General features: G+C 50.5%; 50 protein-coding genes and 1 riboswitch (1 of these 51 only partly in view). Of the genes, 10 read left to right on the top strand and 40 right to left on the bottom strand.

What is annotated here, in order from left to right; translation table 11 throughout:
* The 3 genes from EV209_RS10060 to trxB all read right to left on the bottom strand — a co-directional run.
* Positions 1 to 1980, bottom strand: the 5' portion of a protein-coding gene (locus EV209_RS10060; protein ID WP_165388892.1) for an ABC transporter permease. Its footprint begins 993 nt before the window's first position; 1980 of the gene's 2973 nt are visible here — the first part of the coding sequence; it begins with the start codon at positions 1978 to 1980; the stop codon falls past the left edge of the window.
* 384 nt (positions 1981 to 2364) lie between these two features.
* Positions 2365 to 3801: a C40 family peptidase gene (locus EV209_RS10055; protein ID WP_165388891.1), complete on the bottom strand. Its 1437-nt coding sequence runs from the start codon at positions 3799 to 3801 to the stop codon at positions 2365 to 2367.
* Positions 3802 to 3937: 136 nt separating this feature from the next.
* Complete coding sequence (trxB, locus tag EV209_RS10050; protein WP_130435317.1) at positions 3938 to 4849, bottom strand: thioredoxin-disulfide reductase; 912 nt, start codon at positions 4847 to 4849, stop codon at positions 3938 to 3940.
* A gap of 202 nt (positions 4850 to 5051) precedes the next feature.
* Here trxB and ymfI point away from each other — a divergent pair, with 202 nt between their 5' ends.
* Both ymfI and EV209_RS10040 read left to right on the top strand, forming a co-directional pair.
* Positions 5052 to 5783, top strand: coding sequence for an elongation factor P 5-aminopentanone reductase (gene ymfI, locus EV209_RS10045; protein ID WP_130435316.1), 732 nt, complete (start codon positions 5052 to 5054; stop codon positions 5781 to 5783).
* A 14-nt stretch (positions 5784 to 5797) separates the two neighbouring features.
* Positions 5798 to 6979: a serine hydrolase domain-containing protein gene (locus EV209_RS10040; protein WP_130435315.1), complete on the top strand. Its 1182-nt coding sequence runs from the start codon at positions 5798 to 5800 to the stop codon at positions 6977 to 6979.
* Between the two features lie 203 nt (positions 6980 to 7182).
* Here EV209_RS10040 and EV209_RS10035 read toward each other — a convergent pair whose 3' ends face one another.
* The 7 genes from EV209_RS10035 to EV209_RS10005 all read right to left on the bottom strand — a co-directional run bounded on the left by EV209_RS10035 (position 7183) and on the right by EV209_RS10005 (position 15379).
* Positions 7183 to 11805, bottom strand: a complete 4623-nt coding sequence (locus EV209_RS10035; RefSeq protein WP_130435314.1) for a polysaccharide lyase family 8 super-sandwich domain-containing protein — start codon at positions 11803 to 11805, stop codon at positions 7183 to 7185.
* Positions 11806 to 12086: 281 nt separating this feature from the next.
* Positions 12087 to 12587: a transcription elongation factor GreA gene (greA, locus tag EV209_RS10030; RefSeq protein ID WP_130435313.1), complete on the bottom strand. Its 501-nt coding sequence runs from the start codon at positions 12585 to 12587 to the stop codon at positions 12087 to 12089.
* A gap of 73 nt (positions 12588 to 12660) precedes the next feature.
* Positions 12661 to 13326: an ABC-2 transporter permease gene (locus EV209_RS10025; protein WP_130435312.1), complete on the bottom strand. Its 666-nt coding sequence runs from the start codon at positions 13324 to 13326 to the stop codon at positions 12661 to 12663.
* Positions 13323 to 14171, bottom strand: coding sequence for an ABC transporter ATP-binding protein (locus EV209_RS10020; RefSeq protein ID WP_130435357.1), 849 nt, complete (start codon positions 14169 to 14171; stop codon positions 13323 to 13325). The genes EV209_RS10025 and EV209_RS10020 overlap by 4 nt, the downstream gene beginning before the upstream one ends.
* 5 nt (positions 14172 to 14176) lie before the next feature.
* Entirely contained in the window at positions 14177 to 14548 is a 372-nt protein-coding gene (locus EV209_RS10015) for a GntR family transcriptional regulator (RefSeq protein ID WP_130435311.1), read from the bottom strand.
* Between the two features lie 108 nt (positions 14549 to 14656).
* Entirely contained in the window at positions 14657 to 14884 is a 228-nt protein-coding gene (locus EV209_RS10010) for a helix-turn-helix domain-containing protein (protein WP_130435310.1), read from the bottom strand.
* 9 nt (positions 14885 to 14893) lie between these two features.
* Positions 14894 to 15379: a DUF2975 domain-containing protein gene (locus EV209_RS10005; protein WP_130435309.1), complete on the bottom strand. Its 486-nt coding sequence runs from the start codon at positions 15377 to 15379 to the stop codon at positions 14894 to 14896.
* A gap of 215 nt (positions 15380 to 15594) precedes the next feature.
* On the opposite strand from EV209_RS10005, the gene EV209_RS10000 reads away from it, so the two are divergent.
* Positions 15595 to 16977, top strand: a complete 1383-nt coding sequence (locus EV209_RS10000; RefSeq protein ID WP_130435308.1) for an MATE family efflux transporter — start codon at positions 15595 to 15597, stop codon at positions 16975 to 16977.
* Here EV209_RS10000 and EV209_RS09995 read toward each other — a convergent pair.
* The 6 genes from EV209_RS09995 to EV209_RS09970 all read right to left on the bottom strand — a co-directional run bounded on the left by EV209_RS09995 (position 16964) and on the right by EV209_RS09970 (position 23266).
* A complete protein-coding gene (locus EV209_RS09995) occupies positions 16964 to 17911 on the bottom strand; it encodes a DHHW family protein (RefSeq protein ID WP_130435307.1) in 948 nt (315 codons plus the stop codon). The genes EV209_RS10000 and EV209_RS09995 overlap by 14 nt on opposite strands.
* A gap of 22 nt (positions 17912 to 17933) precedes the next feature.
* Positions 17934 to 18485, bottom strand: a complete 552-nt coding sequence (locus tag EV209_RS09990) for a hypothetical protein (protein ID WP_130435306.1) — start codon at positions 18483 to 18485, stop codon at positions 17934 to 17936.
* Positions 18486 to 18499: 14 nt separating this feature from the next.
* On the bottom strand, positions 18500 to 19078 hold the full coding sequence (locus EV209_RS09985) for a hypothetical protein (RefSeq protein WP_130435305.1): 579 nt from the start codon (positions 19076 to 19078) through the stop codon (positions 18500 to 18502).
* Positions 19071 to 19589 (bottom strand): RNA polymerase sigma factor, encoded by a 519-nt coding sequence (locus EV209_RS09980; RefSeq protein ID WP_130435304.1) that lies wholly within the window; start codon positions 19587 to 19589, stop codon positions 19071 to 19073. The genes EV209_RS09985 and EV209_RS09980 overlap by 8 nt, the downstream gene beginning before the upstream one ends.
* Before the next feature lie 143 nt (positions 19590 to 19732).
* The gene (locus tag EV209_RS09975) at positions 19733 to 21343 is read right to left on the bottom strand and encodes a xylulokinase (protein ID WP_130435303.1); all 1611 of its coding nucleotides are present in this window, start codon (positions 21341 to 21343) and stop codon (positions 19733 to 19735) included.
* Between the two features lie 231 nt (positions 21344 to 21574).
* Positions 21575 to 23266: a Na/Pi cotransporter family protein gene (locus EV209_RS09970; protein WP_130435302.1), complete on the bottom strand. Its 1692-nt coding sequence runs from the start codon at positions 23264 to 23266 to the stop codon at positions 21575 to 21577.
* 287 nt (positions 23267 to 23553) lie between these two features.
* On the opposite strand from EV209_RS09970, the gene EV209_RS09965 reads away from it, so the two are divergent.
* Genes EV209_RS09965 through EV209_RS09955 form a run of 3 tightly spaced genes read left to right on the top strand, consistent with a single transcriptional unit; the run spans position 23554 to position 25967 of the window.
* Positions 23554 to 24405 carry a transporter substrate-binding domain-containing protein gene (locus EV209_RS09965; protein ID WP_130435301.1) on the top strand — a complete coding sequence of 284 codons (852 nt, stop codon included), beginning with the start codon at positions 23554 to 23556 and terminating at the stop codon, positions 24403 to 24405.
* A gap of 28 nt (positions 24406 to 24433) precedes the next feature.
* On the top strand, positions 24434 to 25144 hold the full coding sequence (locus EV209_RS09960) for an amino acid ABC transporter permease (RefSeq protein WP_130435300.1): 711 nt from the start codon (positions 24434 to 24436) through the stop codon (positions 25142 to 25144).
* Positions 25128 to 25967, top strand: a complete 840-nt coding sequence (locus EV209_RS09955) for an amino acid ABC transporter ATP-binding protein (protein WP_130435299.1) — start codon at positions 25128 to 25130, stop codon at positions 25965 to 25967. Before EV209_RS09960 ends, EV209_RS09955 begins: the two co-directional genes overlap by 17 nt.
* Positions 25968 to 26026: 59 nt before the next feature.
* Here the strand turns inward: EV209_RS09955 and EV209_RS09950 are convergent, their stop codons facing one another.
* From EV209_RS09950 to EV209_RS09920, 7 genes are all read right to left on the bottom strand, one after another.
* Positions 26027 to 27373: an MATE family efflux transporter gene (locus EV209_RS09950; protein ID WP_130435298.1), complete on the bottom strand. Its 1347-nt coding sequence runs from the start codon at positions 27371 to 27373 to the stop codon at positions 26027 to 26029.
* Positions 27374 to 27735: 362 nt separating this feature from the next.
* Entirely contained in the window at positions 27736 to 28128 is a 393-nt protein-coding gene (gene rpsI / locus EV209_RS09945; RefSeq protein WP_130435297.1) for a 30S ribosomal protein S9, read from the bottom strand.
* Between the two features lie 26 nt (positions 28129 to 28154).
* Positions 28155 to 28583, bottom strand: coding sequence for a 50S ribosomal protein L13 (rplM, locus tag EV209_RS09940; RefSeq protein ID WP_130435296.1), 429 nt, complete (start codon positions 28581 to 28583; stop codon positions 28155 to 28157).
* Between the two features lie 140 nt (positions 28584 to 28723).
* Positions 28724 to 30223 (bottom strand): tRNA pseudouridine(38-40) synthase TruA, encoded by a 1500-nt coding sequence (truA, locus tag EV209_RS09935; RefSeq protein WP_130435295.1) that lies wholly within the window; start codon positions 30221 to 30223, stop codon positions 28724 to 28726.
* Positions 30224 to 30252: 29 nt separating this feature from the next.
* Complete coding sequence (locus tag EV209_RS09930; protein ID WP_130435294.1) at positions 30253 to 31053, bottom strand: energy-coupling factor transporter transmembrane component T family protein; 801 nt, start codon at positions 31051 to 31053, stop codon at positions 30253 to 30255.
* Positions 31054 to 31056: 3 nt separating this feature from the next.
* Positions 31057 to 31908, bottom strand: a complete 852-nt coding sequence (locus EV209_RS09925; RefSeq protein ID WP_130435293.1) for an energy-coupling factor transporter ATPase — start codon at positions 31906 to 31908, stop codon at positions 31057 to 31059.
* A complete protein-coding gene (locus tag EV209_RS09920) occupies positions 31893 to 32744 on the bottom strand; it encodes an energy-coupling factor transporter ATPase (RefSeq protein ID WP_130435356.1) in 852 nt (283 codons plus the stop codon). Before EV209_RS09920 ends, EV209_RS09925 begins: the two co-directional genes overlap by 16 nt.
* Positions 32745 to 32921: 177 nt before the next feature.
* Between EV209_RS09920 and EV209_RS09915 the strand changes: the two genes are divergently transcribed.
* Positions 32922 to 33470: a Uma2 family endonuclease gene (locus tag EV209_RS09915; RefSeq protein WP_130435292.1), complete on the top strand. Its 549-nt coding sequence runs from the start codon at positions 32922 to 32924 to the stop codon at positions 33468 to 33470.
* 89 nt (positions 33471 to 33559) lie between these two features.
* Positions 33560 to 33631: riboswitch (Fluoride riboswitch) on the top strand.
* Positions 33632 to 33765: 134 nt separating this feature from the next.
* On the top strand, positions 33766 to 34980 hold the full coding sequence (locus tag EV209_RS09910; protein ID WP_130435291.1) for a cation:proton antiporter: 1215 nt from the start codon (positions 33766 to 33768) through the stop codon (positions 34978 to 34980).
* Between the two features lie 289 nt (positions 34981 to 35269).
* On the opposite strand, the gene sigG is transcribed toward EV209_RS09910, so the two are convergent.
* A complete protein-coding gene (gene sigG / locus EV209_RS09905; RefSeq protein ID WP_130435290.1) occupies positions 35270 to 36049 on the bottom strand; it encodes an RNA polymerase sporulation sigma factor SigG in 780 nt (259 codons plus the stop codon).
* A 418-nt stretch (positions 36050 to 36467) separates the two neighbouring features.
* Here sigG and EV209_RS09900 point away from each other — a divergent pair, with 418 nt between their 5' ends.
* Positions 36468 to 37688: a delta-lactam-biosynthetic de-N-acetylase gene (locus EV209_RS09900; RefSeq protein WP_130435289.1), complete on the top strand. Its 1221-nt coding sequence runs from the start codon at positions 36468 to 36470 to the stop codon at positions 37686 to 37688.
* Positions 37689 to 37779: 91 nt separating this feature from the next.
* On the opposite strand, the gene EV209_RS09895 is transcribed toward EV209_RS09900, so the two are convergent.
* The 16 genes from EV209_RS09895 to EV209_RS09820 form a co-directional block, all read right to left on the bottom strand.
* A complete protein-coding gene (locus EV209_RS09895; RefSeq protein WP_130435288.1) occupies positions 37780 to 38577 on the bottom strand; it encodes a hypothetical protein in 798 nt (265 codons plus the stop codon).
* Between the two features lie 140 nt (positions 38578 to 38717).
* Complete coding sequence (locus EV209_RS09890; RefSeq protein WP_130435287.1) at positions 38718 to 40529, bottom strand: ABC-F family ATP-binding cassette domain-containing protein; 1812 nt, start codon at positions 40527 to 40529, stop codon at positions 38718 to 38720.
* Positions 40530 to 40589: 60 nt separating this feature from the next.
* The gene (gene sigE, locus EV209_RS09885; protein WP_130435286.1) at positions 40590 to 41324 is read right to left on the bottom strand and encodes an RNA polymerase sporulation sigma factor SigE; all 735 of its coding nucleotides are present in this window, start codon (positions 41322 to 41324) and stop codon (positions 40590 to 40592) included.
* A gap of 16 nt (positions 41325 to 41340) precedes the next feature.
* Complete coding sequence (locus EV209_RS09880; protein WP_130435285.1) at positions 41341 to 42240, bottom strand: sigma-E processing peptidase SpoIIGA; 900 nt, start codon at positions 42238 to 42240, stop codon at positions 41341 to 41343.
* Between the two features lie 475 nt (positions 42241 to 42715).
* Complete coding sequence (ftsZ, locus tag EV209_RS09875) at positions 42716 to 43891, bottom strand: cell division protein FtsZ (protein WP_130435284.1); 1176 nt, start codon at positions 43889 to 43891, stop codon at positions 42716 to 42718.
* A gap of 205 nt (positions 43892 to 44096) precedes the next feature.
* Entirely contained in the window at positions 44097 to 44849 is a 753-nt protein-coding gene (locus tag EV209_RS09870) for a cell division protein FtsQ/DivIB (RefSeq protein ID WP_130435283.1), read from the bottom strand.
* A 2-nt stretch (positions 44850 to 44851) separates the two neighbouring features.
* Positions 44852 to 46114 carry a UDP-N-acetylglucosamine 1-carboxyvinyltransferase gene (gene murA, locus EV209_RS09865; protein WP_408609014.1) on the bottom strand — a complete coding sequence of 421 codons (1263 nt, stop codon included), beginning with the start codon at positions 46112 to 46114 and terminating at the stop codon, positions 44852 to 44854.
* Between the two features lie 72 nt (positions 46115 to 46186).
* Positions 46187 to 47404 carry an FtsW/RodA/SpoVE family cell cycle protein gene (locus tag EV209_RS09860; RefSeq protein WP_243647565.1) on the bottom strand — a complete coding sequence of 406 codons (1218 nt, stop codon included), beginning with the start codon at positions 47402 to 47404 and terminating at the stop codon, positions 46187 to 46189.
* A 29-nt stretch (positions 47405 to 47433) separates the two neighbouring features.
* The gene (murD, locus tag EV209_RS09855) at positions 47434 to 48792 is read right to left on the bottom strand and encodes a UDP-N-acetylmuramoyl-L-alanine--D-glutamate ligase (RefSeq protein WP_130435282.1); all 1359 of its coding nucleotides are present in this window, start codon (positions 48790 to 48792) and stop codon (positions 47434 to 47436) included.
* An 18-nt stretch (positions 48793 to 48810) separates the two neighbouring features.
* Entirely contained in the window at positions 48811 to 49770 is a 960-nt protein-coding gene (mraY, locus tag EV209_RS09850; RefSeq protein ID WP_130435281.1) for a phospho-N-acetylmuramoyl-pentapeptide-transferase, read from the bottom strand.
* Between the two features lie 68 nt (positions 49771 to 49838).
* Positions 49839 to 51560, bottom strand: a complete 1722-nt coding sequence (locus tag EV209_RS09845) for a peptidoglycan D,D-transpeptidase FtsI family protein (protein WP_130435280.1) — start codon at positions 51558 to 51560, stop codon at positions 49839 to 49841.
* 51 nt (positions 51561 to 51611) lie between these two features.
* Positions 51612 to 53732 (bottom strand): peptidoglycan D,D-transpeptidase FtsI family protein, encoded by a 2121-nt coding sequence (locus EV209_RS09840; protein ID WP_165388890.1) that lies wholly within the window; start codon positions 53730 to 53732, stop codon positions 51612 to 51614.
* Between the two features lie 43 nt (positions 53733 to 53775).
* Positions 53776 to 54270: a cell division protein FtsL gene (locus EV209_RS09835; protein WP_243647564.1), complete on the bottom strand. Its 495-nt coding sequence runs from the start codon at positions 54268 to 54270 to the stop codon at positions 53776 to 53778.
* Between the two features lie 14 nt (positions 54271 to 54284).
* On the bottom strand, positions 54285 to 55229 hold the full coding sequence (gene rsmH / locus EV209_RS09830) for a 16S rRNA (cytosine(1402)-N(4))-methyltransferase RsmH (RefSeq protein WP_130435278.1): 945 nt from the start codon (positions 55227 to 55229) through the stop codon (positions 54285 to 54287).
* Positions 55230 to 55243: 14 nt separating this feature from the next.
* Positions 55244 to 55672, bottom strand: coding sequence for a division/cell wall cluster transcriptional repressor MraZ (gene mraZ, locus EV209_RS09825; protein WP_130435277.1), 429 nt, complete (start codon positions 55670 to 55672; stop codon positions 55244 to 55246).
* A gap of 196 nt (positions 55673 to 55868) precedes the next feature.
* A complete protein-coding gene (locus EV209_RS09820; protein ID WP_165388889.1) occupies positions 55869 to 56027 on the bottom strand; it encodes a Spo0E family sporulation regulatory protein-aspartic acid phosphatase in 159 nt (52 codons plus the stop codon).
* 400 nt (positions 56028 to 56427) lie between these two features.
* Between EV209_RS09820 and ychF the strand changes: the two genes are divergently transcribed.
* Complete coding sequence (gene ychF / locus EV209_RS09815; protein WP_130435275.1) at positions 56428 to 57525, top strand: redox-regulated ATPase YchF; 1098 nt, start codon at positions 56428 to 56430, stop codon at positions 57523 to 57525.
* The last annotated feature ends 146 nt before the right edge of the window (positions 57526 to 57671 follow it).

Below are 57671 nucleotides of genomic sequence, written 5' to 3'. Positions count from 1 at the left end.
AAACAGGCCTGACTCCTCCATTTTATGCAGGATTTCTTCGGGAACAGCAAGGCTGTCAATCCTTCTGCCATTAATCGATACAAAATTCCCTTTGATTTCAGTCTGCTCCGACAGGGCCTCCATCTGCTGCTGATTCTTTTCCCAGGAACTTGCCAGTACGCTGATAAACAACGCCAATACCAGCGTCACCGCAGGCACCACCAAAGTCCTGATACCTCCTCTCTTTACAGAGAGCCAGGCAAATCCGGCCGCCCGGCCGCTTCCTCCAAAGGAGCGGGCCTGCTTTGCCGGTGTCTCACCTTTTCTGCGGCCCTGCTTTTTCTTCTTCTGCGGGTTTTTGTAGACTCTGACCGCAAAGATGCTGCAGCTGGCCACTGCCAGAAGGCACATCCCCAGCCCGGCCAGGAGGAACCACAATCCGGATATTTCCGGCGTCCCGCCGAAGGCCTTTTCAATTCCCAGAGCGGTCAGGCTGTATCTTGTATCCAGCTGCATTTTCCCTGAGCTGCGAAGCAGCTTTTCCAGGTTCATGAGCAGCGTCTGACCGGAGAAATATCCCGCGGCTGCTCCTGCCGCGGCAGCTGATGCAGCTATTGTACCGCACCCGGCAGCCAGATAGAGGTTAATCTTTTTCTTCGGCGTGCCCAGCTGGTTCATGATCTTAATTGCAGCCGACTGCTTGTAAACAAATAAATAGCCGAACATTGCCAGGATCACCAGAGATGCGATGGCGCAGACCACTGTGATCCCAGCAGCTGCCTGGCGCATCAGATCCAGAGATCTCGCAGCTTTCTGATAGCCCTGGTCAAAAATGCTGACCCTGACCCGGTCCTCCGCCTGCGCGGACAGCCACTGTTCAAACTCTTCTGCCCGGGCGTTCTCCAGCTGTACCAGACCTACGGTATAGCCATAGTTGCTGGTAAAATCCTTTTGATCCGGAATAAAGATATCATCTGTAAATTCATCGGACTCATTGGTAATTCCTACAATTTTATAAGGCTCCCGGCTGTATTCCCTGTCTGTGCGGAAGCTGGCATAGACATTTTCCTGATCCACCGGTATCAGGGCCAGCGGCAGTTCATCCCCGACGGACAGTCCCAGAATTCCCGCCATACGTCCGGAAATCACACAGCTTTTGGCTCCCTCTCTGTATTCTTCTTCTGTAAAGGCCCTCCCTTCCGTAACAGAAAGCTGACCCTGATGAAATGCCGGCAGAAATTCCAGCGCTGTAGTCTCCTGTACTGTCAGAGCCTCATTGGCGGTACGGTAGAATTGCGCAATTCTGTGGTACGCATTTTTATCGTCCCCGCAGACCTGGTCCACTTTCCCGGTCACATCCTCCCACACAGGAGCGGACCGCAGTTCTTCCTCCGCATTCCCGGTAAATGCTCCGAGTTCAACCTGGGAGCTGACAGAATACCATTCTCCCTGAAGCAGATAGGAGTGTCCGTCTTCCGGCTGAAAGGATTCGTCCTCTAAATGGAAATAAAGATAAGTATCCTCCTCTCCTGATCTGCTGTACAACACTTTTTCCACTGTAGCAAAATACCATTTTTCCCCTTCTCTTGCATATTCCTCCAGTTTTCCCGGATATACATCTTTAATAATCACTACACTATTGTTGGGGTAGGGAATCCCTTTTTCAATCCTCTTCGCTCCCTGTGCCAGGGCAAGCCCTGCGTCTCCGCCGACCCATTGAATCACGCCGGGACAGTTCCCTTCCGCCAGCTCCTGCAGTTTTTCCCTCTGAGCCGCAGCCTGCGGTTCCGCCACATCCGTGTCAGGGTAATCCGGCCCCATATATTCCACCAGACCGACGCTGACATAGGAGCTGTCACATTCCCTGAGAAGCTGTTCCGTATTCATCCAGACGCTCGCGCCCAGGCCCATAAATACGGTCAGCAGAGCAATGGCAGCGAAAAACAGCAGTGTTTTCCCCTTTGTTCTCCAAAGGCTGAGCAAAGAATTCCTGATAATCATTTTTATATATTCCTTTCCTGCCTGTCTGATTTTTACTGTATCAGGAATTTCCTCTGAAAATTCCCTTATGAAAAAGAATCCCGCCCGCGGGATTCTCCGCCTGCGGCGTGTCGCTTTAGCGACATAATTCCTTACGCCGCAGTGCGATCCCCCGGAGGGTTTTGTTGCATAGGGAACGCAGTTTCCTATGCAATAATAAAGAGTCCGGCTCGCCGGACTCTCGCGCCGCAGCGCGGTCGCTTCAGCGGCCATATTTCCTTAGCGCGCAGTGCGCATCCCCCGGAGGGTTTTGTTGCATAGGGAACGCAGTTTCCTATGCAATAAGGTAGGGCTGCCGCACTTCCCGCGGCAGCCTTACCTCTATTTATTTAGTTTCTGCAAAATTCAATCTAAAAGCGTAATGGCTTTTACCGGTGTCCGGTAATACATGGACGACATGCACACGCCCAGCTGAACATTGGCAGCATGGATAATCATACCGTCTCCCACATACATCGCCACATGATTGATCTGGCCTGTCCCGCCGTCATAAAACAACAGATCGCCCGGCTGCACCTGGCTGTAGGGAATCGTTCTTCCCACAGTAGACTGCATGGCGGAGGTACGGGGAATACTGATCCCTACCATGCTGTACAATGCCATAGTAAAATAAGAACAATCTGTTCCGTTTGTCAGGCTGTTTCCTCCATATACATAAGGGCATCCCAGGTATTTACGGGCATTGGCAACCAAAGCTCTTCTAACTGCGGCAAACTGTCCGCCGATCTCTCCATCGGAGCCGCTAGTGGTGGGCGCCGTAGTAGGCGCTGCCGTTGTTGGAGCCGTTGTAGGCGGAGCTGTTACCGGAGCAGTGGTGGTGGGAGGCGCGGTAGGCGCAGCCGTGGGCGCAGTGGTAGTCGGAGCCGCTGTAGGAGGCGCAGTGGGCGCCGTTGTAGTCGGAACCGCTGTGCTTGTATTCGGCAGTCCTGCATTATTCAACGCATCCAGCGCGTCCTGGGCTTCCTGGTCCCTGCGGGCCTGATCGGCCGCCCGGTCGGCTTCCTCCTGCAGTGTAACCGCCGTCTTGAAATCCACCCGCAAATCCACACAGGCTTTATATACATAGCCGATAATATCATCATCCACCGCAACCTTAACCCAGTCCGCCATCTCTTCCAGAACCACGTACTGTTCTCCCATAGGAAGCGTTGTCAGAACCTGCGCGTCATCTCCCAGAGACGGCACGCTGCGTACCCGGACGGTATTGGTATTAATGGTCGCCATCATCACACCTACCTGTTTGGCCAGCGTCTCCGCAGCCTCGCCGGTCACAAAAAACTCTGCCTTGATATATCCGGTCACATTTCCCGACTGTATGTAGTACCACTTCCCATCCGCTGCCGAAACAGTATTCAGGATAGTAGCGGCACAATTATTATAAATCTTACCCACAATCCCTGATTGAGCGTCCGGCTTCTGCCGCACATTCACGTAGCCTTCCACCTGCGCCACAGCCACATTCTCATACGCGCTGGCAGTAATGCTCTCCGGCTCGTCCAGATTCTGAGAATCCGGTTCTCCCTCAGAAGATTCCGGTTCCGATGGCTGATTCTCCAGCCCTTTTGCCGACTTCATCACGGTATAACGCATATATGCGGCAATATCGCTCTCCGGCGTAAGGCTGGACGCATAATAATTATTCAGGGAGACCGCCATTCCGGCCACAGGCGCTTCCGCTTCCTGCGCAGAGGCCCAGGCAGGTATTGATCCGCCGATCAGCAGACAGGAGGCGAACAGACACCCTGCTGCCGCCTTCCAAATCGTCTTGGATTTCCTCATCATGTATCCCTCCAATTTTTTCATCTTGTCGTAATTGCTTATAGTCCTAATTTAAATTATATCAACCAGCCTAATCCATGTCAACATGATTTTGCCGTTTCCGCTGCCAAATCCCTTATTTACCAATCATTCCCAGCGATCATTCCTGAATCATCCATCGCTCTGCGGAAGCAATACAGTTCGCGCCGTCGCTCACTGCCGTAACAATCTGCCTCAGCTGTTTAGTGCGCACATCTCCCGCAGCAAAAATCCCCGGCCTGGACGTGATGCCATTTTCATCTGCAAGTATATATCCCTGTTCGTCCATGTCCACCAGCCCGTCAAAAGTTGAGGAATTAGGCTGAATGCCCACTGCCACAAATACTGCGTCTGTCTGCAGGCGCCGATTTTCTCCTGTTGTTCTGTTTTTCAGACGCAGTCCGGTCACTTCATCCTCTCCTTCAATGGCTTCTGCCACAGTGTCCCAGATCACTTCTATATTTTCCTGCGCAAACAGCCTGTTCTGCAGGCTCTTAGCCCCCCTCAGGCTATCCCTCCGGTGAATCAGATAAACCTTTTTGCACATCCTGCCAAGAAAAATAGCGTCCTCAATCGCCACATCGCCTCCGCCGATCACAGCGGCCACTTTGTTTCTGTAGAACACGCCGTCGCAGGTAGCGCAGTAAGATACGCCCACCCCGGCCAGTTCCATCTCTCCCGGAATTCCAAGTTTCCGGTGAGACGCTCCGCTGGCAATTACAACAGCGCGGGTCTCCAAAAGCTGATCTCCCACCGTCACACGTTTGATCTTTCCGAGGTCCTCCACAGATTTTACATCACCGCTGAGGAAAGAGGCCCCCAGCTTTTCCGCATGTTCCCGGAATTTTACCGCCATATCAAATCCATTGATCCCGGGAAGCCCGGGATAATTATCCACTTCATAAGTATTGACCACCTGTCCGCCCCCCATGGGCTCTTTCTCCACTGTCACTGCGGACAGCTCCGCTCTTGCGGCATATACGGCAGCGGCCATCCCTGCGGGGCCGGATCCGATAATTACTACATCGTACATCTTTTATCTCCTCTCTGCTATTACGTTTTTATTCACCTGTTCCGTTTTATTTCGCCTGTGTACAGTTTACCATTATTCCCTGTTTTTTACAAGGCTATCAGAGCATGGGTTCTTATTTATGTTTTGTCTGGCGTCAAGGGCGATTTTCTGCTATACTGTTCACAGTGCTGCAGGCAAAGTTTTTTAGAAAAGAGGGATCAAAGTGAGTAAAAAAACAGTGCTGGTAACCGGGGCTTCCCGCGGAATCGGAAAAGCAGTCGCTCTGAAGTTCGCTCAGAAAGGGTATCGGGTGGCGATCAATTGTGTTTCCCGCAGAGATGATCTGATGCAGGTAAAAAAAGAGGTGGAATCATATCAGACGGAATGTCTGGCTTATGTGGGGGATGTGGGCGTGTACGACAATTGCCGCGAGATGTTCGATCTGGTAAAGAAACAGTTCGGATCTCCTGACGTGCTGGTAAACAATGCCGGTATTTCTTATATTGGTCTGTTCCAGGATATGACGCCGGAGGACTGGGACAGAGTCATCCGGGTTAATTTAGATTCTGTGTTTTATTGCTGCAAGCTGGCGCTGCCGGATATGATATCACGGAAATCCGGCAGGATCATCAATGTCTCTTCCGTATGGGGGACTACAGGCGCTTCCTGTGAGACCGCCTATTCTGCAGCCAAGGGCGGCGTCAACGCGCTGACCAGGGCTCTGGCAAAGGAAGCAGCTCCCAGCGGAATTCAGGTCAATGCGGTGGCCTGCGGAGCCATTGATACGGAAATGAACAGTTTTATGAGCGATGAAGAATTAATTTCTTTGATAGATGAAATCCCCATGAACCGTCTGGGCAAAGCCTCTGAGGTGGCGGATCTGGTCTACCATCTGGCCTACAAAGCCGGATATCTGACCGGTCAGGTGATCACGCTGGACGGCGGATGGATTTAAGGAGGAGCTAAGAGATGATTCAAAAACTGGAACAACAGTGCGCTGCCATCATGCAGCGGGCTGTGGAAGAACAATTTGCTGCAGGCTGCTGCCTGATGGTATTTCAAAACGGCAGGAATATTCTCTCCTGTCAGGCAGGGTGGAGAGACATGGAAAAAGGCCTTCCCATGACGCCGGATACGATCCTGCGCCTGTACTCAATGACCAAACCAATTACAGGAGCGGCAGTCATGCTGCTGACGGAGCAGGGCGTACTGGATTTATACGATCCTGTATCCCGCTATCTGCCGGGATTCCGCAATCAAACGGTAGCCTGCGGCAATGACTCCTATCCGGTTCCCCGGGAAATGTGCATCCATGATCTGCTTTCCATGACATCCGGTCTGGCGTATCCCAAACCAGGGCTGGCCACGGATCCTGAGGTTTCCCGTTCCTTCCGGGCGCTTAAAGATTCCTGTAAAACCTGTTCTCCCATCGGAACCGTAGAATTCGCAAACCTCCTGGGTAAAAACAGGCTGGAATTCGCCCCAGGCTCTTCCTGGATGTACGGCACTTCCGCTGATGTGCTGGGCGCGGTGGTGGAGGTGGTTTCCGGCATGTCATTCGGTGAATTTCTGAAAAAAAACCTGTTCCAGCCTCTGGACATGATGGACACAGGTTTCTGGGTTCCGCCGGAAAAGCGCCCCCGTTTTGCCAGGGTATACAATCCTGTGGACGGCGTTCTGCGGGAGGCTCCCACCGACCATTTGGGCATCAGCTACACCATGGAGCAGCCCCCTGCTTTTGAATCAGGGGGAGCGGGCCTGGTCTCCACATTGCTGGATTATTCCCATTTCGCTCAAATGCTTATGGACGATGGTATGTATCTGGGGAAGCAAATCATGAGCCCGGCTACCGTACGCTTCTTCACCCGGGCGGAGCTCCTGCCCTGGCAGCAGGAGGCCATGTGGAAGAACTGGGACGGACTGACCGGATATACCTACGGCAATCTGATGCGCGTGATGGCGCGCCCCGGCATGTCAGGATATCATGGCCTGACGGGAGAATACGGCTGGGACGGCTGGCTCGGCCCCTACTTCTCCAACGCCCCGGAACAGGGGCTGACATTCCTGCTGGGGATGCAGAAGCAGAATGCCGGCACCAACCGTCTGACGCGCGGCCTGCGCAATGCGGTGAATATTTATCTGCAGGACTGATGAATAATTTCTGAGAATAAAGAGTCCGGCGAGCCGGACTCTCACGCCGAAGCACGGTCGCTTTAGCGGCCATATTTCTTTAGCGCGCAGTGCGCATCCCCCGGAGGGTTTTGCTGCATGGGGAATGGTGTTTTTGCTAAAAAATATATGGCCGGGACCATGTTTTGGATCCCAGCCATATATTTTTATCTGTCAAATTTTGTTCAGATAGATTTTCTTCTGCTGCGGCGTCTGGCCGCTGCGCATGCTCCTCCTGCAAGTACCATCATCATAACCCAGAACAAAAGATTTGTCTGGTCGCCGGTGGCGGGGCTGTCCGGATCAGGTTTGCCTGTATCCGCTTTTATCAGTCCTTCTCTTAAAGCGCTCAGCGCACCGTGCGCCTCATCCACTTCAGCCTGGCTCGCATCGTCTTTGTCAAGAACTGCCTTGGCTTTCTCCCTGGCTTCCGCAAACGGCCCCCAGCTCTCTGCCGTATAATCACTCTCCTTCAGATCTTTCACCTCATCATAGAGGCCCTGCAGACCTGTTTTATCCACAACATCCTTTGGAACAAGCTTCAGCTCCTTTTTGGCGTTGCTCAGCGCTTTGAATGCGGCCGCTATGTCTGCGGGACTTGCTTTATCATCGCCAAGAATTGTTTCCGCTTTATTCAGCGCTTCCGCAAACGGCCCCCAGCTCTCCGCCGTATAATCGCTCTCCTTCAGGCCCATTCCTTTTATTTCATCATACAGGTCTTTCAGCTTTGTATTGTCGGCAGCCAGCCCCTCTTTGGCGCTTTTCAGCGCTTGATATGCAGCCGCCACGTCTGCAGGACTCGCGTCATTCTCCAGGACATTTTCTGCATTCTGATATGCTACTGCAAACACCGCCCAGCTCTTCGCGGTATAATCGCTGCCCTTCAGGCCGCTGCCCTTTATTTCCTCATACAGGGCCCTCAGCTCTGCCTTATCCACAACCAGCCCTTCCTTGGCGTTTTTCAACGCGGCACAAGCTTCTGCCACGTCTGAAGGGCTGGCTTTCTTATTTCCCAGCACAGTTTCCGCTTTATTCAGCGCTTCTGCAAACGGCTCCCAGCTCTCCGCCGTATAATCGTTTTCCTTCAGGCCCATTCCCTTTATTTCATCATAAAGGTCTTTCAGCTTTGTATTGTCGGCGGTCAGACCTTCTTTCGCGTTTTTCAGCGTTTCACTGGCCTCTGCCACATCTGAAGGACTCGCTTTCTCATCTCCCAGCACGATTTCTGCTTTATTCAGCGCTTCCGCAAACGGTCCCCAGCTCTCCGCTGTATAATCGCTTTCCTTCAGGCCCATTCCCTTTATTTCATCATAAAGTTCCTGCAGCTTTGTATTGTCGGTAATCAGCCCTTTTCTGGCGCTGCTCAGCGCTTCGTACGCAGCCGTCACATCCGCCGGGCTTGCGCCGTCATTTCCCAGCACAGTTTCTGCATTCCCCAACGCTTCCGCAAACGGTCCCCAGCTCTCCGCCGTATAATCGCTCTCCTTCAGTCCCATTCCCACTATCACGTCATACAGATCCTGCAGCTTTGATTTCTCGGCGATCAGCCCGTTTCTCGCGCCGCTCAGCAATTCCTTCGCCGCGTTTACATCGTCCTGGCTTGCGTCGTCCTTGCCGAGAACTGTTTCTGCATTTTCCAGCGCTTCCGTCAGCAGCCCCCAGCTCTCCGCCGTATAATCGCTTTCCTTCAGGCCGCCTTCCTTTACTTCTCCATCTATTTCATCATACAGCTCCTGCAGCCCTGTCTTGTCCACAGGCACTTCCAGCTCCAGTTTCACGGTATGGCTGCGTCCCATAGAGCCTGCCACGTTTACGCTGATTTTGACCTGGGGCGCAAGCTGCGTCACTGTAACTGTATTGTCCTGCGCAATCACCGATACGCCCGGTACGTCCACGGTCAGTTCGATGGTTCCGTTATTCTTCTGTGTGGGATCTGATACAGCAATCTCCAGGGTATTGTCTGTCTGCTGCATCATCACCGAAGCCTGGCTGTCAGAAGTAACGCCGGCTGCGGTCGCCGTCTCATTTTTCCAGAAATTCAGTCCAGTCATGCCCAGACCATTGTGGCGCGCCGCATGGACGCTGTCATTATTCGCCAGGACCTCGATCTGCGGATTTCCTGCATAGGCCGCAGTCTCTTCTGCGTTCATTCCCGGCAGGATCACGTATTCATAGCTGTCCCCTGAGGGGTTCTTTCCGTGATCAAACCACAGCGTCGCATATCCGCCGCTGGCTTCTTTATTGACGCTGCTCTGCGTATTATAATTGGACTGGCGGAACTCTTTCAGGGCATTGATTGCCGTGCCCTCTGCCGGGAAGTAATATCCGATCGTGGAGTTCGCGGTACTGCCCTGGATATTCGCCCATTTGGCATTCTCGATTACAGTGCCGTGTTTGTCATTGTTGGCGCTGTTGTCTGTGATATCCGGCGTCTCTCCGTTGACAGTCACCTGATTGGACAAATCTCCCTTTATCTGACGGTTATCAATGACCGTCTCCACACAGTTTCCTGTAGTAGATGTGATGCTGCTTCCGATGGCAACGATCTCATGATCAAACATGAACCATGATTTCTTGGAATCAGCTCCTGTCAGGCCGCCGCCGTTTCCGCTTGTCTCATTTCCAAGGGATTTCATCTGCACGCCGGCTGTTCCGTATGTGCCCAGCGTCACTCCGCCGGCCCAGTCATAAGGCGTCCTGCCTGATTCTGCCTGTGCCGTAAAGTTCTTTCTCGTGAGAGCCCGCTCCATGGTAGTCCCCGGCAGGCGGAACGGATCGATGACCGCCCAATAATCATTGGTGTACTGATCCAGTTCATCTGTGTACAGATATGTCATACCATCTGCAATATTCCAGGTCTTATATCCCTCGTCGCTGTAGTTCTCAAACTTGCTCTGCCGGGTGGAGCTCATGGAAATATTGAACATGTAGTCCGGACGGACATGGGATACACGGTCCATTCCGGCATAAGTCTTATGTACAGAATAGTTCTGTCTTGGCTGTACGGAACTGTCATTCATGATTTTCTTCGCCAGCTGGATATTCGTGATGTTGCCCATATGGCTGAAATAATAATCTTCATCCGTCTGGATAAAGTCTTTTACAAAACTGTCAAACCGCGCTTTCATCTCTCCCTTCATGGAAGCCCCGATGGGAAGGATGGAGGCCACGATGCCAACCGCACGGGTGCGGGTGTTCGCTGTCGGGCGCACGATGCCGCGTCCTGCCGTGCTGTCTGCGATCTGCATGTCATAGATCAGAGGCTCGATGGAGTTAAAGATCGTGTCGTACACCATCTGCTCGCTGCCGTCCGCGTACTGGATCGCCCAGGGTGTTCCGTCCAGCATATAGAAAAATACGCCGATCCCGCCGTACAGCGTAGCGCCGTATCCCGCTGTGTAGGAAAGGGTATGATGCTGGATAAAGGAACCGTCCCGATAGAAACCGTCGTCCTTTGTCACATAGGTGTAAACACTCTTCTGGGCGTCTCTTACATGCGCAAGCTTCTGCGCATCATTTGTCAGGACTCCCGCCTGGGCAACCACCAGGGCCTTGTCCAGCAGGTTTGCGCCTGTCATGGTGGGAGAACCCGGAATGCCTGCAGAACCGCATCCGCTGTCATAGCGTTCGATTCCGGTCATATATTTCTCCAGCTGGGCCTCTGTCAGCTTGTTCTGAAGAATGATCAAGGTTGACGCTAAAGCCTGGGGGGTTCCGATTTCCCAGTGATACCAGTTGCCCCAGTTGGTGCTGGTGGTTCCGTTGTAATATGTATCTACCATAAAATCCAGCCCTGAGATGATCTCCGCCAGCAGGGTTTCATTCTGATAAAGGGCGCCGCCCTTTGTTTCATACGCCATGGCAAGGGATTTTAATCTCTGGAAGTTAGACGTCACATTCCCTGAGCTCACCTTCGCGGCGCTTCCGGTATCGCTGGAAGGATAAACTGTGATCGGAAGATCATTCCACAGCGTTTTTCTCCCGGCCGCATCGCTCTTATTCATGTCCGCCAGATATTTTTCTGCAGTCTTATGTACGGAAGCCACATAGCTGCTGACCGTCGGATCATTCAGATCCAGCTCTCCGCCCAGGATATAGTCGTACCATTTCTTGCGCAGCCCTGCACAGATCTCGTCGTACTGGTCCTTCACCGCGTCGTGGGAAAGCACCAGCTGCGGTCCGGTCTTCCCTTCCGCAGTATGACGGTAAAAATAAAGCGCGTGGTCGCCGCCCTGGGGAACCGGAAATTCCAGCTCCAGGCTGATGGAGGTCTCTCCGTTTTTCAGCGCTGTTTCCACTGCTTTGCTGATATCGATGCACATGAAATCCCCAACGCCCTGGTTTCCGTCGATATTTGCCTTATAGGCGGAAGCGGCAGGCTCCTGTGAAGTCCTCTCCGGCATCTTGTTCCAGGTCATGGCCGACGCATCCCAGCCCGTCCCTGTCGTATAGACTACCATGCGGTCTGTGTTATTGTATTGTTTGCCCAGCGCTGCCACCTGAAGTTTCAGGACAGCAGTATTGCACTTCTCCGGCGCGCCTGTCAGATCAAACTCAATCAGCCCTCTGCGGTGATAAGTAGAGTTCAGCGATGAACTCTCCGGCGTCTTTATGACAATGTTTGACCCGGTCATTACCTTATTTGCATCACCGCCGCCCTGGACATATACATCCTTTTCTGTAGTAACCGTCACAGGCTCTGCTTCTGCTGCCTGTACCTGCGTGCCGCCGGGCAGCCCCGTAACCGCAAGCACCCCTGCGAGCACCAGCGCCAGGAAGCGCCTGCAGCCCTTCTTTTTGCCTCTCATAAATTCTCCTCCTTTTATAATATTATTTTAAATTATTTATTATTTTCCCTCATACCAAAAACACCTGATTTTGACGCCTCCCCCCGGCTTTAATTTTTCTGAAATGCAGCGTGTTTCAATAAGAGACCCAGCAATACGCGCACTTTCAGTTATAAAATTTATTATATCTCTTTTCCCGCTGCTTGATAAGTAGAATCATTTATTCCCCCTCTTTTAGGACCAACTATCCTATGCAACAAAAACAGCGGCATGCTGATCCGCATGCCGCCTGGCTGTATTCTTCAGAAGCTTCTGAGCTTTTCGCCTTCGTCCTCTGTCTTTTCTATTTTTCTGATTTCCACATAATAGCCGGAGGCCTGGCTGACCTGAACATAGACGCGGTCTCCCTGCCTGTGTCCCAGCACGGCCCTTCCGATAGGGGATTCTATGCTGATCAGCCCTTTCAGGGAATTGCCGCGAACGGTAGTCACCAGCTTATATGTTTCTTCTTCCTCATCTTCCTCAAAGTACAGGGTTATGGTATTGTTAATTCCTACCTCGTCCGAGCCTGAACGGTCTTCCACCACCTGAGCGGTCTTGAGCATCCGTTCCAGGTACCGGATGCGGCTTTCGTTTTGATTTTTATCCTTTTTGGCAGCATGATATTCGAAATTTTCACTGAGATCCCCGTGGGCCCTGGCTTCTTTCACTGCTTCAAGAGCTTCCTGACGCACCACCAGCTTTCTGTAGTCAATCTCTTCCTGAATTTTCCTGATATCTTCCTGGGTCAATTTGTCATGCATGATATTCCTCCTGGCAGGATTTTTCAAATCCCTGATTCATTATAGCAGACTGCCGGGAAAAGGTCAAACAGGATCAGAACTGTTTTTTACGCATGATTCCAATGCTCACTGCCAGAGATGCCATCAGGGCCAATGCCGCAGCCAGAACTGCCGTTATAATAGTGAATACAGTATTATCAACCAGGAAACGGTTTAAAATAGACCCGATATCAATGCCGTTTCCTTCCAGGAACTTGGAAATCCCCATGATTCCTACCATAAGCACCACCACAACGCCAACCATCACAATCCGTCCGTTATCAGCACCAAACTTCAGCTGCACCGGAATAATGATTGCCAGCAGCAGAAATACCGGCGGGAGAAAGGCTGCGGAGCCTCCCAGCCAGGAAGCCCAGTCTGCAATCCCGGAGCCTGCAATCATCTGATAGGCACCTGTGAAAAAGAGAGACAGCAGCCAGCCCCCAAAAGATGTCAGCAGCGCAAATACATACTTTTCGCGGACATAAAGTTCCCGGGATACCGGAAGGGTCAAAAGGAAGGTATCACTGTGGTCCATTTCATCATAGGAAATGGTTGTCAGTACCAGAATCCCGAACATTACCGCCAGATAACCCATTACAAACGATACATTATCCCCGTTTCCCATCACCAAAAGCATCAGAGCTACAAAGGGAATAATCATGAACAGTTTTTTATTAACCATTGTCAGGCTCAAATCTTTTTTCAGCAGTCCGGTCATATTGCCTCCCCCTTTGTCATCATGGTGATCACTTCGTCAACGCTTCCCTTTTCTATGGCAGCCTCCGGATAGTTTTCCAGGTAATATTTTTTTTCATTGGTCAGGCAGCTGTAGCCAAACGGCTCTTTTTTTACACGAAGCAGATAACGTTTATCCAGCTTCCTGTAATCTGTTTCACTGACCTTCAGCAGCCCATAGCTGTCCAGCAGCACGTCTGTTTCTTCATGAAGCACAATTTTCCCATTGTCTATCATATATAAGTCGTCGCACAAGCTTTCCAGGTCGCTGGAGATATGGGAGCTGATTAAAATTCCTCTGCCCTCTGTTTCCATAAACTCCCTCAGGATTCCCAGCATGCTGTCCCTGGCCACCACATCCAGTCCTGCCGTGGGCTCATCCAGCAGAAGCAGCCTCGCCCCATGACATACCGCTGCCAGCAGATTCAGCTTCGCCCGCATCCCGGTGGAAAACTCTTTGATCTTCTGATCTGTGGGCAGGCGGAACTTTTTGCACCGCTCTGTAAACTCTTTTTCATCAAAATTCCTGTACAGGCTGCGCAGGACCGGAATAATCTGGCGGACCGTCAGATAACCGCTGAAACCACTGCCGGCCAGCACCACCCCGATCTCCTCTTTATCCTTCACAGTAATATCTCTGTGATCCTTTCCCAATACGCTGATTTTCCCGCTGTCCGGATATACCAGATCCAAAATGGACTTGAATACCGTGCTCTTCCCGGCCCCGTTCTGACCGATCAGTCCGGTCACACATCCTTCTTCTACTTTCAGGGAGCAGCTCAGACTGAATTGAGAATAAGCCTTCTGAACATTTTCCAATTCCAGCAACATTCTTATTCCTCCATCATCAAATCAAACAAATCTCTGATTTCCTGGTCCTTCATTCCACAGCTTCTACCTTTTCGGATGGCCATTTCCAAATCGGCTTCCACTTCTTTTCTATGCTCCTCCATCAAAAGTTCCTGATTCGCGCGGGCGATAAAGCTTCCTTTCCCGTGCACGGTCACCACAACGCCCTCTTCCTCCAGGGCGTCGTATGCTTTTTTTACAGTCAGCGCGCTGATCTTCAGGTCCTTTGACAAGGTTCGAACAGAGGGAAGCAGGGCTCCTTCTTCCAGCGCGCCTCCATAAACCGCGGTTTTAATCTGATCCACAATCTGTTCGTAGATCGGCTGCATGGAAGAATGATTAATAATAATTTTCATCACCTTACCTCCTGTTCAATAAACAGTATATAACAGTATATAACACTTGTCAAGTACCTGGCAATAATTCCCTGCTCAGGATCTCAAACTCTGCCGTTTTTATGACTGTCATTTTTCTTCCGGGGCATCCTCCGGGCCCTTTCTCCACTCCAGGATATCCCCCGGCTGGCAGTCCAGCGCCCGGCAGATACGGTCCAGCGTCTCGATTCTGATCGCTTTGGCCCGCCCGTTTTTCAGGATGGAGATATTCGCCATGGTAATCCCAACACGCTCTGAAAGCTCTGTCACGCTCATTTTCCGCTTCGCCAGCATCACATCTATATTGACAATAATCATTTCCGCCTCCTATATGGTGAGATCATTCTCTTCCTGTATTTTCGCTGCTTTCTGTACCAGATGGGACAGGGAAGCGGCAGCCACTGCCACTGCCACGCCTCCAAATACCACGAACATGGAGCCTGCGGCAATGCCGGGATGGTTCATGTCCAACAGAAGCAGAATAATATTTGCGGCGAAAAAAAATGCCGCGTCAAAAGCTGCCAGTCCGGAAACATGTTTCAGGCTCCTGGCATTATTCATGGAAAAAGAGTGGTCCCGGCCAATCTCACCTGCAATCTTCCATCCCTCCAGAAGTACCAGATAACACGGAACGGCAGTAATCCAGCAGATCCCAAGCCAGCACCGGTATGCAGTTTCCAGCTGCAGCTCCGGATACCGCTGCACAATTTCCCTGCCCAGCACAGGAATCAGGTAAATATAAACCACTGCACCGCAGCATCCCAACCCTGCCAGTATTACTTTCAGCCACCTGCTCAAACTCTTCTGTTCCATTGCATCCTCCTATTTGCTGTCTTTCAGCCTGTTTTTCTTTATTTTAATTCTTTCTCTTTCGATTGTCAATTGTTTTTTATCGATTTTCGATATAAATATTTCCCTTGACCTTACAGCTGCTGTATGGTTTATGATATCTGACAGACCCAGCTGCAATCAATTTTTTCCTTTCCCACTGATGCAGCTGCGGAATCAGTCAATAAGGAGATGAGAATATGAACCGCTTGAACAGGGATTTCGGCATGATTTCCCTCCTGGGATTTACTGTTCCCAGTATTTTGAACCTGTTGTTTATGTCAGTCTATCAGATGGTGGATGCAATTTTTATCGCTAACTGCGTGGGGGAAAATGCTTTGGCCGCCATGAATATCGTATATCCGGTAATCAGTGTGATCCTGGCTGTGACTCTGATGTTTTCCTCCGGAGGCAGCGCCATTGTTGCAAAGCAGATGGGAGAAGGCAAGACGCGGGAGGCAAAGGAAAATTTCACCTCCATTGCCATCCTGGCCGTAATCTTAGCGGCTGTGATTTCCTTTTTATCCATCCTGTTCATGGACCCGCTGCTGCGTTTTCTGGGCGCTACGGACTTGCTCTGGGCGGACTGCTACGGATATCTGCATCTGCTAGTACTGTTCATGCCTCTGGCAGCTCTGCAGCTGATTTTTCTTTCCTTTTTCATTACAGCGGGCAGGCCCGGCCTGGGTTTTCTTCTGACCGTGCTGTCAGGGACCACTAATATTGCTCTGGACTACGTGTTCGTGGCAGTTCTGGGATGGGGCGTGGAAGGCGCAGCCCTGGCCACTGCCATCGGATACTCTGTGGCGGCGATTCCTGGTTTTTTCTATTTTTTATTTCACCGCAAAGGCGCTCTGTGCTTTGTACGGCCGCGGTTCCGCCTCAAAATCATCGGATTTTCCTGCTTTAACGGATCTTCTGAAATGGTCAGCAATCTGTCCATATCCGTCACCACCCTGCTGTTTAACCAGATTGCTCTGCAGTACCTGGGAGAAGGCGGCGTGGCAGCGATCACGGTAGCTCTGTACGCCCAATTCTTTCTGACTGCGGTTTTTATGGGGTTTATCGGTGGCGCGTCCCCGGTATTCAGTTTCAGCCTTGGCAGCAGAAATTACAAGAGGGTGCATAAGCTGTTCCGGATCAGCACCCAGATCATCGGGGCTCTCACCGTTCTGGTTACGGTGCTCTCCTATCTGCTGGCGGAACCCATCGTATCTGTATTCATTAAAAAAACCAGCGATGTATTCCCGCTGGCCCTTCATGGTTTTTTGCTGTTTTCCACCGGCTATCTGTTCGCCGGATTTAATATCTATGCCTCCGGACTGTTCACAGCCCTGCAAAACGGCAAGGTATCCGCACTAATCTCGCTGCTGCGCACCTTTATATTTCTCACAGCAGCGCTGATCCTTCTGCCGATGGTGATTGGCGCGGACGGAATCTGGCTGGCAGTCCCCCTGGCGGAGCTGGCATCCTGCCTGGTTTCCGCCTTCCTGATCTACCGGTACAGGAAGCAGTACTTCTTCACCAAAAAACAGGAGGAATGGCAGATTCCCCGGCAAAACCCCGCTTTCAACGCAAGATAGCGCTGTTATTCAGCACTAAAGTGCTGTAAAGAAACAGCACGTCCTGATCTTGAAATGTCAGATACGTCCCCAGATTATCAGAGCGGACGTATCTGATATCCACCAGGGTTATTTTTCTGTAACCGCCCACAAGAAGGGGCGCCAGGCTGGAGCAGAAAGAATCCCGGAAGATCACCAGTTCTCTGTCCGTCCCAGCTTCAGGGTTTTCGATGGTCAGAATCGGATCAGTTCCTGAAAGGAAAAAACCATAGGCATCTTTATCCCGAAGTTTTTCCCAATCATACACAGGCGTCGTCCGCCCGTCCAGATAATGATACACCGTACAGTTTTCCAGTTCCGGGCTGACCAGGTACCGCAGCTCGTCCGGCTCCATTTCCAGAGTTCCTTCTCTCATATAAGAGCCTGTAAATAGTCCTGCCGAGCGTTCTTCATAGTCCGCAGCAAGATACTGGGACACCCCAAGGGCCTCCCCCAGGCGCCGCGCCACCTTTCCGATCCTCTCCTGCCTCCAGTGGCTGTCAGTCCTGTAATAGTCTTCCAGCTCCAGGCAATCAAATATTTCCACGTACTGCATATAATCCAGCCGGTTTTTCAAATCCTCCCGGAGCTGGTCATAATCCATGGCAGAATATCCGCTTTCTTCTGCCAAAAAATAATTCTTATCCGGTATGACGGAAAAATAAATCGACAGTCCTTTCCCTGCCAGATAATTGTCATACAGGTACCGGAACCGGAGGGCCGCCCTTTCCAGACTTTTCTCTTTCAGCGGATAGTCCAGTTTGGAAGCGCAATCGCCTGATACATAGATTTCTCCGCTTTCTTTTGCTTTCCGCAAAGCTCCAGGCAAAAAAACGGCGAGACACAAAATTGCCGCCAGAACCGCAGCCGCGATCAGCAGCGCAGCCATTTTCCTGGATTTCACAAATTTTCGCATCCGCCGTTCCTTTCCTTCTGTTTTATTCTTCAGTTACCCTGGTCAGCTGTTCCCCGGTCTTGCCTCCGCTCACCTTCTGGAACGCGTCATAAATGATGCCGGTCATCTCTTTGTCAGACATCACCATCATGATCACATTGCCGCAGTTGGTAACAACCACATTCTCAGCCGACACACAGATCCACTTTCTGGGGTCCACACCCTCCAGAACTTCTTTTTTAATTTTTTCCACATCAGCGCCGTCCTTTGCCCGGATCAGCACCATGGAATATGCCACTGCATTAATCATCGCGTCAGAATAGACTGCTTCTTCCACAGAATCTGTGCCAGACATACCGGTAATATATTGGAACATTTCCGCGTCTGAAGTATCCAGTTTCTCCGCAGGAGCTACAGCAATTTCAAATCCTACTGCATTTTCATATATCTCATCCACGATATCTGTCAGAGATCCCTCCAGCTGGGCCGCCTCTGTAGTTGCCGCTGTGGTCTCTTTGGGAGATCCGCTCCCGCATGCTGTCATTGTAATTGCCAGCGCTGCCGCCAGCACCAGACTGATCATTCTTTTTTTCATCACTTCTCTTCTCCTTATTCTTCCTGTAATATTGCCGCATAGCCGTCTTCCGTTTTTTCCACTGTTACGACGGCATGCTGCCCTCTGGCTGAAATATACAGCCGCGGTATCTGGCCTGCCGCCGGTTCCGGCAGTTTCCAGTATACAGCTGTCTTCCCTGATATCTTCAGGGAAGCTGCCGCATCTTCCGCGAAAGCTTCCTCTAAAAACAGTATTCCCTGATCCGCATGTATTTCTGCACTGCCGCTGTCAATTTCCAGAAGAAGCAGTACTTCTGCCTGCGCATTGGCCGGCATGATAAATGCCTCTGCCCTTACTTTTCCAGGCCCCTGCCCCACAGTCTGAACCACTGCAGGCTTTTCGCTCAGGGGGGTCCCGCCAGACCAGACACGTATGGATGGATTTCCCCGAAACAGCAGTCCTGCCGTTCCCAGAAGGATTGCAAAACACGCAGCAGACACCAGCAGACGCCTGCTTGCGATCCGCCTGGTTTTTGGCCTCCCATATTCTGTCTCCAGCTGCAGCACCCTGTTCCGCAGCCCTGCAGAAGGCTGCACCTTCTGATACGCTTCCCGCATATTCCGGTCAAACATGGCTGTCCTCCTTCCATCCCTTCAGCAGCTCCCGTCCTCTGGACAGGCGCATTTTCACCGCAGATTCAGAGATCCTCAGCATGACCGCCGTCTCCTTCACAGAGTATCCTTCCAGATAGTGCAGCGTAACTGCCAGCCGGTATTTGTCCGGCAGCCCCATCACCTCTTCCAGAAATCCCGTTTCTTCTTCTGAAAGCGCATATTCCTGCAGTTCTTCCAACGGAACCGCCAGCCGCACTTTTCTTCGCCTCAGCTGGTCTCTGCTCTGATTCACTGCCGTCCTGATCAGCCAGGCTCTCTGGTGATCACTGTCAGAAAATACCGGCCGGCGGCGCAGCAGCTTCAGAAATATTTCCTGTACCGCATCCTCTGCGTCTTGTCTGTTCTGCAGCTCTGAAAAGCAGACGCGGAACAGCAGAGCGCCGTATCTGTCGTAAATCTCTTCCAGCCCCTGAACCGCTGGGTCTGCTGATTCCTGTTTTTTGAAGCGCACTGTTTCAGCTCCCTTCATCTATAACACGCGCCGGACAGCCGGCAGGTCACATTTTTTTAAAATTTTTCATCCCTCAAAAGGACCCTCCTGCAGCGGCTGACCGCAGGCAGGAGGGTTAAAAAGGGGTTACCCGTTTTATCATTACCAGATTTCATAGGCACTTATTCCGGAAGGCACTTCACCGCCGCCCGCTCTATTTCCAGTCCGTCCAGATAGCGGCGGAGGAAAAGATCAAAGCCGGCCACGTCTTCAGGTTCCGGCAGCACTTCATCTCCCGTCTCTCCTGCAAATACCTTCTTTTCCAGATAGGAATCCAGTGTCTCCCCCACTTCTTTCCCGACCATATAGGAAGCCAGCAGGGCAATTCCCCATGCGCCGCCCTCACCGGCAGTTTCCATCACAGAAACAGGCACATTCAAAGCACCGGCCATCATCCGCTGGCCCACGCCTTTCGTCCTGAACAGGCCGCCATGCCCTAATATTTTATCCAGACGCACGCCTTCCTGTTTTAAGAGGATGTCATTTCCGGCCTTCAAAGCGCCCAGCGCGGTGAAGAGATGCACCCTCATAAAGTTAGCCAGGTTAAATTTATCATCAGGACGGCGGACAAACAGCGGGCGCCCTTCCTCAAAGCCGGTGATGTGCTCGCCCGAAAAGTAATTATAAGCCAGCAGCCCGCCGCAGTCCGCATCTCCTTCCAGGGCCTTGCGGTACAGGGTTTCAAACAGGCTGTCCATGTCCGCCGTCATGCCAAAGCTTTCGGCAAACTCTTTAAAAATATTCACCCAGGCATTCAGATCCGACGTACAGTTATTGCAGTGCACCATGGCCACCAAATCTCCGGCAGGCGTGGTAACAAGATCAATTTCAGGATATACTTTTGAAAGCTCTTTTTCCAATACCACCATGGAAAAAACAGATGTTCCGGCCGAAACATTGCCGGTCCTTCTTGCGACGCTGTTGGTAGCGGCCATTCCGGTTCCGGCGTCGCCTTCCGGCGGACAAAGGGGAATTCCAGGCTCCAGCAGCCCCGTGGTGTCCAGCAGCCCAGCCCCTTCTTTCGACAGAACTCCTGCGGCTTCCCCTGCGGTCAGCACCCTGGGCAGAATTTCCCCGATCTTCCAGGGATATCCATATCCTTCCACCAGCCTGTCAAATATTTCCAGCATCCCTTTTTGATATGTATGGGTCTGTATATCAATCGGAAACATCCCGGATGCCTCTCCCACTCCCAGAACCTTCTCGCCTGTCAGCTTCCAGTGCACATATCCTGCCAGTGTGGTGAGATAAGCGGCATCTTTTACATGACTTTCTCCATTCAGCGCCGCCTGGTACAGATGAGCAATACTCCACCGCTGCGGGATATGATATTGAAATGCTTCTGTCAGCTTTTCAGATGCTTCCCCTGTCATCGTATTGCGCCAGGTGCGAAACGGCGTCAAAAGCCTGTCCTCTTTATCAAAAACCATATAGCCGTGCATCATTGCGCTGAATCCCAAAGCCCTGATCTTTCTCAGGTCTGCTCCATACTGCCCCCTCACATCCTCCGCCATCTTGCGGTAACTGTCCTGAATCCCGGCCCAGATATCTTCCAGAGAATAGGTCCAGATCCCATTCTCCAGCCGGTTTTCCCAGTTATGGCTTCCTGACGCCACAGGCCTGTGGTTTTCATCCACCAGCACTGCCTTGATCCTTGTGGAGCCCAGTTCAATTCCCAAAACTGCCTTCCCCTGTTCAATCATCTCCCGAATTTCGTTCTTTGTCCCGCTCATCCAGTTTCCCTCCAATGATTCGTTTGCTCAGAAACACATTTTTTTCATTATCTAATATAACTCTGTTTCTGTCAACTAACAATTTAAATCAGGGAAAGAACAACGAGTCCGGCCAGCCGGACCCGCGCGCCGAAGCGCGGTCGCTTTAGCGGCCATATCTCCTTTGCAATAACAAAAGCGCCCCTGATCACAGAGGCGCAAATATTTCTCCTAAAGTCTTCACATCCGCGTTCAGCCTGGCAGGCCGCCCAGGAAATAAGTAAACCGCGTTCCTGACATGGCTGCATCCGCCATATTCACACAGCTGTTTCCCATTCTGTCAATACTGTGCAGAATTCCGGTAAAAGCGGCGGTCATCGCCGGGCTGCATCTGCCCTGATTCACCCGTTCCATATGGGCCCGGCGCATTCCGATATCCAGCGTCATCACCTGGTTTCTCTGCTCCAGAATCTTTTCCGCGCTCACAGTATCGCCGTACATCAGGGCCTGAACCGCCTGTCCGTACATCTCCTGTATCATTTCCAGGCTTTTCGCCAAATCCACGGATGCCTCCCGGGAATAAGCACGTTTGCCATCCGCCCCTTTCCTGAAAGCATCCGCTGTTTCACAGCAGAGGCTTCCCATTCTTTCAATATCGCTGAGCACATACATCAGCCCCGCGGTCTGTGACGCCTGCTCCTCTGTAAGGACTCCTGCTGCAAACAAATCGGCCAGATACTCCATAATTTCATCATAGGTTTTCTGTACAGACCGGCCTTTTTCCCGGATCATTTCCACAGTCCGGGCGTTTCCTTCTTTCACTGCCGTACCTGCCAGAGAGAGCATTTCATGGACGGACTTTCCGGCATTCACCACCTCCCGGGCCACCAGTTCCAGCGCGGCGGCCGGCTGGCTGATGATCCTTCGGTCCAAAAATCCTGGCTGGCGTTCCGGTTCCTCTTTGCCTTTCGCATCCGGAATGATCCGCATCACCAGTTTTACCATCAGCCAGATCAGCGGCACCCAGATCAGAACCATTGTGACATTAAAGGCTGTATGGGCATTGGCAATCTGTCTGGAAATTGCGTCCACCTCTGCGCCTCCGGGCGACAGCCACCGAATCAAAGCGGCAAAGGGTTTGATCAGCCAGATAAACAGCAGCGCCCCGGACACATTAAAAATGCAATGGGCTGCCGCGGTCCTTCTGGCGTCTTTGGACTGGCCCACAGAGGCCAAAAGAGCTGTGATTGTGGTCCCGATATTATCGCCCAGCAAAATGGGGATAGCGCCTGTAAGCCCGATGATGCTTGTGATCCCATCTGCAGCAGGCTGAGATGCAAAATTCTGCAGAACCGCAATGGTAGCGCTGCTGCTCTGCACAACCAGGGTCATCAGCGTTCCTACCAGCACTCCCAATACAGGAATATGGGAAACCTGCTCGATCATTTTCAGGAACACAGGGCTGGAAGCCAGCGGCTCCATTACAGAACCCATAATTTCAATACCTGTAAACAGAAGGCCGAATGCGAAAATCGTCTGTCCGATATTTTTCAATTTTTCCTTTTTTGTTACAAAAGAAAGTAAAAATCCAATAAATACGATCAGGTAAATATAATCGCTGATTTTAAATGCAATGAGCTGAGCAGTCATGGTAGTGCCGATATTGGCGCCAAGGATTACGGAGATTGCCTGCGGCAACGTCATAAGACCTGAACTGACAAAACCGATCGTCATCACCGTAGTGGCGCTGCTGCTCTGCAGCACCGCGGTGGCCAGAGCCCCGGCCAGCACGCCCAGCACAGGATTTCTGGTCAGCATGGAAAGGATGCTCTTCATTTTTTCTCCTGCTGCTTTCTGCAGGCATTCACTCATCATATTCATTCCGAAAATGAAAATGGCAAGCCCTCCCAGCAGGCCGAATATCGTTTGAAATGTACTGTTCATTCTCCGGTTTCCTCCGTTTTCTGTATTCTGACATGATTACATTCTTCCCACCCGGCGCCTGTTTACCCGGGCACAAATACGCTTCCGAAAACAGATTATCAAATCCGTGTAAAATCTTCCCGCAAATTCATGTTAAATCTTCGTAAAATAATCGGCTGATTTTACAAATTATATCTATGTGCAAAATTATTCATTGTTTCTGCATTTTTATTAAAAATTAACATTGCATTCAAATCCGCAAAATGATATAGTAGCTGATACATTACTTAATATTTACAGGAGGAATTATGATGAAAAAATTTGCTGCATTACTGTTAGGCGCAGCGCTGGCTGTCACCGCGCTCTGCGGCTGCGGGCAGTCCGGTGAAAAAGTGACTGCCAAAATTATCGAGATTGACCTGACCAATGAAGAATATGCATTTGGCGTGGATAAAAACCAGCCCGAACTGTTGGAACAGGTGAACCAATTTATCAAAAAGATCAAAGAAGACGGCACCATGGATCAGATCTTTGACAAGTATTTCGGAGGCGGAACGCCTTCTGCAGTGAAATCTGCGCCCCTGGATTCTTCCAAGGATCAGCTGATTGTCGCAACGAATGCTTCATTTGAACCTTTTGAATACACTCCGGGAGAAGACTATTACGGAATCGACATGGAAATTGCATCTCTCCTGGCAAAAGAGCTGGGCAAGGAGCTGGTAATCCAGAACATGGATTTTGAAGCAGTGTGCCTCTCTGTGGGACAGCAGAAATGTGACATTGCCATGGCAGGGCTCACCATTTCCGAAGACAGAAAAGAATATGTAAACTTTTCCGATCCTTATTATGAAGCTTCCCAGCGTCTGATCGTCCGCAGTGATGATGAAAAATTTAAAGACTGCAAGGATGCCGCTGCTATTGAAGAGATCTTGAACAGCATGGATAATAAAACCTCCTTCGGCGTTCAGGGCGGAACCACCGGGCAGTTTTACCTGGAAGGAAGCGAAGATCTTGGTTTTGAAGGATTTCCTGTAAAATGTGTTCCTTATAAAAATGGATCTCTGGCTGTTCAGGATCTGGTAAACGGGAATGTAAATTATGTGGTGATCGATTCTGCACCTGCTGTCTGCATTACAGAAGCAATCAATAAGATGCAGTAACTGCTCTTTCACTGCAAAGGATGGTATTATGGGTAATTTCGGTCAGAAAATAGACAAGTTTATTGAAATATTTCTGGAGCAGAACGGTTATGTAAAAGTTCTGGAGGGACTGCAGAACACGCTGCTCATCGCTGTCGCAGGCCTGATCATCGGAATCCTCATCGGCACGCTGATCGCGACTGTCCGGGTAATTCCTAAATATAAGATGTTTCCAAGGATTCTGAATGGTTTCTGCAGTTTTTATGTTGGGTTGTTTCGCGGAACGCCTATGGTGGTACAGCTGTTGGTGTTCTACTATGTGCTCCTGCCCATTATGGGCCTCAAAACCACCGGCGTACAGGTATCCATGCTGGTGTTTGGACTCAACAGCGGCGCGTATATTTCAGAAATCATGCGCAGCGGCATTCAGTCAGTGGACAGCGGTCAGCTGGAAGCCGGCAGGGCCGTAGGCCTGAGTTTTGGAACCAGCATGTGCAAAATTGTGATTCCTCAGGCTGTAAAAAATATTCTCCCCACGCTGGGAAATGAATTTATCTCTCTGATCAAGGAAACCTCTGTCGTCAGCTTTGTGGGAGCTGCTGACCTATATGTGGCTTTCAGCTACATCGGAAGCAACAGCTATGAGTTCATGGTTCCCTATCTCGTCATGGCGCTGATTTATATTTTGATCGTGCTGCTGATTTCTCTGGGAATCAAATTGCTGGAAAGGAGGTTCAGTAAGAGTGATCGACGTAATTGACCTGAAAAAAAACTACGGCGGACATGAGGTGCTGAAGGGGATCAATGTTACCATCAACCGCGGTGATATCGTTGTGGTCCTCGGGCCTTCCGGTTCCGGAAAGAGCACGTTCCTGCGCTGTCTGAACTGCATGGAAGACCCTTCCAGCGGTAAAGTTGTGTTTAACGGCGTGGATATCGCTGACATGAGCGTCAACATCAATATTCACCGCCGGCGCATGGGCATGGTATTCCAGCATTTCAATCTGTTTAACAATAAGACTGTGGTCCAGAATATTATGATGGCCCCGGTATACGTCCAGTGCCAGGAGCTGCGCAGGGCAAAACGCAGCAATATGCGTACCCTCCTGTTGAATCTGTTCCGCGGAGCTTCCAAAAAGGTGCCCCTGGAAGAGATTTCAGTTTCTAAAAAGCAGATCATCGCTCAGGCCAGAAAACAGGCTTTAGATCTGCTGAAGCGCATTGGTCTGGAGGATAAGGCTGACGTCTACCCCTCCACCCTGTCCGGAGGCCAGAAACAGCGGGTAGCTATCATCCGTTCCATGGCTATGAATCCGGACGTAATCCTGTTCGACGAGCCCACCAGCGCCCTTGACCCGGAAATGGTGGGGGAGGTTCTGGACCTGATGAAAGCTCTGGCGTTGGAAGGCATGACCATGATCATCGTCACCCACGAAATGGGATTTGCAAAGGAAGTGGCAAACCGGATTCTGTTCATGGATGATGGTGTGATCCTGGAAAGCGCGCCCCCGGAAGAGTTTTTCTCTCATCCCAAACACCCCAGGCTGAAAGATTTCCTGTCCAAGGTGCTCTCCATCGAATAATGTATCAATATAAGCAGCGAATAAAAGAAGGGAAACGGCGGTCGTTTCCCTTCTTTTATTTACCGGACAAAAAGCTTTTTTATGTTCCTTTTATAAAACACATACAGCAGCACAGCCGCGCCCGCCCAGGCCGCCACTTCCGCCATATAGATACCGTATTCCCCCATAAAGCCGGGCAGGATCAGCGCAGCGGAAATGCGCATCACCAGTTCCAGCACGCCGGAGGCCAGGGGGATAATGGTATTTCCCATCCCCTGAAGGGCGGAGCGGTAAATATGCAGGCAATAAAGGACGGGGAGAAAAGATCCCATGACAGTGAGATAATGATAGGCATATGTAATCACCTGGTCCGCATCGGCATTTCCCTTTTCCACAAATATGGATACAATATGCTGCCCGAATACCAGCATGGCGGCTCCGATCAGCACGGAGGTGAGCGCCGCCATTCCAAATCCCTGGCGAACGCCGGTTTTAATCCTGTCATATTTGCCTGCCCCCAGGTTCTGCCCGGTATAAGTGCATACCGCAAAACCAAAGGACACAGCCGCGATTTCCAGCAGCCCATAGAGCTTATTGGTTGCCGTAAACCCGGCCACAAATATCACGCCGAAGGTGTTCACGATGGACTGAAGAATCATGCCGCCCACAGCGATAATTACATTCTGCACCGCCATCGGGGCCGCCAGGCCAAACAGACGCTTCACCATCTGCGGCTCCCCCCGCAGGTGCTGCCGCTTCGCCTGCAGAATCGGAATTTTCCGTATCCGGAGAAAGCAGTAAACGCAGGAAACTACCTGAGCGATGAGAGTGGCCGCTGCCGCTCCTGCAATGCCCCAGCCAAATCCTGCTACAAACAGGAGGTCCAGCACGATATTGCACACAGAGGCCACCCCCATGGCCAACAGAGGGGTGGCGCTGTCTCCAATAGCCCGCAGCACAGAGGAGAGCCAGTTATAGATCATCACAATGATAATTCCGCTGAACATGATATACACGTACAGCAGCGCGTCCTCCAGGATCTCCTCCCTTGTGCCCATGAGCGTCAGCACCGGTCTGGCTGATGCCAGAAATACCGCCGTCACCGCCAGGGCTGAAATCACAGACAGCACCAGCGAGACCATCATGGTATGTTTCAGCGAATTTTCATTTTTCGCGCCGTAATACTGTGCCATCAATATCGCAAATCCCTGCGTCAGCCCGGAGCACAGCCCCAGGCTCATCCAGTTAAACCAGTCTGCCGAACCGAGAGCTGCCAGGGCGTTAACCCCCACTACCTGGCCCACCACCGCTGTGTCCACCAGGGTATATACCTGCTGAAAGATGTTTCCCAGCATCAGCGGCAGAGCAAATCTTAAAATCATCCGGCCGGAATGGCCCTTTGTCATATCTTTTCCTTGTATTGCCATACTTTTTCCTTGTCCCAGCCAGATGTTTCAAACCAGATGCGGCTGCTGCGGCAGTCTCCAGCCTTTCGATTATGTTCCTGGCGTCACGGATCTTCCTCTGCATTTCCTCCCTGGTATACGTTTGGTCCCAAGCAGGATAATGTCTTTTTTGTTTATGTAGATGGGAATATCCCCGGCCGCTGGAACTGTATCCCCAATAAATGCTGCGTCATCAATAAAATATGAAACTTCATCAGTTATCAAGGCCGGCCTATGCGCATTTGGCCGCTAAATGCATTTAAGTATCTTGCCGCCTTCATGATGAAGAATGAAAAACCCCAGAATCCGCATGATTCCAGGGTTTTTGGCATTTTTGAGGTTGATTATCTCTTGCTGAACTGAGGAGCACGACGTGCTGCCTTCAGACCGTACTTCTTTCTTTCCTTCATACGAGGATCTCTGGTCAGGAAACCTGCCTTCTTCAAGATCGGACGATATTCTGCATCAACCTGCAACAGGGCTCTGGAGATGCCGTGACGGATCGCACCAGCCTGTCCTGTAGTGCCGCCGCCGTGTACGTTCACCAGAACGTCAAATTTATCCAATGTCTCTGTTGCTGTCAGAGGCTGACGAACAACTACCTTCAGTGTTTCCAGACCGAAGTAATTGTCGATATCTCTCTTATTGATCGTAATATTGCCGGTACCCGGTACCAGGTATACTCTGGCAATGCTGCTCTTTCTTCTTCCTGTTCCATAAAACTTTGCCTTAGCCACTGTAATTTCCTCCTTCCGCTACCCGATTAAAATGTCAGAACTTCAGGCTTCTGAGCTGCCTGCTCGTGATCCGGACCCGCATATACATGCAGCTTCTTGATCATGCTTCTTCCCAGAGGTCCCTTGGGCAGCATACCCTTTACAGCTAACTCAATCACCTTTTCAGGCTTCTTTGCCATCAGCTCTCTCAGAGTTGTCTCTCTCATGCCGCCGACATACTCGGAGTGGTTGTAATAAATCTTCTGGTCCAGCTTCTTGCCGGTCACATGAATTTTGTCAGCATTCACAACGATCACATAATCACCTGTATCGATGTGAGGAGTAAAGACGGGCTTGTTCTTGCCTCTCAGCACTTTGGCAATCTCAGATGCCAGACGGCCTAATGTATATCCTGTAGCGTCAACTACATACCATTTTCTCTCAATTGTTGCAGGACTTGCCATGTAACTTTTCATTGGTTTACCTCCTATGAAATCTGCTCTGTTCTTTTTATGAAAAAATGTACTACCGGGGCATTGGCTCATACACTCTTCTCATCCTAATAGGCCGCAGACATACCGCAGCCTTTACATTATAGTACACTGATCCGGCTGTGTCAATCATTTTTTTCAAAATTTTCCTGTTGATTTTTCTTCTCATCTTCTGTCACGTACCATTCGGAGAGCAGTTTTTCTTTTTGGAATCCCAAACTTTCATAGAGCTTCCAGGCTATCCTGTTATGCTCCGCGCAAACCAGCGCCACTTCCCGGTAATTCCGTTCTGCCGCGCCCTGGAAAAACAGCTGCAGCGCCTCTTTGCCGTACCCCTTTCCCCGAAATTCAGGTAGGATTCCCACGCCTTCCAGTTCCAGCCTGCCGTCCTCATGGAGCCATTCGGAAAATCCAACCGTCTCCCCTCCGGCCCGCAGCAGAAATGCTTCTGATTCCGGGGCTTCCAGCAGCCGTTCAATATCCTCCTGCCCATAGGTAGCTCCCACCGGCACTTCACGGAAAGATCTGTTATAAACATCCAGATAGAGTTTCCCCGTCTCCCGGGTGAGCAAAAGCGGCTCCAATTCTCCTGTTGCCTCTCTTCTGTCAGGGACCGGCCTGGACAGCAGCCACATCCCGCCTTCGTGGCGGTAGGTAAAATAATCAAATTTACGCCCATCAAAGACGCGTCCTGTAAAATCAGCCAGATGCACCTGCCGCGCCCCGTTGCGTACGCATTGTTTCGTCAGCCGGAGCACTGTGCGATCATAGTCTTCTTCCCCGCAGCTCCTTAGAAGCAGGTAGGCATGGCCTTTCGGGGCAATCTCTTTCTGCACCAGTTTATAATCCCAGCGCCCGTTTTTTCTCTGAACCACTGGTTCCAGTCCCGTTTCTTCCTCAATGGAGACAAGCGTCAGCCCTTCCGGCGGCGCCTTTGGCCCCGCGGCCTGGCGGTTTCTGGCTTCCAGAATCTCCTTCATATGCCCGGGCGGATACATTCCCGTACCCACCCGCAGAAGCGTACCCACGATGATGCGGACCATGTTGTAAAGAAAGCCATTCCCGCAGATCCGGATTGTGATCACTTCGCCTTCCTGACTGACATCCAGACTGTAAATCTCCCGGACCGTATCCTCCGCCTGGCTCCTGCTGGAACAGAAGCTGGAAAAATCATGTTCCCCCACCAGATGCCCGGCAGCCTCTGCCATATGCTCCGCATTCAGAGGCATATAATAAAAATAGGCGTACCGGCGCAGGCAGGGGAGGGGGATTTTTCTGTTGAGAATCTTGTATTCATATGTTTTGCGCGTATTGCACTTCCGGGGATGCCAGGGCAACGGCACTTCACAGGAAGACTGGATCACAATATCCTCCGGCAGCCTCTGGTTTAAGGCCATGCAGATTTTATCCGCGGGAATCCTGGTCTCTGTATCAAATACCGCGATATTTCCCAGCGCATGCACGCCGGAATCCGTCCTGCTGGCCCCGATCACGGCTATTTCTTCCCTCAGCAGCCCGGAAAGCTTCTCATTAAGGACCGCCTCCACGCTTACGCCCCGGGGCTGCATCTGCCAGCCGCAGTAATTGGTTCCGTCATAAGAAACCACAAGTTTAATTCGCTTCATCTGTCATTCTCATCCCTTTTTTACTGATTTTACAGGCAAACCTGAAGCGTCACCACCAGAGCAAAATACCCCAGCACCGCCGCATACGCCGCTGCATCCCGTTTCTGGTACTTCAAAGGCTTCATTTTTGTCCTGCCCTCATCGCCGCGATAGCAGCGGGCCTCCATAGCCATAGCCAAGTCAGACGCCCTCCTGAACGCGGAAATGAACAGAGGCACCAGCAGCGGCACCATATTTTTTACCCGCTGCAGCAGATTTCCGCTCTCAAAATCAGCGCCCCGGGCCATCTGCGCTTTCATAATCTTATCTGTTTCTTCTATCAATATCGGAATGAACCGGAGCGCTATGGACATCATCATAGAAATATCATGGACCGGCACTTTGATTTTCTTTAGAAATCCCAGGCTCTTCTCCAACCCGTCCGTCAATCCGTTAGGCGTGGTAGTCAGGGTCATCATATTGGACCCCAGGATCAGGTATACCAGACGGATGGCAGTAAATACAGCCAGCGTCAACCCTTCCCTGGAGATGTGGATAATCCAAAAATCAATCAGGGGCGTTCCTTTCGTCAGAAACAGCTGAAATACCACGCTCAGCAGAAGCAGAAAGATAATCGCCTTCATTCCTTTTACCATATAGCTTACAGGCACCCTGGACAGCCGGATCACTATGAAAAGAAATACCGTGGCCGCCAGATAGCACCAGATGTTTCCCGCAATGAACAGAGAAATCAGATATAACAGGGTGCCAGCCAGCTTTGTGCGCGGGTCAAGCCGATGTATGGGGGAATCGGTACCATAATATTGACCGATTGTTATGTCTCTAATCATTGATTACACATCCTTCAAAATTTTTAGTATTGCTTCCTTCGCTTCCCGCACAGTAATCAGATCCGTTTCGATGGGAAAGCCTGCTTCCCGCAGGGCATGGACAATATACGTGACCTGCGGCGCGGCAAGGCCGATCTCTTCCAGCTCCCTGAAATGAGCAAATACTTCTCTGGGAGAACCGTCAAATTTCACCCTGCCTTTGCTCATCACGATCAGCCTCCTGGCGTATACAGCCAGGTCTTCCATGCTGTGAGAAACTAGTATAATCGTAAACCCTTTTTCCTCGTGCAGCCGGCGCACCTGTCCCAGAATTTCATCCCGGCCCACAGGGTCCAGTCCGGCTGTAGGTTCATCCAGGATCAGCACCTGAGGCTGCATGGCCAGAACCCCTGCAATCGCCACTCTCCTTTTTTGCCCTCCGGAAAGTTCAAAGGGCGAGAGCTTGTAATAAGACTCGTCCAGCCCCACCATTTCCAGCGCCTCCGCCGCCCGCTTCTCCACTTCTTCTTTCGGCAGCTTCAGATTTTTGGGTCCAAAGCAGACGTCGGAAAACACATCCGTTTCAAACAGCTGGTGCTCCGGATACTGAAACACCAGCCCCACCTTGCTGCGCAGCTCCTTCAGGGAATATCCTTCCCCATATATATTTTCACCGTTATAAAGTATTTCTCCGCTGGTAGGCCGGATCAGCCCATTCAGATGCTGAATCAGCGTAGACTTTCCAGAACCGGTATGGCCCATCAGGCCGATAAATTCGCCGTCCCTGATTTCCAGATTCACATCTTCCAGCGCATGTACCGGTGTGGTCGTATCCTGTCCGTAGACATAATTCACATGTTTCAGCGTAATCGGCATAATTCTCTCACCAGCTCCTCTGTCTCCAATATTCCGTCCGGCAGCTTCACGCCCGCCTGCTGCAGCTCATAAGCAAGCTCTGTTACCTGGGGCACATCCAGCCTGTAGTGTTTCAGTTCCCTGACCCTGGCAAATATCTGACGGGGCGTCCCCTGCATCACGATCTTTCCTTCATCCATCACAAAAACCCGGTCTGCTTCCGTTACTTCTTCCATATAATGGGTGATCAGAATCACCGTAATCCCTTCCTCCTTCTGCAGGCGGCGGACGGTTCTGATCACTTCCCCGCGCCCATTGGGGTCCAGCATGGCGGTGGGCTCGTCCAGCACAATGCACTTTGGCTTCATGGCCATTACTCCCGCGATGGCCACCCGCTGTTTCTGGCCGCCTGACAGTTTATTAGGGGAATGGTAACGGTAAGCCGTCATTCCCACAGCTTTCAGGCTGTCATCCACCCGCTTCCATATCTCCTCTGTGGGAACGCCCATGTTTTCGGGACCGAATCCCACATCCTCCTCCACCACATTAGCGATGATCTGATTGTCCGGATTCTGAAAAACCATGCCCGCAGTCTGGCGCACATCCCACAGATTTTCATCCAGGGCCGTGTCCTTTCCCTCCACCCACACGGTTCCTCCGCTGGGCAGCAGAAGGGCGTTTAAATGCTTTGCCAGCGTGGATTTGCCGGACCCATTATGGCCCAGCACTGCAATAAACTGCCCCTGTTCCACCTGGAGATCCACTCCGTCTATCGCCCGGGTCACTTCGGAAGGGTTGCCCTGGTCGTCGTATTTCTGATATTCATAAACCAACTGCTCTGTTCTGACAATTTTCATTCTGGAATCACTCCTTCTCAACACTGCTATTGTCTCCATTCCGCCTCCTTCTGTCAAGTCTTTTTTCTTAATTAACTGTTGTTCTTTTGGGTTTTAAGTGATTGCTTGACATTTTGAATTACATCATTTAAAGTGAAATCAAAAGGAATCCTCCCACCAGGAAAGGAAGTGTTATTTATGGCAACACCTCAAAAACAGGTTTACACAGAGGCTGACTATTATGCTCTTCCGGAAGATGTACGGGCCGAACTAATTGACGGCCAAATCTATTACCACACCGCTCCCAGCAGAGTTCATCAAAAGATATCCGGTACTTTATATTATAAAATCAGGGATTACATTGAATCAAAGAACGGCACATGTGAGGTCTACCCGGCTCCATTCGCTGTCAAATTGAAAGAGGATAGGAAAACCATTGTTGAACCTGATATAAGCGTAATATGCGACCGCAGCAAATTAACAGACAAAGGGTGCACAGGGGCTCCGGATTGGATTGTTGAAATCGTTTCCCCTGGTAATTCAAGCCATGACTATGTACAAAAGCTAAACTTGTACCTTGATGCAGGTGTTAAGGAATACTGGATTGTAAACCCCATGGAGCAGAATATTTTTGTATATTACCTTGAAAAAGAAAACTTCAAAGTCACCTCCTGCACCTTTCAGGACAAAATAAAGGTCAATATCTATGATGATTTATGGATTGACTTTCAGGGAATTATGTTGTAATTATTTATGGTAGTTCAGCGACAAAACCCTTGACATGACACAAAAATAATACTATAATTACCAAAGGTTTTTCATAAAATTACATTTAGAATTTTACGGGGAATGAAGTTCTCCCTAGGGCAACCTGAACCGCTTATTAAGCTGATGACTTCTGTGATGGTTTTTTTCTGTCGCAGAATTATCGGCTTTTTGTTTTTATTATACAGGAAACTGCGTTCCCTGCGCAATAAAACCATCCGGGGGATGCGCACTACACGCTAAAGAAATATTTTTGTAAATCCAAGGAGGATGTATTATGTTAACTTCTCTCGCCCTGATTTTTCTGATCGGCCTTTCCATGGCCACGGTCTGCCAAAAGCTGAAGCTGCCGCGGATTATCGGAATGCTGGCCACAGGCATTATTCTGGGCCCTTATGTCCTGGACCTGCTGGACCCGTCGATTTTATCAATATCATCTGAACTGCGGCAGATGGCCCTGATCATCATTCTGCTGAAAGCCGGGCTTTCTCTGGACTTATCTGATCTGAAAAAAGTCGGGCGGCCCGCGGTGATGATGTCTTTCGTCCCCGCCAGTTTTGAAATTCTGGCTTTCTTCTTATTCGCCCCCGTCCTGCTGGGCGTTACCAGGACGGAGGCCGCTGTGATGGGAGCTGTTCTGGCCGCCGTCTCCCCGGCGGTTGTGGTGCCTCGTATGGTTCACCTCATAGAGCACAGATACGGCACATCCAAAAGTATTCCTCAGCTTATCCTGGCAGGCGCTTCCTGTGACGATATATTTGTGATCGTGCTGTTTTCTACTTTTGCCGGAATCGCTCAGGGCGGCAGCGCCCAAATTATGGATTTTATTAATATCCCTGTCTCCATTATCTCCGGCATCGCCTTGGGCGCTGCGGCGGGTTTTGCCCTGAGCTATTTTTTTGAAACTGCCTTTGCCCACAAAAACTGCGTCAGAAACAGCATGAAAGTCATCATTGTGCTGGGCGTTTCCTTTCTTCTGATGGCTGCCGAGACCTGGCTGAAAGGAATCGTGTCTGTATCCGGTTTGCTTGCAGTGGTCAGCATGGCCTGCGCCATAAAAATAAAAAGCATTGCTTTCGTATCCAGACGGCTGTCGGAGAAGTTCGGCAAGCTATGGCTGGCCGCTGAAGTAATCCTGTTTGTGATGGTCGGGGCAGCTGTGGATATACGGTATACGGTGGACGCAGGAGCTGCGGCTATCATCATGATACTGACCGCCCTTGTATTCCGGGCCTTTGGCGTCTTCCTCTGCCTGTTGAAAACACAGCTGAATCTGAAAGAGCGGATATTCTGTATCATCGCTTACCTGCCAAAAGCAACAGTCCAGGCGGCTATCGGTTCGGTACCGCTGGCCATGGGCCTGCCCTGCGGCCGGATGGTTCTCTCTGTGGCTGTTTTGGGAATTCTGATCACAGCTCCTCTGGGCGCGCTGGGAATGGACTGCACCTACAAAAAGCTGCTCACAAAAAAGGATGAATCCCGGCCTGAATGAATAGAGCCAAGATAAAATTAAAACAATTGATTATTTTACATTGATGATGAATTTAAGATAATTGCCCTTTCAGGCAGTGTATTAGAAAAACAGAACATGGGTCTGATCGATCAGAATCCGTCCGGGGCAGAAACCCTTTAATAAAATGCCGGCAGACCGGCTGAAATCAGCCGGCCCGCCGGGCCCCATCAATAAAACACTGTACAACAATTCTTATTATAGTTATTTTTTCTAAGTCTGTCCAGATTCTTTTCTGTGCAGAAATTAACCTGTTTTGCCAATCTGCACTTTAAACCAGATAGGTACGCATGGTGCGCAGCGCATGTTTCTCCAGACGGCTGACCTGAGCCTGGGAAATATCAATCTCCTTTGCCACCTCCATCTGGGTTTTGCCTTCATAGAAACGCATTCTGATAATATTCTTTTCCCGGTCATTCAAATGCTTCATCGCTTCCTTTAACGCGATTTCTTCAATCCAGTTATCTTCTTTATTTTTTTTATCGCTGATCTGGTCCATCACATATAAAGCGTCGCCGCCGTCTGTATAAACCGGCTCGTACAAGCTTACGGGGCTCTGGATCGCATCCATGGCATAGACAATTTCCTCTTTGCTCAGCCCCACTTCTTCTGCGATTTCCATGACCGAAGGTTCCCGCGCGTTTTTCCTAGTCAGCTGCTCCCGGGCATGGATCGCTTTATATGCTGTATCCCGCAGGGATCTGCTGACTCTGATGGAGCTGGACATATCTCTGAGGTAGCGACGGACCTCTCCGATAATCATGGGGACCGCATAGGTGGAAAACTTCACCATAAACTCTGGTTTAAAATGGTCGATGGCTTTAATCAGCCCAATGCAGCCGATCTGGAACAGATCGTCCACATTTTCCCCGCTGCCTGAGAATCTCTGGATCACACTGAGCACCAGCCGGAGATTTCCCTTAATGTATTCTTCCCGCGCCTCCATATCCCCCGCCTGAATTCTGGCAAACAACGCCTCTTTTTCTTCTTCCCGCAGCACCGGCAGCTTGGCCGTATTGACGCCGCATATCTCTACTTTGTAGCCTGCCATCCTCTCTTACGCCTCCAGAATCAAATTCAAGTTCTGGAATAATCATGCACGGTTTTGAAGACCTTTATACGAGTTAAAGTCAGGTTATATTTTCCTGTAAAACCTGTTGTTCAGGCCTTGACAAAACTGGTTTCTAAAGGCGCCTGCTTTTCTGATTGCAAACTGATGCAAAGGATTCACAAACCATCTGTTGTAAAAATCTTCCTTCCATGATAGAATAGAAACGATTTTAACTCCGCAAAATAATGAGTCCGGTTCGCCGGACTCTCGCGCCGAAGCGCGGTCGCTTCAGCGGCCATATTTTCTTAGCGCGCAGTGCGCATCCTCCGGAGGGTTTTGTTTCATAGGAAACGCAGTTCCTATAAAACAATGAAAGCGTTCAGAAACACTATCATACAAGCACAGAAAGGATGACCCAATGAAAAAAAGATATGATTGCCGGCGCGGGCTGGCTGCGGCCGGCGCTGCGGTTCTCAGCATTTCCATCATACTGGCAGGCTGCGGAAAAAGCGGCAGTGAAACAGAAGCTCCCTCTACAGAGCCAGATATCATCACCTTTGCCGCCAGCGGCGGCCTCATGGAACCCGGCCCGTTAAAAGAAGGCTACAAAGAAACAAGTGAAATGGTTAGGATTATTGCTGATACCAATCTTTACGCCGATGAGTCCACAGACTCAGCTGTTATCGCGCGTTTTACTCCCGGAATTGAAGTTCTGCGTGTCGGTATCGGGGAAGAATGGAGCGTGGTCCTGTTTAATTACCAGAATTGCTTTGTGAAAAACAGTGATATAGAAGTGTCCGCCGGTGATTCAGAATCCTCTTCAGAAGAAAGCGTTTCTCCTGAAGAGACCACTTCCCTCCCTGTTGAAACCACCGCCCCTGCGGCTGCTGACGGAGGGCAGGAAATTCCCACCATGGCTGTTGATATGAGTAATATTGCCGCCCTGTCCAATGAATCCATCCCCTGGGGCTATTCCTCTAAAGACCGGGATGAACAGAACCGCCCCAACGGCTGCATTGGTTATCAGAAAAAGTACGGGGGCTACGGAGCTGATTTTCTTCGGGCAGATTCCAAAACAATCTACCTGACTTTTGATGAAGGCTATGAAAATGGCTGTACTCCTGCAATACTGGACACACTGAAGGAGAAAAACTGTAAAGCCGTTTTCTTTGTGACCATGCCCTTTGCCAAGCAGAATCCTGAGCTGGTTCAGCGAATTATCGACGAAGGACATGTGCTGGGCAGCCACAGCGTCACCCACCCTTCCGCAGGGCTTCCAAGCCAGGATCTTGAAACGCAGAAGCATGAGCTGATGGACCTGCATGAATACATCAAATCAAATTTCGGCTATGAAATGTATCTTTTCCGTTATCCTGCCGGCATTTTCAGCGAGCAGTCCCTGGCGCTGGTCAACAGCCTGGGTTACCGCTCCGTTTTCTGGAGTTTTGCTCACAAAGACTGGGAAGTGGATAACCAGCCTGACCCGGCTGAAACACTGCAGCGTGTGACCAGCCAGCTGCATCCCGGAGCAATTTATCTGCTGCATGCCGTGTCCACCTCAGATACTCAGGCTCTGGCGCCTTTTATCGACGAAGCCCGGGCGCAGGGTTATACCTTCGGATATTACTCCAAACGATAAACACTGAAACACAGATTCCTATGCAGTAAACAGATTGAGACAGCATAATCCAAACAATTATGCTGTCTCAATTTATATCTGTCCGTAATTTTTATTTTTCACCTTTATAGTCTGTAATCCCCTCAATCATCTTCCGCATCTCGTCCAGATCGCTGAACCCGCTGATCTCATAGATACAGTTGTTATTCATCGCCACCGCGGCGTAATATTTCATATCGTCGCTGACCACTGCATAATAAATCTCAATCGGCTGGGTAAACAGGCTGCTGTCTATAGATTCCACATATGTCCTTACACCTATATGGCCGGTAGCGTATTGATCCGTAAGCATTTTCTTCACTTCAATGATCAGAACATCGTCGTTGGGAAGCCTCCCCATGATACACGCGTAACTATCATAGATATCGAACTCATAGATATCCAGCCCTTCAGGAATATATGAAAACTGTATTGTTTCAGTCCGAAAGGAAGCGGCTATTTCGGACATCCGCGTATTCAGCGTCACAGTACCGGGCAGAATAATTGAATCCCCGCTGTTTATTTTACCGTTGCCCGGCGTAAAACTCGATCTCTGCTCCCTGTTCCCGATCGCCATAATTCCCAGAGATACCACGCAGAGCGTTCCTACACAGGCAGTAATCGCCCTCCAGCGCCTTCTTCTGTTCCGCAGTTTAATATACTTGGAAATCTGCCGCTGGATCATTACATTCTCATCCTTTTCCAGCTCAGGATCCACATTATCCGGTTCCGGACCGGCCACCCGCAGGGAAATCAGGAAACGCCTCAGCCGGCTCATTTTCTTAATTCGGGCTAAAACCCTTTTCTGAGCCTGGGCGATCTGTTCTTCCCTGCTCATATTTTCACCCTCCATCCCTATGTTACTTCCCATTCCAGCCTCCGTATCTTTTTGATATCCCTATTATACGTCCTGAATACCGCTATTTCAAGCAATTTCGACTGCAAACGTTCGACAATATTCGAGGATTCTTTTTTTTCTCCAAAAAAATCTTCAGAATATCTCCCAATATTTTACTGATCCTGCGCTTCTATTTTCTCATTCAGGTCATTCAGATAAACCCAGCGCTCCATCTTTTCTTCCAGAGCCTGCTCCGCCTGGTTTTTCTTGTCTTCCAGCTGGGCGAGCCGGTATGAGTTTGTGGCATTTTCCATCATTTCCTGCTCTATCCTGCCCAGTTCTTCTTCCAGCGCGGCAATCTCATCCTCAATATTCTCAAATTCTTTTTGCTCTTTATAGCTGAATTTTAATTTTACAGGCTTTCCCTGCTTCCAGTCCCTGTTTTCTGTTTTCTTTTTCTCCGGCGCTTTTTCAGCGGTTTCCTGTCCGCTGCTCCTATTTTGCAGGCAGGCAATACTGTAATCTGTATAGCCTCCCTCATACTGCCGTATCCTGCCTCCGTTTTCAAAAGCAAATATCCGCCTCACAACACGGTCCAGGAAATACCGGTCATGGGATACTGCAATTACAATTCCGGCAAACTGATCCAGATAGTCTTCCAGCACCTGCAGCGTCCTGATATCCAGATCATTGGTAGGCTCGTCCAGAATCAACACATTAGGCGCAGTCATCAGAATCTGCAGCAGATACAGACGGCGTTTTTCACCTCCTGACAATTTACTCACCGGGCTGTATTGCTGCGATGAGGGAAATAAGAAGCGCTCCAGCATCTGTGAAGCTGATACCAGACCGTCCGCTGTGCGCACATACTCCGCTTTTTCGCGCACGGCGTCGATCACCCTCACCGTTTCATCCAGATATTCATTTTCCTGAGAAAAATACCCGATCTTGACTGTTTGGCCCACAACTACTTGTCCCTGCCATGGTTCCATCTTTCCGGCAATCAGCTTCATCAGCGTAGATTTTCCGCAGCCGTTGGGCCCGATAAAGCCTACTCTGTCGTCTTTCAAAAAAATGTAGCTGAAATCGCGGAACAGGACATTCTCTTCATATGCCATCCCCAGGCTTTCCAGCTCCACTGTTGTCCTGCCAAGCCTGGAATAAGCGGACTCCATTTCAACCTGGGCCTGTTCCTCTGGTCCCCGCCGGTTCTGCAACTCTTCAAACCGCTGTATCCGCCCCTTCTGTTTGGTAGAACGGGCGCGGGCCCCCCGCATGATCCACGCCAGCTCGTTGCGCAGGATGCTTTGGCGCTTTCTCTCTGAAGCTGTTTCCATCTCCAGCCTCTGGGCCTTCAATTCCAGAAAGCCGGCATAATTGGCCTGATAACTATATATCTGTCCCTGATCCAGTTCCGCAATTCTGTTGCTGACCTGATCCAGAAAATAACGGTCATGGGTTACCATCAGCAGCGCCCCTCTGTAATTTTTCAAATAGGCTTCCAGCCAGGCGCACATCTCAGAATCCAGATGGTTCGTAGGCTCGTCCAGAATCAGGATATCTGCAGGGGCCAGCAGAGCTGCCGCCAGGGCCACTCTTTTTTTCTGTCCTCCTGACAGCAGATTCACATTCTGTCCAAAATCCCTGATGCCCAATTCCTGCAGCATAGCCTTCGCTTCTGCCTCAATGCTCCAGGCATTTTCCTCCGTACGGTTTGGCTCCGCCACGCATTCCAGCACGGTGCGGTCCCCGGGAAATTCCGGGGTCTGTGAAAGATAACTGATCTTCACATGTCCTGCTCTGACTACCCGCCCTTCTTCCGGCTCTTCCAGGCCTGCCGCAATCCGCAGCAGCGTGGACTTTCCCGTACCGTTTACACCGATCAGACCCACTTTTTCATTTTCATTCAGATAAAAAGAAGCCCCGTTAAACAGGGGCCTCTCAGTATATGTTTTCCTGATATTTTCCAGTGATAACAAATTCATGGTCCATCCTCCTGACTTTGATTTATTTTATCATAACCCAGGAGCAATGTCAAAATTTTCTCATTCAAAACGCACAATTTCCCGGCGCAGCCGCTTGATGATTTTCTTTTCTAACCGGGAGATATAAGACTGGGAGATTCCCAGCAGGTCTGCCACCTGCTTCTGGGTTAGCTCCTGGCCGTCCCTGCTGTGAAGTCCGAAACGCAGTTCCACAATCTTTTTTTCCCTTTCGCTCAGGGTTTCGATAGCGCTTTTCAGCAATTTTTTCTCTACTTCGCTTTCCAGATCCCTGTAAATCACATCTTCATCCGTACCGAGTATATCCGATAAAAGCAATTCATTTCCGTCCCAATCCACGTTCAGCGGTTCGTCAATGGAAACTTCCATTCTGGTTTTGCTGTTGCGGCGCAGATACATCAGAATTTCATTCTCTATACATCGTGAAGCATATGTTGCCAGTTTAATATTTTTACCGCTGTTAAAGGTATTAATGGCTTTAATCAGTCCGATGGTCCCGATAGAAATCAGGTCTTCCACGCCAACACCGGTATTGTCAAATTTTTTGGCAATATATACCACCAGGCGCAGGTTATGCTCGATGAGCAAAGATCTGGCTTCGGGGTCTTTCGCGTCCAGACGGCGAATCGCCTCTGCTTCTTCCTCTGCATCCAGAGGAAGCGGCAGCACATCCGCGCCGCCTATGTAATGAATTTCTTCCGGCTGCTGCAGCACCAGGCTGCGTACCGTTGACACCACCCGGAATTGAAATTTCCCGGGAACTGATACCTTTATCATATCCTCCACTCCCTTTCTATAACAAGCCTGTATGAAGAATCATTTCATACCGGCCGCTCTCCGTCAGTTTTTCCCTGCTGACTGCGATCACTGCCTGTTCTGTTACACGATGTTCCAGCGGGCAGCAGACTTCCGCCCGGTCGATCCGCACTGCCGGCAGCAGCCCATGGCTCTTCCCTACGCTGCGGTATGGAATCAGCAGCAGTTTATCCGGAAGCTTATTTTCCTTACTTCCAGTGCATTCCTTACTTTTATCCGATGTGTCATATTCATTCAGAATTTGTATTGCGGCCAATTCTTCCTGTCCCAGAATCTGTCCGGCGGTCTCCGGGCCGATCAGGCTGACCGGCGCTCCTCCCGGCGCATAAAGCCGGTTTCCTGTATCCGCCAGCGCCGTAACCTCCACTTTTCTGCCCTTGTGCCATAATATTACAGGAAAAACCACGCTTTTTTGGTCTTTTCTGTTTCTGTACACCCACCAGGCAGCCATCAGACACCCTCCTGCCGCTGCAGCGGCAGCCAGTACCCAATAGGAAGATACAGGAAATGGTTTTCCCGCCGCCAGCAGCTGAATCCCGTATCCCAGGCTGGTATGAAAATACATCCAATTCAGAATTCCTCCCAGCATCCATGTGACCATCCACAGCCACAGCGCCTGTACCGCAAGCTGTTTCCAGTTGCCCGGACGATAAGCTGCCAGACACATCAGCAGGCTTTCCGCTATCGGCAGAACCAGGCTTTCCGCCCAGAACGGAAGCTCCAGGCACAGCGGCAGGAGCGCTCCCGCAGCTCCCAGTGCCGCCGCTCCCAGCTTGCGCAGGCAGCCCCTGGGATATTTTCTCACCCTTCCGGTGATAAACAGTACCAGGACATTCATAAATAAATTCAGGCCGAAATATACATCTATGTACACCATCGTCTTCCCTCACTGACCCAACCAGTATAGCGCAAACCCGCTGAAAAGTTTGTCAAACCGTGGACCTGCAGGGAAAAAATCGGTCGGGAATAAGTGACACAAGACGACATTAGAGCTTCTCTGGAAACGCAGTTTCTAATGCAAAAAAAGAGTCCGGCTCGCCGGACTCACGCGCCGGAGCGCGGCCGCTTCAGCGGCCATACCTCCTTAGCGCGCAGTGCGCATCCCCCCGGAGGGGTTTGCTGCATAGGAAACGCAGTTTCTAATGCAAAAAAGAGTCCGGCTCGCCGGACTCACGCGCCGGAGCGCGGCCGCTTCAGCGGCCATATTTCCTTAGCGCGCAGTGCGCATCCCCCCGGAGGGGTTTGCTGCATAGGAAACGCAGTTTCCTATGCAGCAAAAAAGCCTGAGACAGGCGGCAGAATCAGAATAATCTGATCTTACCGCCTGTCTCAGGCTTTGCACATAGTTTATTTTATTTCTGTTTCTTCAGAAATTCAGGAATCTTAATGCTTCTCTCTTCTTTCGTTCTGGGAGCCACGTAAGGCGTCCTGTTTGAAGAAGTCGCCTGCTGGAACAGAGTTTTAGGGTCAGGCTGGGATGTTGCGGCTGCAGCAGAATATGCGGAAGACGCAGGTTTTGAAACAGCTGATGCAGGCTTGAAGTCCACCATCATGCGCTTCACATTAGGGATATTGCTGCGGTCCTCCACCCCGGTGGCAATCACCGTAATGGTGGCTTCATCCGCTGTGGTGGCGTCGTATGTAGCGCCAAAAATAATATTCGCTTCTTCTCCGGCCAGCTCTTTTACATAGCTGGCAGCCTCATTCACTTCAGGCAGGCTCACATCCCCGGAAATATTGATCAGCACATGGCTGGCGCCTTCGATGGTAGTTTCCAGCAAAGGGCTGGATACGGCGATTTTCATTGCTTCAATCGCCTTTTCGTCTCCCTTGGCTGAACCGATTCCTATGTGCGCGATCCCCTTATTGCTCATCACTGTCTTCACATCTGCAAAGTCCAGGTTGATCAGTCCGGGAATATTGATCAGGTCAGTGATACCCTGCACAGACTGCTGAAGCACTTCATCCGCTTTTTTCAGGGCGTCAGGCATGGTAGTCCTTCTGTCCACAATCTCCAGAAGCTTGTCATTAGGAATCACAATCAGGGTGTCCACCGCCTCTTTCAGCCTTTCAATTCCGTTCATGGCATTGGACATACGGGTGCGTCCCTCAAACATAAAGGGTTTCGTAACCACGCCTACTGTCAGAATTCCCATGTCCTTGGCGATTCTGGCCACCACAGGCGCAGCTCCGGTTCCTGTGCCGCCTCCCATTCCGCAGGTGACAAATACCATATCGGAGCCTTCTAAAAGTTTCTTAATCTCTTCGCAGCTTTCCTCAGCCGCCTTTTCTCCTACTTCAGGAACAGCCCCTGCTCCGAGGCCCTTAGTCAGCTTCTCGCCGATCTGCAGAGGAGTCGGAGCTTTACAGTGCTGAAGAGCCTGATGGTCGGTATTAATCCCCACAAACTCCACGCCTACAATATTCTCTTCGATCATTCTATTCACCGCATTATTGCCTGCTCCGCCTACGCCGATCACAACAATTCTTGCAGAATTTTCCGCTTCATCTACTCTGATTTCTAACACTGGCTTGTCCTCCTCAAAAGCTTTCAATGAATTTTCTATCTTCAAATACTTATGTAATTACCAAACAAAAGATCCGCCTCCAGCCGCAAAAGCGCTGGTACAACGGGGTCAAAATAAAAGTCACTACGTTATACTATATTTGATTTTCCTCAAATAATCAAGTCTTTCCACTAAATTTCCCTGAAAAAATTTTCCACATACCCGGTCAGTCCGGGATAAAGGAAAAATAATCGTGGTTCCCATCCTTGTCATAGGTTTCCAGATGCAGCGTCCCGCTCTGGCCCTCCAGCTGATCCAGCATGGAATACAGCTCTGCGATCTTTTCCTCCAGATACTTTGAAGAACCAATTTTCACCCGCACATTTCCCATGTAGACGGTAGCTTCCATTTTAGAATTATACTTTACTCTGTCCACTTTAATTCCGTATTTCTGCAGCTGCTGTGTCATATTCAAAATCCCGGCAAATACGTTAGGATCGTCCACCGGCAGCGGCTGATACAAAACCACCTGTTCAAAGCCCAGGCCCTCGATCACAGGCACCCCCTCAATCAACGTGTCATAGCTGTCTACTATGATGCCGTCTCTGTCAAAATACAGGTAGTTTCCGGTATAATAAATGCAGCCTGCATAGCTTTTTTCGTAAATAATCACATTTACGGAATGAGGCCCTGTGAGCTCCACCGTATAATTTTGAATAAAAGGAATCTCCTTTTTATTTCCAAGCCTTTCCTGAAGCCAGACCCAGCCTGTCCGTTTTTCCAGCGCATTTGGAAACAGCCTGTCCTCAATCTCTTCCGCCGTATAATATTGATTGCCGTTTACCGTAACCTGCCGTATATCAAAGATCCAGAATACCGCCGCTCCGGCGGCCAGCAGCGCCGCCGCCAGGAGCAGTATGATTTTCAGGATTTTTCTGCGTTTTTTTTGCTTTCTCTTCCTTTTTATGTTTTTTTCCACGCTTACGTCTCCTGTATTTCTTCTTCAATCTGCCCGCCCAGCAGCCTGAACTGCCCCGGCAGGTCCTCATAGCCTCTTAAAATATGGTGGCAGTCACTGACCACAGTCGTACCCTCTGCAGCCAGACCCGCAATTACCAGGGCCGCGCCGCAGCGCAGGTCCCGGGCAGTCACTTCACAGCCCTGCAGACCGCCCCTTCCGGCCACCACAGCCCGGTTTCCTTCTATTACAATATCGGCTCCCATCTTTACCAGTTCCTGCGCAGTGCGAAAGCGGCCCTCAAAGATATCCTCCTGCATCACAGATTTTCCTTCTGCCAGGGACATCAGTGTCAGCATCGGCGACTGCAGATCTGTTGGAAACCCGGGATAGACTTCGGTCCGCACCTCGCGAAGCGGCTTCAGCCTTCCTGTCAGCCCGACTCTTACGGCGCAGCGGCTGGTTTCCACACAGCAGCCCATTTTCTCCAGCGCCTTCAGGGGGCTGATCAGGTATTCGGGACACACTCCATTCACGGTAACCTTTCCTGTGCAGGCGGCGGCTGCATACAGATAAGTTGCAGCAGCAATCCGGTCCCCTTCCACACAGTAACAGGTATCATGCAGACAGCTCCGCCCGGAAATGATCAGCCGTCCGGTCCCAATCCCCGCGATTTCCGCTCCCATCTGGTTAAGAAAAATACAGAGCTGGACAATCTCCGGTTCCCGGGCGCATCCCCGGATCACAGATACCCCCTCCGCACAGACAGCCGCCAGAACAGCGTTTTCTGTAGCGCCCACTGACGGAAACGGAAGATAGATCTCCCCCCCTCTCAGCCTCTTTGCCCGCGCAAAGATTCTGCCATCCTCCACGTTCATTTCCGCTCCCAGAGCCTCCAGGACGCGGCAGTGCAGATCCACAGGCCTGGCGCCGATGGAACATCCTCCGGGATGATATGTGGCGGCTTCTCCGGTCCTTCCCAGAAGCGCGCCTAAAAGCATGATAGAAGAACGCATTTTCTGTCCCAGATACCCGGGGATTTCACAGGAATCCAGGCATTTTGCGTCGATTACCAGTACATCGCCGTACCAATCCACCCTGCAGCCCAGGTACTCCAGGATTTCTTTCATATCTGCCACATCTGTAATACGGGGCACATGAGTCAAAACTGTGATCCCGCAGTTGAGAATTGACGCCGCCATGATCGGCAGCACCGCATTTTTGGCTCCCTGCACCTGCACTTCACCGTGCAGCGGAAAGCCTCCATTTATGACGAAACAAGGCAACGAAATCCCCTCCTGAAACCGCATCATAAACTATCATATGTGCCGGGAGGGGATTTGTTACCTCATTTTTCCCTAACTTTTGGCCTGTATCTGGTTGGAAACATTCAAAACCAGCCCGATTTCAACCATCAGAAACATCAGCGAAGTACCGCCGTAGCTGATAAAAGGCAGAGTCACGCCGGTATTTGGCATGGTATTGGTCACTACCGCAATATTTAACAGCACCTGGATCGCCATATGGGCCATCACGCCGGTAGCCAGCATGGACCCGGTGAAATCCGGGGCATTGTTGGCAATAAACATAAAACGCCAGATCATCATTACAAACAGGGCGATTACCAGAACAGCCCCAAACAGGCCCAGCTCTTCACAGATGATACCGAAGATCATATCATTCTGGGCCTCCGGCAAAAATCCCAGCTTCTGCACGCTCTGCCCCAGCCCCCGTCCGAACAGGCCGCCGGAGCCAATGGCATACAGGCCCTGAAGGATCTGATAGCCCTCATCCTTTTCATAGTTTGTAGGGTTCAGCCAAGCGTTGATTCTGTCCATCTGGTATCCATGCAAAAAGTGCTCCAGCAATCCGGTCTGGTAGGCCAGCACCACCGCCCCCAGACCAACCACAATCACCGCTGCGAACAGCCAGCGCTGCTTGCTTGCGACAAATGCCATCAGAAAACCGATTCCCATGATAATGATTCCGGAACTCAGATTATTCACAGTCACGGGGATCGCCAGAAGAATCACCAAAAATGCCGTTACCAGGAGCACCCGGACAGTTTTTAGATAAGGATACATTTTATTCAGGAAAGCTGCCAGCGCTACAATCAGAGCGATCTTTACAAGTTCGGCCGGCTGAAAGGAGATTGGCCCCAGTTCAAACCATCTGGCTTTACCCTTCGCGCTCTTCCCTACAAAGATAACCGCCACACTGAGAACCAGGGAGATAATGTATCCGTATTTTGCCAGCATAATCCAGAAGTGGTAGTCTATTCTGGATACCAGCAGCATCACGCCGAATGCCAGAAGCATAAATACAGCCTGTTTTTTAACTGTATAGAACATATCTCCCTTGTGGGCGATCATATCTGTATAGGCTGTTGTGCTATATAGCATTACCAGGCCGAAACAGCACAGAAAGATCACGATGAACAGCAGGCTGTAATCAAAATATCCCTGTTTCCGCGCAACGGGCCGCCTCGTCTTTGCGCCGGAAGGCCTGCTTCCCATATTCCGGACCTGCCTGTTCTGCCCTGCGCGCGCCCCGGGCCTTTCCCCATTATGTTCCATCCTGCTCACATCCTTTCCTCGCCGCCAGATTACAGTTTATGCACCAGTTCTTTAAATATCCTCCCCCGCTGTTCATAATTCTCAAACATCCCCCAACTGGCGCAGGCCGGGGACAGAAGCACTGCTTCTCCAGGCAGCGCCAGCTGGGAAGCACGCTCCACCGCTTCCTCCATGGATTCCACAAATTCATAATCAGAAAATCCATATTTCTCTGCACAGGCCGCAATTTTCTCTCTGGTCTGCCCCATCAGCAGAAGCTTCTTGATCTTTCCGTCAAAAGAGCGGATCCAGTCGTCAAATTCCACCCCTTTATCATATCCGCCCCCGATCAGCACGGTAGAAGAAGTCATTGCCTTTACGCCCTGAACAGCCGCATCCACGTTTGTTCCCTTAGAATCATTATAATATTTCACCCCGTTTTTTTCGGCGGTGAATTCAATCCGGTGTTCCACCGCGCGGAATTCCCGTATGGTCCGCTTCACCGCATCAATGGGGGCGCCCAGGCTCAGCGCGATCCCCGCGGCCGCCATAATGTTCTCATAATTACATGCGCCTACCAGATGGAATTCTTCCGTTCTCCCGATCAGTTCAGGCTGTCCTCCGCTCCTATACCATACAGCCCCGTCCTTCAGATACAGCCCCTCTTCCAGCTCTCTGCTGCTGCTGAAATAGACTACGCGGGTCTTCAGCGTCTCACCGAAACGGCGCAGTTCCTCATCCTCATAATTTAATATGCAGGTATCTTCAGCAGTCTGGTTCCTGGTGATAGACTCCTTCACTGCCGCGTAATTCTCCATCGTATGATGCCGATTCAGATGATCCGGCGTAATATTCAGGACTGCAGATACCTGTGGATGAAAACGGATCACTGTCTCCAGCTGAAAACTGCTTATTTCAGCGACAGTAATACTGTCTTCTCTGGTGTCCAGGGCAACGCTGGTGTAAGGGATTCCGATATTGCCCACCACAAAGCTGCGCTCTTCCCCGATCCAGTTTTTCACGATCTGGCCCACCAGCGCCGTAGTGGTTGTCTTGCCGTTAGTTCCCGTGATCCCCGCCAGTTTTCCCCTGCTGTAATGGTAAGCCAGCTCTATCTCGCTCCATACGGGGATTCCCATCTCTTTTAATTTTTCTACCAGAGGGGAATCCACGGGAATACCCGGGCTCAGCACACAGTATTCCACCTGCGCCAGTTCCTCCATGTCCAGACTGCCCCCCAGAATCCTGAGCCCTCTGCCGTCCGTCCACAGCCGCTCCTTCAGGGCCTCCTTGTCCAGGTTTTCATTTCCGTCATATAGAATCACATCTCTGCCCACCTGATGCAGCAGACGCGCAGCGCCTTGTCCGCTGATTCCGGCTCCGGCCACCAAGACTGATTTTTCTGCCATGATTACTTTCCTCCTGTGTTATAACGCCAGATAACCTACCAGGCAGAGCAGCGCCGTCACAATGGAAAATACCGCGACCACTCTTGTTTCAGACCACCCGCCCAGTTCAAAATGGTGGTGGATCGGAGCCATGCGGAACAGTCTCTTGCCGCCTGTGGCCTTAAAATATCCCACCTGCAGAATCACAGAGAGGATTTCCACCAGATAAACCAGTCCCACAATAGCAATAAAAACCGGCATTTTCAACATGTACGCGCTGGCCACCACAAAACCGCCCAGCGCCAGAGAACCTGTATCCCCCATAAAAACTTTGGCAGGATAAACATTAAACAACAGAAAGCCCATGAGCGCTCCTGCCACGGCCGCTGTTACAGGTTCGATCCCTCCCTTTTCCCCAATGGACACCACTGTGAAAAATACTGCTACCAGCAGGGTCACGCTGGAGCAGAGACCGTCCAGTCCGTCGCAGAAATTCACTCCATTATCTGTACCCAGAATTACAATAAGGGAGAAGGGGACGAACAGAAAAGGACCCATGTCCCATGTTTTTCCGCCGGTAAACGGCAGAATCACTTCTGTTCCCAGTTCCGGATTCTGCATCACATAAAAAATGAACACCCCGGTCAAAATCAGCTGCAGGCCCATTTTCTGCCATGGCTTCAGCCCCTCTGACCGCTTCATGACTACCTTCAGATAATCATCCAGAAAACCGATCAGGCCGAAACCCAGGGTCATAAATAAAACAGGCACAACCTTGGGGTAATCCTTAAGAAAAATCAGGGAGGTGACCAGAATGCCGATCAGGAACATCACTCCTCCCATGGTGGGAGTCCCCTGTTTTTTCAAGTGGGCCTGTGGGCCTTCCTGCCGGACCTGCTGCCCAAATTTCAGGCGGTGCAGGAAAGGGATGATCACCGGTCCCAGCACCGCGCTCACTGCAAAAGATATCAATACTGCAAATATTACCTGACTGCTCATGACTGCACCTCTTTTGTTCTGCGGGGCTTTGCCGCGCATCGTTTTTCAACTCTTAAAGTATAGCGGAATCATGATGATTTTTCAACCCCGAGGTAGGGCAGAATATTCTCATAGAATTCTGCTACCACCGGCGCCACTATAGTGCCGCCGTAATATACTCCAACCGGCTCATCCACGGTCATCAGCGTGATCACTTCCGGATCGTCAGCCGGAGCAAATCCAATAAACGAAGAAATATATTTACCGGTTCGCCGGGGAAGTTTCTCGGAAGTGGCTGTTTTTCCGCCGATCCGGTATCCTTCCACCGCCCCGTTTTTTCCGGAGCCTTCCGCCACTACCTGTTCCAGAATAGAACGGACTTTCGCGCTGGTTTCTTCCGACAGCACGCCCTCCTCCACCGGATACTGCAGTTTTGTGATCTGGCTGCCGTCAGCCGACTGCACGGATACGCCAAAGTGCGGGGTAACCCGCCTGCCGCCGTTGATGATGGCGCTGGCCGTGGTGATCAGCTGCAGCGGAGTGATCTGGAAAGACTGGCCGAAAGAAACTGTTGCCAGCTCCACTTCCCCCATATTTTCCGGTTTGTGCATGATCGTGGACGCCTCTCCCGGAAGATCTATGCCGGTCTTCTTCAGAAGCCCGAAGCGCTCAAAGTAAGAATAAAACACATCCACGCCCATCCGCAGGCCTACCTGGATGAACACCGGGTTACAGGAATTCATAGTGCCCTGCACAAAGGTTTCCGCCCCATGGCCTGTCGTCTTGTGGCAACGGATTCTGCGGTCTTCCACTACATAAAATCCCGGGCAGCTGAAGGTGGACTCCGGCGTCACTGCACCTGAATCCAGTCCGGCTGCGGCAGTAATAATTTTAAACGTCGAACCCGGCTCATATGTATCGTTGATGACGGCGTTCCGCCACATCTTATTCAGCAGATCCTGAGCGCTTTCCTGGGAAGTGTCGGTCCCTTCCGGAAGCGAGTAAGGGTCATTTAAATCAAATTCCGGCACATTGACCATTGCCAGGATTTCCCCGGTTTTGGGATTCATCACAATGCCCGAAGCCTGCTTGGCCTGTTTCTGTATCATTAGTTTTTCTGCCGCCTGTTCCAGATATTTCTGTACATTCACATCCAGACTCAGATGCAGATTCTTGCCGGCCACAGGCTCCACCCGCTCCTCCGCAGCATTCTCGATCTCTCTTCCTGCTGCGTCGGCCAGGGTCAGGATCGTGCCGTCCGTCCCTTTCAGTACTGATTCATAAGCAACTTCAAGGCCTATGATCCCCTGATTATCGCTGCCGGTAAATCCCAGCACCTTTGAGGCCAGACTTCCATATGGATAATAGCGCTTATAGTCTTCATCCACCTTTACCCCCGCCATATCGCACTCACGTATTTCATCCCCCAGATCCTTCTCCACATTGGTGCGGATCACTTCTCTGGAAGAACGCTTCTCCACCTTTTTCCGGACCTCAGCTTCTTCCAGGCCCAGCTTATCTGTCAAAGTCCGTATCACTGTTTCAGGGTCCGTCACCTGGCTATGCACCACTGAAACTGTACAGACCGTCTTGTTTGTGGCGATTGGAACGCCGTTGGCATCATAAATCGTTCCACGGGCAGCTTTGATCCTGCGCTCGCGCTGGTGCAGCTCCTGCGCCATCAGATAATACTGATCCGCGTCCAGCAGCATCAGATATCCCAGCCGCACCATCAGCCCTACTCCCATCAGGGACAGTATCATAGCTGCGGTTACAATTCCCTTGCGGTGTCCGGTTAGCAAAGTTTTCATCTGTTTCACATCCCTTCCCAATTGGTCCAGTATATGAAACGTTTGTCCTGATTATTCTTCTCCCGGCAATTCTGTGGGATTCTCTTCCGGCATTTCTATCATAGGCTGCGTTTCTGCGGATTCAGCAGTTGCATTCTCCACAGGCTGCGCATTCGGGTCTTCCTGGTCCATGATTCCCTGGCCCTGCCACTGCTCCTGCCCATCCCCCTCCGGCTTATTTTCATCCTCCGCCTCGCTGCTGTAGATATTTGCATAGGGAAGCAGTTCTTCCCATATAGCCTTTGCCACCAGCTGGGCTTTTTCGCTGCTGTTGGGGTTGTTCACATTAGGCGTATCAATCACCACATACAGCAGCAGCTCCGGATTGTCCGCCGGGGCGAAACTGATGAAGGAAATCACGTATTTCCCATTGCCTCTGGGCAGTTTCTCCGCAGTGCCTGTTTTTCCGCCGATTTTATAGCCGTCAATTTTTGCAACGCCGCCGGTTCCCTGGTTCACGGTCTGGTACAGCGCCTCTCTGATAAATTTACTGGTTTCTTCACTGACGACCCGGCTCACCGGAACAGATTCTTTATTGTCGATCACCGCGCCTTTCGAATCCAGCACCTGTTTCACCAGATGGGGCTGATAATAGTATCCTCCGTTTATTGCGGAAGAGATCGCAGAGGCCAGCTCCACCATGGTTACTGTAAATCCCTGTCCAAAAGAACCTGTCGCCAGTTCCGCATCTTTGAGTTTTTCTTCCTGATACAGTATCCCGGCGGCTTCTCCGGGCAAGTCTATACCGGTCCTCCGGTTCAGCCCGAACAGCCTCTGGTATTTCGCAAATGCAGGAGCTCCCAATTTCTTAACAATCTGCATCAGGGAGTCATTGCAGGACTCCTCCAGAGCGCCGGACAGATCCAGCTCTCCGTGGTAATCCGGAAATACATGACATTTAATCCTCCAGCCTGCCACCATCTCAAAGCCATCGCAGGTGAATGTTTCATCTTCCTTGACAGCGCCCTCTTCCAGGGCCGCGGATATGGTGAGCGGCTTTGCTGTGGAACCAGGCTCAAATGTATCGCTGATGCAGAAATTCCTCCAGATCTGATTGAGCTTTTCCAGCTGGGTTTCATTATCCATGGAACTCAGCTCCTCCGCCGTATACTTCTCTTTCAGAATATCATTGGGATGGTTCAGGTCATAGGTGGAGTTGGTGGCCATTGCCAGAACCTCCCCATTATTGGGATTCATCACCAGCACGCCGATATTTTCCGCGCCAGGGGTCTGCTCCTCTCCGGCAGGCTGGTCTTTCATGTTGCCTTCTTCGTCAAATACCTTGCCGGTATAGGTTTCCATAAATTCGTCAATGTGTTTCTGACAGATGTTCTGCATGTTGAGGTCCAGGGTGGAAACCAGCTGAGAACCGTCCTGGGGCTTTTCTACCTGCCTCACCAGATCGAAGTCTTCATTCACATAACCGTATTCCCTTCCGTTTACCCCGGCAAGTTCCTTATTATAATAGCTTTCCAGCCCCCACAGTCCCGTACTGCCGTCCCCTGTCGTAAAGCCCAGCACGCTGCAGGCCGCGGAATTATAGGGATAAACCCGCCTGTATTCCGTTTCAAACCAGACCCCTTTTATTCTCTGGGCCTTTTCAAAAGCAGTCTTATTTATATTTTCCTCTTTTTTAACATCCGCATATTCTTTGTTCATTTCTTCACAGAAAGCGTCAAAAGCAGTTTTCTGGTCATAGGTCAGCACTGTTTTCGCGCCGTTTGTTTTCAGGCGAAGGTAACTCTTATCTTTTTTTCCCTCCAGCTGCTCCATAACGGATTCCCGGTCCAGGCCCAGGTTTTCCACCAGGGCGTTTATCGTAGGTTCCAGATAAGGCTGTTTGCTCACTTTCACCTTATTGTCCCCTTCTCCTTCGGCAAACTCCTGTTCTGTATAGATTACTTTCGGGTCCAGAATCAGAATGTAAGTCTGTTCACTGGCCGCCAGCAGCGTGTGATTACGGTCCAGGATATTTCCCCGCTTTGCCACCAGCACGCTGCTGCTGTAATTTCGCTGGGACAGCACCTTCACGGAATACCTGTCCTCATTTTTAGATAAATTGCTGATGATGATGAGCAGTACAAACAAAGCCAGCGTTACGATAAAAAACAGTAACGCCAGCTTATATCTCATGTATCTTTTAAAAGGCCTCTTGCGCATCGCCTTTATTTTATCACTAATTCTCCGGAATACTTTCATTTTGTCTTACATACCTGCTTTCTACTCTGTCATACAGGCGGATCTGCTCCTGGCCGGCAGGAACCATCCCCAGCTCTTCTGTTGCAACCCGGTAAATATAGTCCAGATCAACTCCTGACTGAAGTTTCAGCTCTGCGGCATTATTTTTCTCCACCAGAGCGCTGTATTCCTCCTCCATGGTATTAATATTGCGCAGCGTAGATGAAACAGAAGTCTGCAGCCTGAGATAATGAAAACAGATCCCCATTGTCACAACGATCATAGCGGTGAGCATGATCAAATAAGCCCGGTTCATCCGGACTGCTTTCTCCCTGTTTCTTTTGATTCTGATATCTTTTTGGACTTCCCGGCGCTCATGCTCTCTGGGCGCTGGCTCCAGCCTGCGGACAGTATTTCCATCTACATAAGTCCGAACGATTCTATCTGCGCTGCTGCCGGATCCGGCGGCAGCCTGTCCTCTTCTCACAGCCACTGTTTTGCCTCCTGCTATATTTCTTCTATCTTTTCAAATACCCTGAGCTTCGCGCTCTGGGCACGAGGATTATTTTCCAGCTCTTCCTCTGCAGGCAGTATCGGTTTTCTGGTTACCACATGTCCCCTGGATTTTTTTCCGCAGACACAGACCGGAAAATCCGGCGGACAGGTACAGGGATTCTCATTCTCTCTGAACTTCACCTTCACAATCCTGTCTTCCAGGGAATGAAAAGTGATAATACAGAGCCTCCCGCCCGGCGCCAGCGCTTCGATCATCCTGTCAACAGATTGTTCCAGCACATCCAGTTCCCGGTTCAGCTCGATCCGAATAGCCTGAAAGGTCCGTTTGGAGGGATGCCCTCCTGTAGCCCTGACCCTGGCCGGAATCGCTGCTTTAATAATCTCCGTCAGCTCGTCTGTGGTTTCTATTGGTTTTTTCTGTCTCGCCTGCACAATGTGCTTGGCAATGTTTTTTGCGAATCTGTCTTCCCCGTAGTTCCGGATCACGCGGTACAGCGCGCCCTCTTCATATTGATTTACAATATCTCTGGCGGTCAGTTCCTGCCTCCGGTCCATTCGCATATCCAACGGCGCATCCTCCCTGTAGGAAAACCCCCGCTCTGCTTCGTCCAGCTGGTAAGAGGAGACCCCCAGGTCCAGCACAATACCGTTCACCTTCCCGACCCCTGCTTCAGCCAGGACCTCCTGTATTTCACAGTAATTTCTTCTGTAAATCGCTGCTTTGCCGCCAAATACTGCAAGCCGCTCTGACGCGGCCCGGATCGCGGCTTCATCCTGATCAATTCCAATCAGCATTCCGCCTTCTGTCAGATGTTTCAGGATTTCACAGGAATGGCCTCCGCCTCCCAGAGTGCCGTCCACATATATTCCGTCCGGCCTGATATTCAGCTGATCAATAGTTTCCTCCAACAGTACTGAAGTGTGTGCAAATTCCATAAGTGCCTCCGACGTCAGATGTTAAATGCTTCCAGCGTCTTCGCAAGGCTTTCCACATCGTCATAATCATTGTATTCCTGCCAAGCGGCTTTGTCCCAGATTTCGATACGGCTTCCCACTCCTGCCAGAACCACATCCTTGTTCAGCCCGGCAAACTCCCGGAGTACGGGAGAAATGAGAATGCGCCCTTGCTTGTCCACTTCACATTCGGAAGAACCGGCCATGAAAAAACGGGCCAGTTTTCTTGCATTCGGGTTGGAAAGCTGAGGGATATTCAGCAGTTTCTGAATAAATTCGTTCCATTCGTCCATCGGATAGATGAAAAGGCAGTGATCCAGTCCACGGGAAATCATAAAGCTCTCCCCCAGCTGTTCGCGGAATTTCAGCGGAATAATCAGACGCCCTTTGGCGTCCAGCGTATGATTGTATTCGCTCATAAACATTCCGCTTCACCTTCTTTCCACCACTAGCCTGTCCTAAAATGGCACAAATCCCCACTTGCCACCACCTTTATTCATAATAAATCATTTCATTGGAAAATACAAGTCCCAAATTCAAAATATCGCAGGAAACCTTGAATTACCAATAGTTTCCTGCGATATTAACCTGTCTGTCCCCTATGAATATGACGCCTTTTTGTCAGTCCATCATCTTATTTAACAATTCATCCATCCTGCGGCCCTGCTCCAGCACTTCCTGATCTGTCATTTCCAAACCGTTCTCCAGCAGTTCATTCAGCTTTCTGCGTTCTTCTTCAAATTTCTTTTCAAGTTCTTTCTTTTTATCTTTTGTCTCCATAAATACTCCTTTACACTTGCTAGGTACTTTTTTGGGATTTGTCATTTGTTCTTTTTTCCTATTCATGCTTTCCCCCTTATTCATAGGATCTCATCTTTCGTATGCACTTCAGTTTCAGACAAAATTCTTTATCTGTTCTTATAATACCCCCTAATCTCCTAAAAATCAATAAATTTTCATCGCATTTTTCGCCATTCCTCATCCTTATCGCCTTTTTTTAGGCAAAATCCCGCAAAATTCTCCATATTGTGCGCGCTTTTTGTCAAATCCTGGTCGTTTCTTTGCTGTTCATGTCGATTTTTCTTACTCGCATGCGGCGCTTTTTGTCCTTGCGCTTCCGATTTTCTTGTGCTAAACTAAATAACTGTGAAAGTATGCCAATTAGAAAGGAAGTCATCTGATGAAATTAGGTATCGTGGGTCTGCCAAATGTAGGCAAAAGCACCCTTTTTAATTCTCTGACCAAAGCCGGGGCGGAATCTGCCAATTATCCTTTCTGTACCATTGATCCCAACGTGGGGGTGGTGCCTGTGCCGGATTTTCGTCTGAAACTCTTATCCGATTTGTATCAATCTGAAAAGCTCACCCCTGCCACCATTGAATTTGTAGATATTGCAGGTTTGGTAAAAGGCGCTTCCAAAGGCGAAGGGCTGGGCAACCAGTTTCTGGCCAATATCCGGGAAGTAGATGCCATTGTTCATGTTGTGCGCTGTTTTGAAGATACAAATGTCATTCATGTGGACGGCAGTGTTGATCCCCTGCGGGATATAGAGACCATTAACCTGGAACTGATTTTTGCTGATCTGGAAGTGCTGGAACGCCGGATTGCCAAGACAGGGAGAGGTGCAAAAAATGACAAGGCTCTGGCAAAGGAACTGGCCAGCCTGGAAAAACTGAAGGCTGTTCTGGAGGACGGGCGCCAGGCCAAGGCCCTGGAACCTGAAGATGAGGATGAGGCGGAGCTGATCGCATCATTGAACCTGCTGACTGACAAGCCTGTGATTTATGCCGCCAACGTGGCGGAAGATGATCTGGCGGACGACGGAGCTTCCAACGCCCATGTGCAGGCCGTGCGGAAGTATGCCGCCGGGGAAGGCAGCGAAGTGTTTGTAATCTGCGCGCAGATCGAACAGGAAATCGCAGAGCTGGACGAAGAAGAAAAGAAGATGTTTCTGGACGACCTGGGGCTGAAGGAGTCCGGGTTGGAAAAACTGATCACTGCCAGCTATCACATCCTGGGCCTGATCAGTTATCTCACTGCAGGCGTACAGGAGACCAGGGCCTGGACCATCACCAGAGGGACAAAAGCGCCTCAGGCTGCCGGCAAAATCCACACCGATTTTGAACGGGGGTTTATACGCGCTGAAGTGGTCAACTACCAGGATCTTCTGGACTGTAAGGCTTATTCTGCCGCTAAGGAAAAAGGGCTGGTACGTTTGGAAGGAAAAGATTATGTGGTGCAGGACGGAGATGTGATTTTGTTCCGGTTTAATGTCTGAACGCTATATGAAGTCCTCTTAAAAAACACGCATATGTTGTACTGGAAATTTCCAGTCACATGTGCGTGTTTTATTGTTGTCAACTTTTATTTCACAGGCGCTCTTTCCTGGGAAATGAGAAGTCCGCCCGCGGACTTCTCCGCCTG

The organism is Cuneatibacter caecimuris (genome assembly GCF_004216775.1).
Taxonomy (GTDB): domain Bacteria; phylum Bacillota; class Clostridia; order Lachnospirales; family Lachnospiraceae; genus Cuneatibacter; species Cuneatibacter caecimuris.
The sequence above is the reverse complement of the archived record's forward strand: the minus strand, read 5'-3'. Positions and strand labels throughout refer to the sequence as shown.

Excerpts from the sequence above, each read along its gene's own strand:
- rsmH (WP_130435278.1), bottom strand. The coding sequence starts at position 55,229 with ATGGAATTTGCACACACTTCAGTACTGTTGGAGGAAACTATTGATCAG.
- ychF (WP_130435275.1), top strand. The coding sequence starts at position 56,428 with ATGAAATTAGGTATCGTGGGTCTGCCAAATGTAGGCAAAAGCACCCTT.
- EV209_RS09915 (WP_130435292.1), top strand. The coding sequence starts at position 32,922 with ATGGCAACACCTCAAAAACAGGTTTACACAGAGGCTGACTATTATGCT.
- EV209_RS10040 (WP_130435315.1), top strand. The coding sequence starts at position 5,798 with ATGATTCAAAAACTGGAACAACAGTGCGCTGCCATCATGCAGCGGGCT.
- EV209_RS09895 (WP_130435288.1), bottom strand. The coding sequence starts at position 38,577 with ATGGGAAGTAACATAGGGATGGAGGGTGAAAATATGAGCAGGGAAGAA.
- greA (WP_130435313.1), bottom strand. The coding sequence starts at position 12,587 with ATGCATGACAAATTGACCCAGGAAGATATCAGGAAAATTCAGGAAGAG.
- EV209_RS09925 (WP_130435293.1), bottom strand. The coding sequence starts at position 31,908 with ATGCCGATTACGCTGAAACATGTGAATTATGTCTACGGACAGGATACG.
- EV209_RS09910 (WP_130435291.1), top strand. The coding sequence starts at position 33,766 with ATGTTAACTTCTCTCGCCCTGATTTTTCTGATCGGCCTTTCCATGGCC.
- EV209_RS09960 (WP_130435300.1), top strand. The coding sequence starts at position 24,434 with ATGGGTAATTTCGGTCAGAAAATAGACAAGTTTATTGAAATATTTCTG.
- EV209_RS09980 (WP_130435304.1), bottom strand. The coding sequence starts at position 19,589 with ATGAAGGGAGCTGAAACAGTGCGCTTCAAAAAACAGGAATCAGCAGAC.
- rplM (WP_130435296.1), bottom strand. The coding sequence starts at position 28,583 with ATGAAAAGTTACATGGCAAGTCCTGCAACAATTGAGAGAAAATGGTAT.
- EV209_RS09970 (WP_130435302.1), bottom strand. The coding sequence starts at position 23,266 with ATGAACAGTACATTTCAAACGATATTCGGCCTGCTGGGAGGGCTTGCC.
- EV209_RS10005 (WP_130435309.1), bottom strand. The coding sequence starts at position 15,379 with ATGGAACAGAAGAGTTTGAGCAGGTGGCTGAAAGTAATACTGGCAGGG.
- EV209_RS09820 (WP_165388889.1), bottom strand. The coding sequence starts at position 56,027 with ATGGAGACAAAAGATAAAAAGAAAGAACTTGAAAAGAAATTTGAAGAA.
- EV209_RS09930 (WP_130435294.1), bottom strand. The coding sequence starts at position 31,053 with ATGATTAGAGACATAACAATCGGTCAATATTATGGTACCGATTCCCCC.
- EV209_RS09965 (WP_130435301.1), top strand. The coding sequence starts at position 23,554 with ATGATGAAAAAATTTGCTGCATTACTGTTAGGCGCAGCGCTGGCTGTC.
- EV209_RS10025 (WP_130435312.1), bottom strand. The coding sequence starts at position 13,326 with ATGACCGGACTGCTGAAAAAAGATTTGAGCCTGACAATGGTTAATAAA.
- EV209_RS09880 (WP_130435285.1), bottom strand. The coding sequence starts at position 42,240 with ATGGTGTACATAGATGTATATTTCGGCCTGAATTTATTTATGAATGTC.
- EV209_RS10015 (WP_130435311.1), bottom strand. The coding sequence starts at position 14,548 with ATGAAAATTATTATTAATCATTCTTCCATGCAGCCGATCTACGAACAG.
- EV209_RS09990 (WP_130435306.1), bottom strand. The coding sequence starts at position 18,485 with ATGAAAAAAAGAATGATCAGTCTGGTGCTGGCGGCAGCGCTGGCAATT.
- mraZ (WP_130435277.1), bottom strand. The coding sequence starts at position 55,672 with ATGTTTATGAGCGAATACAATCATACGCTGGACGCCAAAGGGCGTCTG.
- EV209_RS09920 (WP_130435356.1), bottom strand. The coding sequence starts at position 32,744 with ATGAAAATTGTCAGAACAGAGCAGTTGGTTTATGAATATCAGAAATAC.
- EV209_RS09950 (WP_130435298.1), bottom strand. The coding sequence starts at position 27,373 with ATGGCAATACAAGGAAAAGATATGACAAAGGGCCATTCCGGCCGGATG.
- EV209_RS09860 (WP_243647565.1), bottom strand. The coding sequence starts at position 47,404 with ATGGAACATAATGGGGAAAGGCCCGGGGCGCGCGCAGGGCAGAACAGG.
- EV209_RS09985 (WP_130435305.1), bottom strand. The coding sequence starts at position 19,078 with ATGTTTGACCGGAATATGCGGGAAGCGTATCAGAAGGTGCAGCCTTCT.
- EV209_RS10055 (WP_165388891.1), bottom strand. The coding sequence starts at position 3,801 with ATGATGAGGAAATCCAAGACGATTTGGAAGGCGGCAGCAGGGTGTCTG.
- EV209_RS09975 (WP_130435303.1), bottom strand. The coding sequence starts at position 21,343 with ATGAGCGGGACAAAGAACGAAATTCGGGAGATGATTGAACAGGGGAAG.
- EV209_RS09995 (WP_130435307.1), bottom strand. The coding sequence starts at position 17,911 with ATGCGAAAATTTGTGAAATCCAGGAAAATGGCTGCGCTGCTGATCGCG.
- EV209_RS10000 (WP_130435308.1), top strand. The coding sequence starts at position 15,595 with ATGAACCGCTTGAACAGGGATTTCGGCATGATTTCCCTCCTGGGATTT.
- sigG (WP_130435290.1), bottom strand. The coding sequence starts at position 36,049 with ATGGCAGGCTACAAAGTAGAGATATGCGGCGTCAATACGGCCAAGCTG.
- murD (WP_130435282.1), bottom strand. The coding sequence starts at position 48,792 with ATGGCAGAAAAATCAGTCTTGGTGGCCGGAGCCGGAATCAGCGGACAA.
- EV209_RS09845 (WP_130435280.1), bottom strand. The coding sequence starts at position 51,560 with ATGAAAACTTTGCTAACCGGACACCGCAAGGGAATTGTAACCGCAGCT.
- sigE (WP_130435286.1), bottom strand. The coding sequence starts at position 41,324 with ATGATAAAGGTATCAGTTCCCGGGAAATTTCAATTCCGGGTGGTGTCA.
- EV209_RS10035 (WP_130435314.1), bottom strand. The coding sequence starts at position 11,805 with ATGAGAGGCAAAAAGAAGGGCTGCAGGCGCTTCCTGGCGCTGGTGCTC.
- EV209_RS09890 (WP_130435287.1), bottom strand. The coding sequence starts at position 40,529 with ATGAATTTGTTATCACTGGAAAATATCAGGAAAACATATACTGAGAGG.
- truA (WP_130435295.1), bottom strand. The coding sequence starts at position 30,223 with ATGAAGCGAATTAAACTTGTGGTTTCTTATGACGGAACCAATTACTGC.
- EV209_RS10010 (WP_130435310.1), bottom strand. The coding sequence starts at position 14,884 with ATGATTATTGTCAATATAGATGTGATGCTGGCGAAGCGGAAAATGAGC.
- EV209_RS09840 (WP_165388890.1), bottom strand. The coding sequence starts at position 53,732 with ATGAGATATAAGCTGGCGTTACTGTTTTTTATCGTAACGCTGGCTTTG.
- EV209_RS09900 (WP_130435289.1), top strand. The coding sequence starts at position 36,468 with ATGAAAAAAAGATATGATTGCCGGCGCGGGCTGGCTGCGGCCGGCGCT.
- trxB (WP_130435317.1), bottom strand. The coding sequence starts at position 4,849 with ATGTACGATGTAGTAATTATCGGATCCGGCCCCGCAGGGATGGCCGCT.
- mraY (WP_130435281.1), bottom strand. The coding sequence starts at position 49,770 with ATGAGCAGTCAGGTAATATTTGCAGTATTGATATCTTTTGCAGTGAGC.